The 56,240-nt window shown below is 56.6% G+C and carries 53 protein-coding genes, 1 tRNA gene, 1 other RNA gene and 1 pseudogene (1 of these 56 running past the window's edge); 19 read left to right on the plus strand and 37 right to left on the minus strand.

Annotated features, from left to right (window positions below):
• Positions 1-98: 98 nt before the first annotated feature.
• From ABF979_RS06215 to rnpB, 24 genes and pseudogenes are all read right to left on the minus strand, one after another.
• Positions 99-509, minus strand: a complete 411-nt coding sequence (locus ABF979_RS06215) for an Ivy family c-type lysozyme inhibitor (RefSeq protein WP_415558561.1) — start codon at positions 507-509, stop codon at positions 99-101.
• A 28-nt stretch (positions 510-537) separates the two neighbouring features.
• The gene (locus ABF979_RS06220) at positions 538-1,098 is read right to left on the minus strand and encodes an isochorismatase family protein (protein WP_415558562.1); all 561 of its coding nucleotides are present in this window, start codon (positions 1,096-1,098) and stop codon (positions 538-540) included.
• 95 nt (positions 1,099-1,193) lie between these two features.
• Positions 1,194-2,537, minus strand: a complete 1,344-nt coding sequence (locus ABF979_RS06225; RefSeq protein WP_046902044.1) for a hemolysin family protein — start codon at positions 2,535-2,537, stop codon at positions 1,194-1,196.
• 86 nt (positions 2,538-2,623) lie between these two features.
• Positions 2,624-4,660 carry an NAD-dependent DNA ligase LigA gene (ligA, locus tag ABF979_RS06230; protein WP_415558564.1) on the minus strand — a complete coding sequence of 679 codons (2,037 nt, stop codon included), beginning with the start codon at positions 4,658-4,660 and terminating at the stop codon, positions 2,624-2,626.
• Positions 4,657-6,375: a DNA repair protein RecN gene (gene recN / locus ABF979_RS06235; RefSeq protein WP_211500632.1), complete on the minus strand. Its 1,719-nt coding sequence runs from the start codon at positions 6,373-6,375 to the stop codon at positions 4,657-4,659. The genes ligA and recN overlap by 4 nt, the downstream gene beginning before the upstream one ends.
• Before the next feature lie 45 nt (positions 6,376-6,420).
• Positions 6,421-7,314 carry an outer membrane protein assembly factor BamD gene (locus ABF979_RS06240; RefSeq protein ID WP_211516639.1) on the minus strand — a complete coding sequence of 298 codons (894 nt, stop codon included), beginning with the start codon at positions 7,312-7,314 and terminating at the stop codon, positions 6,421-6,423.
• 68 nt (positions 7,315-7,382) lie between these two features.
• Positions 7,383-8,420 (minus strand): annotated as a pseudogene (lpxC, locus tag ABF979_RS06245) (UDP-3-O-acyl-N-acetylglucosamine deacetylase).
• A gap of 135 nt (positions 8,421-8,555) precedes the next feature.
• Complete coding sequence (gene ftsZ / locus ABF979_RS06250) at positions 8,556-10,100, minus strand: cell division protein FtsZ (protein ID WP_415558566.1); 1,545 nt, start codon at positions 10,098-10,100, stop codon at positions 8,556-8,558.
• A gap of 58 nt (positions 10,101-10,158) precedes the next feature.
• A complete protein-coding gene (gene ftsA, locus ABF979_RS06255; RefSeq protein WP_046901366.1) occupies positions 10,159-11,556 on the minus strand; it encodes a cell division protein FtsA in 1,398 nt (465 codons plus the stop codon).
• Entirely contained in the window at positions 11,553-12,494 is a 942-nt protein-coding gene (locus tag ABF979_RS06260) for a cell division protein FtsQ/DivIB (protein ID WP_415558568.1), read from the minus strand. Before ABF979_RS06260 ends, ftsA begins: the two co-directional genes overlap by 4 nt.
• On the minus strand, positions 12,494-13,405 hold the full coding sequence (locus ABF979_RS06265; RefSeq protein WP_415558570.1) for a D-alanine--D-alanine ligase: 912 nt from the start codon (positions 13,403-13,405) through the stop codon (positions 12,494-12,496). The genes ABF979_RS06260 and ABF979_RS06265 overlap by 1 nt, the downstream gene beginning before the upstream one ends.
• A complete protein-coding gene (murB, locus tag ABF979_RS06270; protein ID WP_415558572.1) occupies positions 13,402-14,316 on the minus strand; it encodes a UDP-N-acetylmuramate dehydrogenase in 915 nt (304 codons plus the stop codon). The genes ABF979_RS06265 and murB overlap by 4 nt, the downstream gene beginning before the upstream one ends.
• On the minus strand, positions 14,313-15,749 hold the full coding sequence (gene murC, locus ABF979_RS06275) for a UDP-N-acetylmuramate--L-alanine ligase (protein ID WP_415558574.1): 1,437 nt from the start codon (positions 15,747-15,749) through the stop codon (positions 14,313-14,315). Before murC ends, murB begins: the two co-directional genes overlap by 4 nt.
• 40 nt (positions 15,750-15,789) lie before the next feature.
• Positions 15,790-16,887, minus strand: a complete 1,098-nt coding sequence (gene murG, locus ABF979_RS06280) for an undecaprenyldiphospho-muramoylpentapeptide beta-N-acetylglucosaminyltransferase (protein ID WP_415558576.1) — start codon at positions 16,885-16,887, stop codon at positions 15,790-15,792.
• The gene (locus tag ABF979_RS06285) at positions 16,884-18,077 is read right to left on the minus strand and encodes an FtsW/RodA/SpoVE family cell cycle protein (RefSeq protein ID WP_415558578.1); all 1,194 of its coding nucleotides are present in this window, start codon (positions 18,075-18,077) and stop codon (positions 16,884-16,886) included. Before ABF979_RS06285 ends, murG begins: the two co-directional genes overlap by 4 nt.
• Positions 18,078-18,082: 5 nt before the next feature.
• A complete protein-coding gene (gene murD / locus ABF979_RS06290) occupies positions 18,083-19,429 on the minus strand; it encodes a UDP-N-acetylmuramoyl-L-alanine--D-glutamate ligase (RefSeq protein WP_415558580.1) in 1,347 nt (448 codons plus the stop codon).
• Positions 19,426-20,517 carry a phospho-N-acetylmuramoyl-pentapeptide-transferase gene (gene mraY, locus ABF979_RS06295; RefSeq protein WP_064273099.1) on the minus strand — a complete coding sequence of 364 codons (1,092 nt, stop codon included), beginning with the start codon at positions 20,515-20,517 and terminating at the stop codon, positions 19,426-19,428. The genes murD and mraY overlap by 4 nt, the downstream gene beginning before the upstream one ends.
• Complete coding sequence (locus tag ABF979_RS06300; RefSeq protein ID WP_415558582.1) at positions 20,517-21,893, minus strand: UDP-N-acetylmuramoyl-tripeptide--D-alanyl-D-alanine ligase; 1,377 nt, start codon at positions 21,891-21,893, stop codon at positions 20,517-20,519. The genes mraY and ABF979_RS06300 overlap by 1 nt, the downstream gene beginning before the upstream one ends.
• Positions 21,890-23,341 carry a UDP-N-acetylmuramoyl-L-alanyl-D-glutamate--2,6-diaminopimelate ligase gene (locus tag ABF979_RS06305; RefSeq protein WP_415558584.1) on the minus strand — a complete coding sequence of 484 codons (1,452 nt, stop codon included), beginning with the start codon at positions 23,339-23,341 and terminating at the stop codon, positions 21,890-21,892. Before ABF979_RS06305 ends, ABF979_RS06300 begins: the two co-directional genes overlap by 4 nt.
• An 8-nt stretch (positions 23,342-23,349) precedes the next feature.
• A complete protein-coding gene (locus tag ABF979_RS06310) occupies positions 23,350-25,317 on the minus strand; it encodes a peptidoglycan D,D-transpeptidase FtsI family protein (protein WP_415558586.1) in 1,968 nt (655 codons plus the stop codon).
• A gap of 85 nt (positions 25,318-25,402) precedes the next feature.
• Positions 25,403-26,203, minus strand: a complete 801-nt coding sequence (locus tag ABF979_RS06315) for a hypothetical protein (protein ID WP_415558588.1) — start codon at positions 26,201-26,203, stop codon at positions 25,403-25,405.
• Positions 26,200-27,171 (minus strand): 16S rRNA (cytosine(1402)-N(4))-methyltransferase RsmH, encoded by a 972-nt coding sequence (gene rsmH, locus ABF979_RS06320; RefSeq protein ID WP_415558590.1) that lies wholly within the window; start codon positions 27,169-27,171, stop codon positions 26,200-26,202. Before rsmH ends, ABF979_RS06315 begins: the two co-directional genes overlap by 4 nt.
• On the minus strand, positions 27,168-27,638 hold the full coding sequence (gene mraZ / locus ABF979_RS06325) for a division/cell wall cluster transcriptional repressor MraZ (protein WP_046901379.1): 471 nt from the start codon (positions 27,636-27,638) through the stop codon (positions 27,168-27,170). Before mraZ ends, rsmH begins: the two co-directional genes overlap by 4 nt.
• A gap of 286 nt (positions 27,639-27,924) precedes the next feature.
• Positions 27,925-28,328: RNase P RNA component class A (rnpB, locus tag ABF979_RS06330), an RNA gene on the minus strand.
• A gap of 75 nt (positions 28,329-28,403) precedes the next feature.
• On the opposite strand from rnpB, the gene ABF979_RS06335 reads away from it, so the two are divergent.
• Positions 28,404-29,396: an alpha/beta hydrolase gene (locus ABF979_RS06335; protein WP_415558592.1), complete on the plus strand. Its 993-nt coding sequence runs from the start codon at positions 28,404-28,406 to the stop codon at positions 29,394-29,396.
• 9 nt (positions 29,397-29,405) lie between these two features.
• Here ABF979_RS06335 and ABF979_RS06340 read toward each other — a convergent pair whose 3' ends face one another.
• Positions 29,406-29,864, minus strand: coding sequence for a hypothetical protein (locus ABF979_RS06340; RefSeq protein ID WP_415558594.1), 459 nt, complete (start codon positions 29,862-29,864; stop codon positions 29,406-29,408).
• A 6-nt stretch (positions 29,865-29,870) separates the two neighbouring features.
• Complete coding sequence (zwf, locus tag ABF979_RS06345) at positions 29,871-31,340, minus strand: glucose-6-phosphate dehydrogenase (protein WP_415558596.1); 1,470 nt, start codon at positions 31,338-31,340, stop codon at positions 29,871-29,873.
• A 270-nt stretch (positions 31,341-31,610) separates the two neighbouring features.
• Here zwf and ABF979_RS06350 point away from each other — a divergent pair, with 270 nt between their 5' ends.
• Both ABF979_RS06350 and ABF979_RS06355 read left to right on the plus strand, forming a co-directional pair.
• A complete protein-coding gene (locus ABF979_RS06350) occupies positions 31,611-31,877 on the plus strand; it encodes a DUF2312 domain-containing protein (protein WP_007283547.1) in 267 nt (88 codons plus the stop codon).
• A gap of 58 nt (positions 31,878-31,935) precedes the next feature.
• Positions 31,936-32,526 carry a hypothetical protein gene (locus ABF979_RS06355; RefSeq protein WP_202207310.1) on the plus strand — a complete coding sequence of 197 codons (591 nt, stop codon included), beginning with the start codon at positions 31,936-31,938 and terminating at the stop codon, positions 32,524-32,526.
• 23 nt (positions 32,527-32,549) lie between these two features.
• On the opposite strand, the gene proB is transcribed toward ABF979_RS06355, so the two are convergent.
• From proB to rplU, 4 genes are all read right to left on the minus strand, one after another.
• Positions 32,550-33,686 carry a glutamate 5-kinase gene (proB, locus tag ABF979_RS06360; protein WP_202207311.1) on the minus strand — a complete coding sequence of 379 codons (1,137 nt, stop codon included), beginning with the start codon at positions 33,684-33,686 and terminating at the stop codon, positions 32,550-32,552.
• Positions 33,683-34,693: a GTPase ObgE gene (obgE, locus tag ABF979_RS06365; protein ID WP_064273106.1), complete on the minus strand. Its 1,011-nt coding sequence runs from the start codon at positions 34,691-34,693 to the stop codon at positions 33,683-33,685. The genes proB and obgE overlap by 4 nt, the downstream gene beginning before the upstream one ends.
• Positions 34,694-34,770: 77 nt before the next feature.
• A complete protein-coding gene (gene rpmA, locus ABF979_RS06370) occupies positions 34,771-35,037 on the minus strand; it encodes a 50S ribosomal protein L27 (protein WP_046901385.1) in 267 nt (88 codons plus the stop codon).
• A gap of 26 nt (positions 35,038-35,063) precedes the next feature.
• Positions 35,064-35,378, minus strand: coding sequence for a 50S ribosomal protein L21 (rplU, locus tag ABF979_RS06375; RefSeq protein ID WP_046901386.1), 315 nt, complete (start codon positions 35,376-35,378; stop codon positions 35,064-35,066).
• Between the two features lie 284 nt (positions 35,379-35,662).
• On the opposite strand from rplU, the gene ABF979_RS06380 reads away from it, so the two are divergent.
• Positions 35,663-35,752 (plus strand) — tRNA-Ser (locus ABF979_RS06380).
• Positions 35,753-35,916: 164 nt separating this feature from the next.
• Here the strand turns inward: ABF979_RS06380 and ABF979_RS06385 are convergent.
• Positions 35,917-38,163 carry an FUSC family protein gene (locus tag ABF979_RS06385; RefSeq protein ID WP_202207312.1) on the minus strand — a complete coding sequence of 749 codons (2,247 nt, stop codon included), beginning with the start codon at positions 38,161-38,163 and terminating at the stop codon, positions 35,917-35,919.
• Positions 38,164-38,194: 31 nt separating this feature from the next.
• Entirely contained in the window at positions 38,195-39,241 is a 1,047-nt protein-coding gene (locus ABF979_RS06390) for a UdgX family uracil-DNA binding protein (protein WP_415558598.1), read from the minus strand.
• A gap of 423 nt (positions 39,242-39,664) precedes the next feature.
• On the opposite strand from ABF979_RS06390, the gene ABF979_RS06395 reads away from it, so the two are divergent.
• The 3 genes from ABF979_RS06395 to ABF979_RS06405 all read left to right on the plus strand — a co-directional run bounded on the left by ABF979_RS06395 (position 39,665) and on the right by ABF979_RS06405 (position 41,496).
• A complete protein-coding gene (locus tag ABF979_RS06395; protein ID WP_086634139.1) occupies positions 39,665-40,129 on the plus strand; it encodes a MucR family transcriptional regulator in 465 nt (154 codons plus the stop codon).
• Positions 40,130-40,197: 68 nt separating this feature from the next.
• Positions 40,198-41,151 carry a signal peptide peptidase SppA gene (sppA, locus tag ABF979_RS06400; RefSeq protein ID WP_415558600.1) on the plus strand — a complete coding sequence of 318 codons (954 nt, stop codon included), beginning with the start codon at positions 40,198-40,200 and terminating at the stop codon, positions 41,149-41,151.
• A 39-nt stretch (positions 41,152-41,190) separates the two neighbouring features.
• Positions 41,191-41,496 carry an integration host factor subunit beta gene (locus ABF979_RS06405; RefSeq protein WP_415558602.1) on the plus strand — a complete coding sequence of 102 codons (306 nt, stop codon included), beginning with the start codon at positions 41,191-41,193 and terminating at the stop codon, positions 41,494-41,496.
• A gap of 292 nt (positions 41,497-41,788) precedes the next feature.
• Here ABF979_RS06405 and ABF979_RS06410 read toward each other — a convergent pair whose 3' ends face one another.
• The 3 genes from ABF979_RS06410 to trxB all read right to left on the minus strand — a co-directional run bounded on the left by ABF979_RS06410 (position 41,789) and on the right by trxB (position 43,934).
• Positions 41,789-41,935: a hypothetical protein gene (locus tag ABF979_RS06410; protein WP_415558603.1), complete on the minus strand. Its 147-nt coding sequence runs from the start codon at positions 41,933-41,935 to the stop codon at positions 41,789-41,791.
• 10 nt (positions 41,936-41,945) lie between these two features.
• Positions 41,946-42,842, minus strand: coding sequence for a LysR family transcriptional regulator (locus ABF979_RS06415; protein WP_046901392.1), 897 nt, complete (start codon positions 42,840-42,842; stop codon positions 41,946-41,948).
• Positions 42,843-42,959: 117 nt separating this feature from the next.
• Positions 42,960-43,934, minus strand: coding sequence for a thioredoxin-disulfide reductase (gene trxB, locus ABF979_RS06420; RefSeq protein ID WP_211502773.1), 975 nt, complete (start codon positions 43,932-43,934; stop codon positions 42,960-42,962).
• Between the two features lie 98 nt (positions 43,935-44,032).
• Here trxB and ABF979_RS06425 point away from each other — a divergent pair, with 98 nt between their 5' ends.
• The 6 genes from ABF979_RS06425 (at position 44,033) to ABF979_RS06450 (ending at position 51,084) form a co-directional block, all read left to right on the plus strand.
• On the plus strand, positions 44,033-44,515 hold the full coding sequence (locus ABF979_RS06425) for an Lrp/AsnC family transcriptional regulator (protein WP_046902047.1): 483 nt from the start codon (positions 44,033-44,035) through the stop codon (positions 44,513-44,515).
• The gene (locus tag ABF979_RS06430) at positions 44,515-45,636 is read left to right on the plus strand and encodes a glycosyltransferase family 2 protein (protein ID WP_415558605.1); all 1,122 of its coding nucleotides are present in this window, start codon (positions 44,515-44,517) and stop codon (positions 45,634-45,636) included. The genes ABF979_RS06425 and ABF979_RS06430 overlap by 1 nt, the downstream gene beginning before the upstream one ends.
• Before the next feature lies 1 nt (position 45,637).
• Complete coding sequence (locus ABF979_RS06435; RefSeq protein ID WP_415558607.1) at positions 45,638-47,035, plus strand: ArnT family glycosyltransferase; 1,398 nt, start codon at positions 45,638-45,640, stop codon at positions 47,033-47,035.
• A 49-nt stretch (positions 47,036-47,084) separates the two neighbouring features.
• The gene (locus tag ABF979_RS06440) at positions 47,085-48,005 is read left to right on the plus strand and encodes a flagellar motor protein MotB (protein ID WP_415558608.1); all 921 of its coding nucleotides are present in this window, start codon (positions 47,085-47,087) and stop codon (positions 48,003-48,005) included.
• A 26-nt stretch (positions 48,006-48,031) separates the two neighbouring features.
• A complete protein-coding gene (gene motA / locus ABF979_RS06445) occupies positions 48,032-48,898 on the plus strand; it encodes a flagellar motor stator protein MotA (protein WP_415558610.1) in 867 nt (288 codons plus the stop codon).
• A 68-nt stretch (positions 48,899-48,966) separates the two neighbouring features.
• Positions 48,967-51,084, plus strand: coding sequence for a prolyl oligopeptidase family serine peptidase (locus ABF979_RS06450; protein ID WP_415558612.1), 2,118 nt, complete (start codon positions 48,967-48,969; stop codon positions 51,082-51,084).
• Positions 51,085-51,217: 133 nt separating this feature from the next.
• Here ABF979_RS06450 and rpsU read toward each other — a convergent pair whose 3' ends face one another.
• A complete protein-coding gene (gene rpsU, locus ABF979_RS06455) occupies positions 51,218-51,421 on the minus strand; it encodes a 30S ribosomal protein S21 (RefSeq protein WP_007283570.1) in 204 nt (67 codons plus the stop codon).
• A 189-nt stretch (positions 51,422-51,610) separates the two neighbouring features.
• On the opposite strand from rpsU, the gene def reads away from it, so the two are divergent.
• The 4 genes from def to ABF979_RS06475 are packed head-to-tail and all read left to right on the plus strand — an operon-like array spanning position 51,611 to position 54,648.
• Positions 51,611-52,123, plus strand: a complete 513-nt coding sequence (gene def / locus ABF979_RS06460; RefSeq protein ID WP_202207319.1) for a peptide deformylase — start codon at positions 51,611-51,613, stop codon at positions 52,121-52,123.
• 2 nt (positions 52,124-52,125) lie between these two features.
• On the plus strand, positions 52,126-52,608 hold the full coding sequence (locus ABF979_RS06465; protein ID WP_237389955.1) for a MarR family winged helix-turn-helix transcriptional regulator: 483 nt from the start codon (positions 52,126-52,128) through the stop codon (positions 52,606-52,608).
• Positions 52,605-53,303, plus strand: coding sequence for a response regulator (locus tag ABF979_RS06470; RefSeq protein ID WP_202207321.1), 699 nt, complete (start codon positions 52,605-52,607; stop codon positions 53,301-53,303). Before ABF979_RS06465 ends, ABF979_RS06470 begins: the two co-directional genes overlap by 4 nt.
• Positions 53,281-54,648 carry an ATP-binding protein gene (locus ABF979_RS06475; protein WP_415558614.1) on the plus strand — a complete coding sequence of 456 codons (1,368 nt, stop codon included), beginning with the start codon at positions 53,281-53,283 and terminating at the stop codon, positions 54,646-54,648. The genes ABF979_RS06470 and ABF979_RS06475 overlap by 23 nt, the downstream gene beginning before the upstream one ends.
• Before the next feature lie 8 nt (positions 54,649-54,656).
• Here the strand turns inward: ABF979_RS06475 and ABF979_RS06480 are convergent, their stop codons facing one another.
• Entirely contained in the window at positions 54,657-55,229 is a 573-nt protein-coding gene (locus ABF979_RS06480) for an outer membrane protein assembly factor BamE (RefSeq protein WP_215750824.1), read from the minus strand.
• A 108-nt stretch (positions 55,230-55,337) separates the two neighbouring features.
• Here ABF979_RS06480 and ABF979_RS06485 point away from each other — a divergent pair, with 108 nt between their 5' ends.
• Entirely contained in the window at positions 55,338-55,919 is a 582-nt protein-coding gene (locus tag ABF979_RS06485) for a YceD family protein (RefSeq protein WP_046901403.1), read from the plus strand.
• Positions 55,920-56,073: 154 nt separating this feature from the next.
• Positions 56,074-56,240: the 5' portion of a 50S ribosomal protein L32 gene (rpmF, locus tag ABF979_RS06490; protein ID WP_046901404.1), read on the plus strand. It continues 37 nt past the right edge of the window; only the first 167 of its 204 coding nucleotides appear in the window; the start codon lies at positions 56,074-56,076; the stop codon falls past the right edge of the window.

The following is a 56,240-nucleotide window of genomic DNA, read 5'->3' on the forward strand; positions in this document are numbered from 1 at the left end:
AGCAACAGCCTTCTAAGCTGTGGGTCGCTGGTTCGAATCCAGCAGGGCGCGCCAGCCTGCTTAACAGCAGCGCCGCGCGCCTAGCAATCTTCAAAAAATTAGTTGGCAGGATTATTCTTGCTATAGGCATCTCGAAGAACCTTTTCCATTGCTGGTTCTGGTGATCCGAGAAGAGTCTGCTTCAAGGCGCTGTTAGCCTTAATCGACAAAAGCCCCCATGCACCTGAATGGTCGTTTGCCATTACGATTTCGAGCTGCTGCGCCGCACAGTCGTGGGGTTTGCACATGTGACCCAGTGCATAGCGTTTTCCATTCTGAGAAAAATATTCCACAGGCGTTGATGTGCCCTGTCCTGATACAACCCAGGCCGGCAATGTAATCATGCTTTTATAGGCCTCCTTGAAGCCCGAACGGCTCAGGAGTTCCTGTGTCGTTGGGACTTCTGCAGACGCAAATGAGGTGGAGAGTGCGATAAGGGGTAACATCGCTGCGAATAATTTCAGTTTCATATGTAGTGTCCTCTCCAGCCGAGTTCGTTCAGTCAGACAAAGTGATTCCGTTGCTCCTCAGTTTCTGGAGGAGGGCGCTTTGGTCTGGGTTGATGCCACGACAGGCCTCAAGCGCGATGTCTGTCCTAAAGCCACAGCGCATGGCGTCCTCGGCAGTTGCCGCGACACAGAAATCAAGGGCCAAGCCACAGATCACAACATGGTTGATGGAAAGGCCGCTGAGGAGCGCATTCAGGCCCGTAGAGGTGACATGGTCATTGTCGAAGAACGCTGAATAGCTATCCCGATTCTGCGCCATTCCTTTGTGAAAGATATGGCTGATCGGGCTAAGGTCGAGAGATTTTGGAAAATCGGCACCTGACGACACTGCAACACAATGTTCGGGCCAAGGTCCGCCTTGTGGCGCGAAAGAGCAGTGATTTGCGGGATGCCAGTCCTGAGTGGCAATTACAGCCCCAAAGCCAAGATGGGACAGGGCATTAACCTGGGCGATGATTTCATCGCCTCTTGGAACAGCTAAGGCTCCATGAGGCAAAAAATCATTCTGGACGTCGACGATAATCAGAGCTGAGTGCTGAAAATCAGGCAAAGGAGCAATCTTCCAAGGCTGAGGCAGGAACCATGTCCTGCAGAACGCATTGTGCGATCTTAATCAGCCTCCATGCTTGGAAGAAAGGTTTCCTGTTAGAGGCGTGTCACCAGAAGCTGGTTAATCCGGAAACCTTCAACGTCCACAACTTCGAATCGGAAGCCTGAAGATTCGACGCTATCCGCCTTTCGGGCCATGCGACGTAGGCGATTCATCACGAAGCCACCAACGGTATCGAAATTCTGGGCATCGTCGAAAATTGGGATATCCAATTCGCGAATAACGTCACCAATTGGGGCTGCGCCATCGATGAGCCAGGAGTTGGCATCACGGCGGACAATGGCCTGCTCCTCAAATGGGCTGACCAGACCATCCATCAGGGCGCCCATGATGTCCTTGTAGGTGATGAGGCCCACGACCAGTCCGTACTCATTCACGATCAGTGCAAAGCCTGCGGAATGAGCATCAAACTGCGCGAGAGTTTCCCACAAGTTCAGCGTGTCGGGCAGGGACAAGACATCCCGGCGCATCTTGAAGATCTGGCTGGCGACGGGCGTCAGGCTCTCCTTGGATTGCGGCTCATCCACAACCGCAACCAGAACGTCTTCTGCGCGAATAGATCCGATCACGCGATCCAGACCGCCATCGCAAAGGGGATAACGGGAGTAGGGACGCACGCGAACCTTATCCCGCTGGCTCTCCGGTGTCTCCTGAACGTCCAGAAAGACGATCTCATCACGCGGGGTCATGGCGGACGTTACGGAGCGATCCTGAAGGCCCAGAACATTCTGAATCATCTGATGTTCCTGCTCCAGCAGGATACCAGAGGCTGTGCCTGCAGCGAGAATAGCGCGCAGATCTTCAGGCGTTACAGGTTCGACAGTGGCCGCAGCTGGGATTTTCATCACGCGCAGAAGCACATCGGATACGCGCGAAAAGACCCAGACCGCAGGATACAGGACCTTCAACGCCAAGGCAGGGAACCACCCAACCTTAAGAGCGATCCGATCCGGCGCATTCATCGCAATCCGCTTGGGAAGCAGATCCGCGAACAGGACGAAAAGTCCCGTAATAAGAATGAAGGAGCAGGCCGAGCCGCCTTTTGCCGAAAGAGACGGTGAAAAGCCCATGAGCTGGAAGCCGTCTGCGATGGGCTCGCTCAACATCGATTCGCTGATGATGCCGCCAAGAACGCCAACGGCATTCAGGCAGATCTGCAGGACAGTAATGACCTGCCCGCTGTTGCGACGGAGCTTCAGGAAGGCAACAGCTCGTGGATCGCCGGCTTCTGCTTTCGAGCGAAGCCTGACGTCACGAGCTGCGGCAAAGGAAATCTCTGAAAGAGAGATCAGGATGGAGACCGCGATCAGGACGACGGTCGCGAGAAGGCCCAGCAGGAGAAGAACAATCATGTGCTGGGTGTAAGAAGAAACTTGCATGCAGGCGGCATCATACTCCGAAGACACCAGAACACGCCAATTATCTTCGGGTGGCAGCCATGCAGGTCCTCAATGTCTTAAAACTGTCAAATCCCTGCCAATGTTCTCCAACCGGCTTCGTCAACAGTTTCAAGCCCCAGATCAGCAGCCTTCTTTGCTTTTGATCCCGCTTTTTCTCCCAGCACAACCAGAGACGTCTTTTTGGAAACACTATCGGTTACCTGTGCCCCAAGACGCTCCGCGATCGCTTTTGCTTCAGGGCGGGTCATTGTGGTCAGGGTGCCAGTGAAGACGATGGTTTTGCCTGAGAGGTGACCTTCGGACGGTGCTTCTTCTGCTTCAATTGTGTGAAGTTGCTGCCGCAGATCATCAAGAGTTTCGACGTTGTGGGCTTCTGAAAAGAATGCGACCAGTTCGTCTGCAATCGCACCACCGACGCCCATGATGGAATCTAACGCTTCCCGCTCTTCACTGCCCGCGTTCGCGGCTACCATTGCGTCGCGCCAGGCTTCAAAGGTGCCGTAATGCCGCGCAAGAAGCTGGGCGTTACGCTCCCCGATCCGGCGAATTCCAAGACCGAAAATGAGCCTGGCCAGAGATATGGTCCGTCGCTCATCAATCGCCTGAAGAAGATTCCTGACCGAGAGCTCTCCCCAGCCGTCCCGTTTCTGAAGTTCATCCTGATATGCGCTCAGGCGAAAAATATCTCCTGGGCGCAGGACGTAGCCCGCAGCATGAAATTCTCGGATGCTGCGGTCTCCGAGGCCATCAATGTCGAACGCGCCTCGTGACACCATGTGAATGAGGCGTTCCACGACCTGTGCCTCACAGGTCAGTCCGCCGGTACAGCGGCGCACTGCTTCTCCATGAACACGCTCAGCCAGTGATCCGCAGACCGGGCAATGATCAGGGAAGACATATCGCGGGCTGCGTGGCTCATCGCTTTCCACAACGCCCAGAATTTGTGGAATGACGTCTCCGGCACGTTGAAGGCGAACCAGATCGCCATCACGAACGTCCTTACGGGCGATTTCGTCTTCGTTGTGCAGGGTTGCGCGCGAAACAATCACGCCACCAACATTGACGGGCTCCAGATGAGCTACAGGGGTCAACGCGCCAGTTCGTCCGACCTGAATTTCAATCCGCAGCAGCCGGGTGATGGCCTGTTCAGCCGGGAACTTCCAGGCGATGGCCCAACGCGGTGCACGACCTGCAAATCCCAGCCGGTTCTGGAGGGTAATATCGTTCAGTTTGAAGACAATGCCATCAATATCATAATCGAGGCCGGAGCGATCGCGAGCGAGCCTGTCCACATACGCGGGGATATCCCGGGCATGTTCGATCAGTTCGGACAGGGGATTAACCGTGAAGCCCCAACGTGTCAGGGCCTCAAGATATCCTGAATGTGTTTCGCTCACAGCAGACGATGCGTAACCCTGAGCGTAGGCGAACAGGGACAAGGGTCGGTTGCGTGTGATTTCCGGGTCTAGCTGTCGAAGAGATCCTGCTGCGGCATTTCGCGGATTGGCGAACGGTTTGATTCCGCGTTCTGTCTGTTGCTCATTCAGGGTCAGGAAGTTCTTCTTTGAGAGGAAAACTTCACCACGGATTTCTATGACATCTGGTGCATCATCAGGGAGAGTGTGTGGAATATCCTTGAGCGTCAGCAGATTAGCCGTGACGTCTTCACCCTCAATACCGTTTCCACGCGTGACGCCCCGGACGAATTTTCGATTTTCATACGTCAGGTTGATAGACAGACCGTCAATTTTGGGCTCGGCAACAAATTGAAGGGCTTGAATGCCGTCGTCATTCAGTCCCAGAAAGCGACCGGCGCGGGAAACAAATCCTTCAAATCCGTCAGTCCCAAAGACGTTATCCAGAGACAGCATCGGAACAAGGTGACGGTGTTTTCCAAAAGCCGAGTCGGGTAGGGCGCCTACGCGCTCGCTTGCTCCTCCCTCACGGCGAAGCTCAGGGTTGGCGTCTTCCAGTTCCAGAAGCTCACGCCGGGCAGCGTCATATTCTGCGTCAGAAACCTCCGGGTCGTCCTTGCCGTGATAGGCCTCGTCCCATCGGGCGAGCAGGGTCTCAAGTTCGGCGTGACGATCGGCAGAATTCATGCGGTCTGTTCCAGAAGGCTATCTGCGGCGCCGCGTGCCGCATCAGTAATGACGTCACCCGCAAGCATTCGGGCAATTTCTTCGCGGCGGGCTTCACGGGAAAGAGGCTCTGCAAGTGTCTCGGTGCGCTCGTTGCGGATGCGCTTGGCAATGCGCAGGTGATGGTCACCTCGGGCGGCAACCTGCGGACTATGCGTTACGACCAGGACCTGTACGTCCTGTGCGACCTTGTGAAGCCGGTCGCCGATTGATGATGCGGTTGCGCCGCCAACGCCAGAATCCACCTCGTCAAAGACCAGTGTTCCAACGTCAGAGCGCTGGGCCAGCACAACCTTCAGCGCAAGCATCAGACGCGATAGTTCACCCCCAGAGGCCACTTTGGCCAAAGGACCGGGCGCCTGACCGGGGTTTGCCGCGATAAGAAAAGAGGATTGCTCCATGCCGCGGCTGTTCCATTGTTCTGGTGCGAGCGGGAGCAGCGAGACAATAAAACGGGCACGTTCAAGTTTGACCGGCTTCAACTCACGGCTGACGGCCTGCTCCAGTTTTTGAGCAGAGTGTTCGCGCGCCTTGGACAGAGCTTTCGCGGCTTCTTCATAGGCCAGCCGCGCTTCTGTCAAAGCGATTTCAAGCCGTGACAGTTCGGCATTCCCCGAATCGAGTGCAGCCAAACGGCTTTTCAGAGACGCCAGAAAGGACGGCAGTTCAGCGACCGAGACGTTATGTTTTCTGGCTTCGGCCCGCAGGGAGAAAAGACGCTCTTCTGTCTCTTCCAGCAGCCGTGGGTCGCTCTCCGTATCGGCAGCAAGACGCGTTAGCAGCATTTCTGCTTCTGCTAACGCTTCCTCAGCTTTTTCCAGCGCATCTAAAGCTTCCTGAGCCTGCGCCTGATGAGTGGAGGTGCTGCCTTCAGTTTCTGCAGAAGACGGCAGTAGCCGGACCAATGCTCTACTGGCAGACCGCAAAGCTGCGGAAGGGTTCGATGAGCGTCGGTCACGCGGCGTCAGTTCAGAAAGGGCTGCGGCAACAGCCTCTCCGCGACGTTCATCTTGCTGAAGACTGACACGTAGCGCGGCAAGAGACTCTTCTTCGCCTTCCTGAGGAGCCAAAGTCGAGAGGTCATCAACGGTCGCGCGCAGCCACTCTTCCTCGCGCGCAGCAGCATCCATTTCGGAGCGTGCCTTTGCGAGGGCTGTGCGAGCATTGGCCCATTGATGAAACGTTGTGGCGGTTCGCGCCAAAAGGTCCCGTTTGACGCCGAATGCATCCAGCAAATTCAGGTGGGTGCTCTGATCGGCGAGGCCCATCTGCTCATGCTGGCCCTGGATTTCCACGAGTTGAGACGCGATACGCCGCAGTAGACTAATTCCAACCGGCTGATCCGAGACATAAGCGCGCGAGCGTCCATCAGGCGTCACGATACGGCGCAGCACCAGAGGCTCCGAAGCTTCTTCCAGTGCGATTCCCTGTTCGCTCAAAAGAGTGAAAACAGGATGCCCGGACGGAACTTCAAAGATGGCAGCCACACTAGCTTGCGCTGCCCCGGAGCGGATCAGTCCAGCATTGGCACGGTCGCCGAGGGCAAGGCCAAGGCTATCGAGCAGGATGGATTTACCAGCACCGGTCTCACCCGTCAGAACGGTGAGACCAGCGGCCAGAGTCAGATCGAGCTTTTCGATCAGAACGACGTCACGGATCGAGAGATGGGTCAGCATGACGGGAATGTTGTGTGTAGTGAGGCGTGTTTCAAACGCCTCACATCAGAATACGCTATGCCAGGCGCGGGAAAAGAATCCACGCGGCTTGCTGGACGTCTTGATCGGCTGCTTGAACTCGCTGGACAGCAGCTTGTTATCCCGCAGATTTGCATAGGCATAGCGGTACCACTGACTGTCTGGATAGTTATAGCCCAGTACGGATGCAGTCTGCCGTGCCTGGTCTTTGAGGCCAAGAGCCAGATAGACTTCGACAAGGCGTTCCAGCGCTTCAGCAACGTGATTGGTGGTCTGGAAATCCTGCACGACACGCTGATAGCGCGTCATTGCGGCTTCATAGTTGCGCTGTTGTTGGTACCAGCGGCCAACCAGCATTTCCTTGCCGGCAAGGTGATCACGGCAAAGATCGATCTTCAGCTGGGCGTCACGTGCATAAGCTGTCTGTGGGAAGCGGGTAATAACCTCTTCCAGAGCATCAAGGGCTTCAACCGTTCCCTGCTGATCACGCTGCACGTCAGCGATCTGCTCATAATAGCAAAGCGCGCGCAGATAGAAGGCATAGGCCGCATCAGGGCTGGTCGGGTGTAGCTGGAGATAACGCTCAAGCTGTTGAACCGAAAGCGCATACTCACCTTGCAGGTAGTAGGCATAGCCTTCCATCAGCTCGGCATTTCCGGTGAAACCGGAATACGGATAGTTCTGCTGAAGCAGCTCGAATTCGCCGCCCGCCAGTTCATATCGGCCCGAATGAAGAGCATCGATGCCGTAGTTATACAGCGTCTCTGCGTCAGCAGCCTTTGGAATGACCGGCTTCTCATGCTTATGAGAAAGCAATGAACAGCCTGACAGAAGCAGCAAACCGCTTACGGCCGCAGCCTTCAGAACAAGACCCCGTCCGTTCCAGGACACTTCGAAATGATGCTGAGTGCTGCTTGCCATACCTGCTCTTCCCGTGAAGCCCGTCTTATATCACGGGAATGCGGGGACGAAAGACCCGCCATTTAACCTTAGGCTGCGACGCGTGTGCGACGGTGGCCCCGTGCTGAAACGGTAGAGGTCAGAGTTTCAAAACGCCAGTTTTTCTGATCTGAAAAAACGCTGCGCAGAAGCTCGTTATTAATTTTGTGACCAGATTTATGGCCGATGAATCCCGCTTTCAGACGGTGGCCGCAGCAATACAGATCACCGATAGCATCAAGAAGCTTATGTCGGGCAAATTCCCGCTCGATTTTCAGACCTGCTGGATTAAGAATGGTTTTACCATCCACTACGACAGCATTGTCGAGAGAGCCTCCACGGGCGAGGCCAATACTTTGAAGATATTAAATGTCCTTCCGGTTCACAAAAGTACGGCAGAAAGACACTTCTTCTAGAAAGCGAGCCGGATCAAGCTGCATGGCATAGCGCTGACACCCAATGGCTTCAGCATCAAAATTTAACGAAATTGCGAGAGAAAGGCCGCGTTGCGCTGGGCGGAGTTCGGCGAAAGCGCCGTTGTCGCCTTCAGCCCGGACGTTTCGAAGAATTTCGATAATTTTTCGTGGCGTATCTAGCGTTTTCTTCCCTGCGCATCGTAGCAGAAAAGCAAACGCATCTGCCGAACCGTCCAGAACCGGTAACTCCGGACCACCAACCGAAATGAGCGCGTTATCGATTTCTAAGGCGTTAAGTGCCGCCATCAGGTGCTCAATAGTTGCCACGCGCAGAGAAGGATCATTTTTGCAGGCAACAACAGTCGAGAGTTTGGTGTCGATAATCCGGTCATAGAGAGCGGGAAACGAAGGAGAGCCGGGGTAATCGCTCCGCTGAAAGCGGATACCAGTATCCGCTTCGGCTGGAGAAATTTCCAGATCGACATCAAGCCCACTGTGAAGGGCGATGCCTCGGCAGGATATGGGAGAATGAAGAGTTGTCTGCAGGTTCTTCAAATCGGGACGCTCAGAGAAAAGATGCGTCTGCGTGCTGTCAGACGCGCTGGAAAGAAGCGGGCGGACCTTTCGATCTGCTGGAACCGACTTTCCATGATGCGCTGGCGTAACCTGCATGAATCCCCCGACGATTTAGACTGGCTTATAATAAAACCCAGTCATCGCCGGAGTGCCATTCAATGATTGTTGCCGGATATTACCTGACTGCTTTCCTGCGATGCGCAGGATTTTGCAGGAAAGCAGTTTGCCTATTCAGCGACGGAGATAGGTCGGGATATCGAGCGTAGAATCATCGCTACCGTCAGACGGCCCTTGGTTATGGCGCTGTTCGGAGGGGTTATGATGATCCGCCTGCTGATATGCATCACGGCTGTTCTGCTCCGTGCGCGGGGCCTGCGGTGCTGCTGGCTGCGGAGCCGGACGGCTACGGAAAGCGCCTGTCATAAGGCCGAAAATGCTGCGTGGGGCTTCTGGAGCTGGTGCACGCGGCGGCTCGGAAAACAGGCCAGCGCGAGGGGAGCGCGGCGCCGCATCGTCCTGCGGGGCTGCGACGTGCGGCTGTTGAGGTGCCGCATGTGGCGGTGGTGCAACCGGGCTTTCTGCTGCTGGTGCGGGCGATGCAGGCTGCTGTGACGCGTTCGGGTCAAGGTTGAAGTTCGGGCGTGGCGGCCCACCTGCGTAGGTTGATCCCGGCTGAAACGTCTGAGGAGCCTGACGATTTTGAGCAGACGTATCACGTGGAGCCGAGGCAGAAGGGGCCTGCTGGGGAGCCGCCGCAGGCGTCGTCTCTGTATTGTTCGGATCATTTCTGGACTGGGTGTCGATGCCCGTTGCCACAACGGACACGCGAATACGTCCGTTCATGTTTTCATCGATCAGAGCACCAAAGATGATGTTTGCTTCTTCGGCAACTTCTTCACGAATACGGTCAGCAGCTGCGTTCACTTCGTAAAGTGTCAGATCTTCACCACCTGTGATGTTGATCAGCAGGCCGCGGGCGCCAGCCATGGACGCATCTTCAAGCAGTGGGTTGGAGATGGCGCGCTCGGCAGCGGCAACGGCGCGATCTTCACCGTCATCTTCCGTGGTGGCTTCACCGGTGCCCATCATGGCCTTGCCCATCTCTTCCATCACGGCCTTCACGTCCGCAAAGTCGAGATTGATGAGGCCCGGAGAGACCATCAGGTCCGTAATGCCGCGAACACCCATGTTCAGGACGTTGTCAGCCATTTTAAAGGCTTCACGGAACGTCGTGTTCTGGTTCGCGGAATTGAACAGGTTCTGGTTCGGAATAACAATCAGGGTGTCGACGTGCTTTTGAAGCTCGGCGATACCGGATTCAGCAGCCAGCGTGCGGCGGCGACCTTCAAAATTGAAGGGCTTCGACACCACACCAACTGTCAGAACGCCACGTTCACGGGCCATGCGCGCGATAACCGGTGCCGCACCCGTACCCGTACCACCGCCCATACCGGCTGTGATGAAGACCAGATTCGCCCCTTCGAGCTGACGCTCGATTTCCTGTGCAGCTTCTTCAGCAGCTTCGCGGCCGATTTCCGGCTTGGCGCCTGCGCCGAGGCCGCGTGTCAGATGGGGGCCAAGCTGGACGCGGCGTTCAGCCTTGGAGTGGGCGAGCTGCTGCGCATCCGTGTTGGCAACAACGAACTCGACGCCCTTGAGCTCCGAATCGATCATGTTGTTGACGGCATTCGTGCCACCACCACCAACACCGACGACGGTAATGCGCGGGGCCAGTTCAACGTGAGAGTTCGGGGTCGGGGTAAGGTTCAAAGTCATGATCAGGTCCGGAACTGCGAGGAAGCAACGGAAAAAAGGGCGTTATTTTCTGTGTAGCTCATCCACGGTCGCGGATGAACCCCACGAGACGTTTCAGAAGGCTGCCAGATCGAGGTTCCGGGGTTGAAATGTCCCCAAAGTCCCGATCTGCGCCCGCTGCCCAGGCCAGAAGCCCCGCAGCGGTGGAAAAACCGGCCGAAGCTGCAGCAGTCTCCGGCAGGCCATGAACGTTCAGTGGTTTGCCCATGCGAACCGGCCGGGCAAGAATGCGTGTGGCGACAGGCACGATGCCTTCCATCAGGGAAGCTCCGCCTGTCAGAACGACACGCCCGTTGGCGAGACGCCCCAGACCTGCATTGTCCAGAGCATGGCGCACAAGTTCAAGTGTCTCTTCAACGCGAGGCTGAATAACGGAGATCACTTTCGAGCGCGGAATACGGGCCAAACGGTCCCGGCCTTCCCCAATGAGGGGCACGGACAGGATTTCACGTTGATCGTCGGATCCAAGTTGTGCCGCACCATACATGGTTTTCAGGCGTTCTGCAGTTTCCAGAGACGTCGAAAGAACGCCCGCAATATCACGGGTAACATGAAGGCCACCAACAGGAATTTGCGCCGTATGGATCAGTCGGCCTTCACAGAAAACTGCAAGAGAGGTGGTTCCGCCTCCCATTTCCACGACGGTAACGCCTAAATCACGTTCTTCGTCAGCCAGCACGGCAACGCCAGAGGCAAAGGGGCTGGAAACCAGTCCGTCGAGTTTGAGCTCTGAATGCTGAAGAACGGTATCCAGTGTGCGGAGAGCACTGGAGTTCATGTCAACAACGTGCAGTTTCGTCGCCAGCTGTTCACACTGATGGCCACGCGGATCAGCAATGCCAGGCATGGAGTCAACGACATACCCGATGGGAAGCGTATGGATGACGTCCCGACCTTCTGACCATGCGCGGGCCTGACCGTCCGTGATCAGGCGCTGAACATCTCCATCCGTGACTTCACGGCCACCGATGGGCATATGGGCATCGATCAGGCGGCTTCGGGGATGACCGCAGGACAGATTGACGACCAGTGAATCCATGCGGCGTTCTGCAGCTTCCTCCGCCTGGCCAACAGTGGCACGAATGGCAGCTTCGGCTTCACGAATATCGACGATCGATCCAGATCGAATGCCGTGAGAGCGCCGCCAGCCATAACCCAGAACCTGAATGGAACCATCCGGCTCACCCTTGCCAATGAGGCAGGTCATTTTCGTCGTGCCGATATCCAGCGCACCGAAAACGCCATTGCGCCAGACGCGAGGTTTGGATGTCTCTTCCGGAGGCAGCGGCAGGATTTCACGTGATGCGCGGTTCAGCGCAACTTCGCGTTCGCCGCCCACAGGGATCAGGGACCGGCCCCGCAGACCACCCCGGCGGCGAAAGGCCGGAAGATCGGACGTTGGTGTAAGATCGGTCATGGCTGCTGTGTCGTCTGGCTGCTGTCAGAAGGAGGGGCGGTGTCTGTTTTGGGTGCGTCAGGAGGAGGTGTGGGCGCAGGTGTCTGATGAATGACCATGCGATCTGGAAGGCGCATGTCAATCGAGACGACAGGACGATCCAGCAGGTTCATGCTTGTCTGGTATTGCGCGAGACGTGCAAACGCTGCGGCCTCTTCGCCTTCGGGGAGCATGACAGTTGTCCCGTCTTTCAGGGTCACATTCCAGCGCCTGTTTCCCACACGAATGAGAGCAGTCACACGGGATTTGACATCCGGCTGTTTGGCTAAAGCGTCAATGACGACGGACGCGGCAGTATTGGCACCATCGCCAACGACAAGCGGTAGCTGAAGGAATGCCTGAGCATTCTTGCCTGTCATGCCCTGATCGGGAACTTCTTCGCCGGCCTGATTAATGAGCGAAAAATGCCCATGTGTTTGCCAGACGGCGATGGGTGTACGTTCGGTCAGGTTAATGATGATCGTATCCGGCATCCGCCGCTCGACGGTCGCATGATCCACGAAGGGAAGTTCATCAATGCGCTGGCGTGCGGCTTCAACAGAAAAACCGAAAATTGGGTGGCCAGTACTTGTTCCCAGGGCTTCGTAAATTGATGCTTCGCTGGTCATGCCACGACCATTGATGATGACGTGCCGGATAGGCAGTGGCTCCATAGCCACAAGTTTGGCTCTTAGCGGAGCAAAACGCTCCTCTGACGCTGCGTCATACAGAAGGCGCGCTCCTACTCCTCCCAGTCCGACCACGACAAGGAATACGATTCCGGGGCGAATCAGTTTCCGTTGACGGCGCAGGAACAGTTTCGTCCGTGACGGCCGGTCTTCGTAAGGCGGCATCGGCGCCGGGCGGAAAGCCGGGTCACGTCGGAAATCGGGTTCCTGAGGGCGGGAGTCCCTGCGCATCAGCGGGTCAGTGCCTCCTGAACCAGCCAGTTACAAAGATCCGGGTAGGAGATGCCGCAATACGCAGCCTGTTCCGGCAGCAATGAGGTCGGGGTCATGCCGGGCTGCGTGTTAACCTCGAGAACGATCAGAGTGTCTGTCTCGTCATCGTAGCGGAAATCCGTTCTGCTGGCGCCAGAACACCCAAGAATCTGATGAGCACGCAGAGCGTAATCCAGTGCACGCTCCGTCACGCTTTCTGGCAGCTCTGCCGGAACGACGTGCCGGGAGCCACCAGCTTTGTACTTTGCTTCGAAATCGTAGAATGCAGCCGTTTCGGCAGGCAAAATGTCAGTTACGGCCAGAGCGCGATCACCCATCACGCCCGCAGTCAGCTCACGGCCCGGCACGAAGGCTTCAACAAGAGCTTCTTTGCCGAAGCGCCAATTTTTTGCAATTTCGGCACGACGGTTGTCGCCCTGGCGGATGATTTCAACGCCGACCGACGATCCTTCCGCAACGGGCTTCACAACATACGGCACGGGCAGTGGGTCTGCTTCCGCCAGTTCTTCAGGCGTGATGACACGGCCTTCCGCAATGGGAAGTCCCGCTGCGGCGAGCAGCATGCGGGTTGCCCCCTTGTCCATTGCGACAGCAGAGGCGCGGATGCCGGAGTGTGTGTACGGAAGTCCCATCCATTCCAGCACACCCTGAATGGCGCCATCTTCGCCTTTGGGACCATGCAATGCATTGAAGACGACGTCAGGGGTGGCCGCTTTTAGAGCCTGAATGGTGACGGCAATATCGGCACCGACATCGACTGGCGTTACCTCATGCCCTTTCTCACGCAGGGCAGAGATGGCTGCATTGCCACTGACAAGGCTGACAGGTCGCTCGCTGGACGTACCGCCATATAAAACTGCGACCTTCATACTGTCTTCTCTCCTACGTCACGACGACCAATGCGTCTGATCTCCCAGTGCAGGTCAATCCCGCTATGGTCCAGAACTTTCTTGCGAACAGTTTCCCCAAGCGTTTCAAGCTGTTCGCTACTGGCATCACCAATGTTCAGCAGGAAGTTGCAATGCTTCTCACTGACCTGAGCGCCACCCAGCGTCAGGCCACGGCAACCTGCTTCATCAATCAGCGCCCAGGCTTTGTGACCCTCCGGGTTACGAAACGTTGAGCCACCAGTGCGGGCACGAACAGGCTGGGACGCTTCGCGAGAGGCACGAATTTCTGCAAGGCGTTCCCGAACGGCGTCTGGCACGTCTGGTGTGCCCCGCAGTCTAGCCCGGATGACAATAGCGCCTTCCGGCAAGTCCGAATGACGGTACGCAAAGCCCAGGTCTTTACAGGTGAGGCGACGCAACTCGCCGTCTGACGTGAGAATATCCGCCCAATCGAGAACGGCATTGATGTCCGAACCATAAGCGCCAGCATTCATGCGCACAGCCCCGCCAACGGACCCAGGAATGCCGACGAGAAACTCCAGTCCAGCCAGTCCAGCCGCGGCACTGTGCTCGGCTACCGTGACATCCAGAGCCGCGGCACCCACTACCAGGCCATCAGTCTGGACTTCAATGTCCGAGAAACCACGGGCCAGCCGGACCACCACGCCTTCAATACCACCATCGCGGATGATGACATTTGAGCATGCGCCCAGAACTGTCAGGGGCATGTCGACGGGGCGGTTCCGCAGCAGATCAGCCAGATCATCGGCGTCTTCTGGCACGAACAGCCAGTCAGCCGGGCCGCCAGTGCGGAACCAGGCGCGGGCTCCCAGCGGTGCATTGGCGGTCAGACGTCCGCGAAGCCCCTGAACTGGAAAGTTGTCGCTCATACAGCGCTTTCCGGCGCCGGGCTTTTGGTGTTCAGAGCTTCCAGCTCTTGCGGAAGGGTCTGTGCCCACTGGGTGATTGTTCCGGCACCGAGGCAGACAACATAGTCGCCGGGCTTTGCAATCGCGTTCACCATTTCGGGAAGAAGTTCAGGTGAGGGCAATGGCACGACAGAGCGGTGTCCACGATCCCGCAGGCCTTCGACCAGCGCATCACGATCTGCGCCATCAATCGGGCTTTCACCAGCCGCATACACGTCAGCCACGATAACGGTATCAGCATCGTTCATGCAGGTGCAGAATTCGCCGAACAGGCCTTTCAGGCGGGAATAACGATGTGGCTGCACCACGGCGATGACGTTCTTTGCGCCTGCCTGACGGGCAGCTTTCAGGACAGCCGCAATCTCGACCGGATGATGACCATAATCATCAATGATCGACACGCCATTGAATTCACCCGTCCGCGTGAAACGACGCTTTACGCCCTTGAAGGACGCCAGGCCGGAGGCGATGACGGAATCACTGATTTCCATTTCCAGCGCCACCGCGATAGCTGCCAGAGAGTTCAGAACGTTATGATGGCCCAGCATTGGCAGGCGGAACGGACCGGCGCGACGCGTCCGGTTGCGGGCGCGGTTCGTGACGACAACCTCGAATGTTGCGCCACGCTTGTCCATCACGACCTTCTCAGCGCGAACATCAGCTTGCGGGCTGAAACCGTAAGTGATGATGCGGTGATCGGACAGGCGCGGGATCATCTGCTGAACCTGCGGGTGATCTACGCATAGCACTGCAAAGCCATAGAACGGAATGTTGGAGACGAACTGGTCATAGCCCGCCTGCATGGCTTCTTCCGTACCCCAGTGATCCAGATGCTCGGGGTCCATGTTCGTGATGACAGCAATGACCGCAGGCAGACGCAGGAATGATCCGTCGCTTTCGTCTGCTTCCACCACCATCCAGTCACCGGAGCCCATACGGGTGTTGGTGCCGTATGCCTCGATGATGCCGCCATTGATGACGGTCGGGTCCAGCTTCGCATGCTCCAGAACGCAGGCCACAAGGCTTGTCGTCGTGGTCTTGCCGTGTGTGCCGCCGATCGCGACAGACCAGCGCAGACGCATCAGTTCTGCCAGCATTTCCGCACGACGAACGACCGGGATCAGCTTTGCCCGCGCCGCAACAACCTCAGGGTTGTCTTTCTTGACGGCGGTAGAGGTCACGACAACCTGGGCGTCACCCAGATTGGAGGCATCATGTCCGATGTGGATCTGGATGCCAGCGTGTCGCAGACGCTGAACATTCGAGCTTTCCGCAATATCTGAACCCTGAACCCGGTAGCCCAGCATGTGCAGGACTTCTGCAATGCCGGACATTCCGATACCGCCAATACCGACGAAATGAATGGTTCCGATGTTCAGGGGCAGGGCGCGCATGGGGCAGGTACTCTTGAGGTAATAGGGTAAAAAGAGATGATCAGGACCGAAGGCCGGCTTCGATCAGGTCTGCTACTTTTGCGGCAGCATGAGGGCGAGCAAACTGACGTGCAGCTTCAGCAGCAGCAGAAAGGCGCTCAGGGTGTGTAAGCAGGTCAGCCACGAGAGCCGTCAGGGCCGCAGATGTAAAATCCGGCTGACGAACCATCCAGGCAGCTCCGGCATCCTGTAATGCTTTGACGTTCGCGCCCTGTTCGTCAGAGGCTGCGATGGGCAGAGGCACAAGAATGGACGGAAGTCCGGCCATGGCCAATTCCGCGACAGAAGATCCACCTGCGCGACCAATAACCAGGTGTGCTGATTTCAGTCGCTCGGGAACGTCGTTGAAAAAAGGTTCAACCTCAACCGCAATACCAGCATCTTCATAGATGGCACGAACGCGATCGGTGTCTTCCGCCCGAACCTGTTGCGTGACATGCAGACGTGTGCGGAAGCCAACCGGCAGAGCAGCCAGAGCCTGTGGCACAATATCTGAAAATACGCGGGCACCGAGAGAGCCACCCCAGACCAGGAGCCGAACAGTCTCTGTCGGAGCGGTATAGGGTTGTCCGAACAGGGCTTCGATCCCGGCCCGAACAGGCATGCCCGTCAAAGTGATGCGGGCGCCCTGCGGGAGGCGCGCAACGCTGTCATAAGACGTGGCGATGAGCGGAGAAAAGCGCGACAGAAAGGCGTTTGCCTGCCCGAGAACCGCGTTCCCTTCGTGAATAACCATTTCCGGACGCTGCGATTTTGGCAACATGCGAGAGGCGAGAAGCGGCGGAATGGATGGATATCCGCCAAAACCGACGACAGCGGCCGCATCAAGTGTTTTTAGGACCCGGCGTGCTTCCAGCATGCCTCGCAGAAGCGCGGTGATACCACGCACTTTTCCACCAAGGCCTTTGCCAGCCACGCCTGCGCCGTCCAGCACGTACTGAGGCCGATCCTTGAACAGGCCGGTCTCACGCCGCCCATGTCTGGCGTCCGTCATGAGAACAAGGTCATGCCCACGTTCTACCAAGACGGTTGCAACAGCTTCAGCCGGGAAAAAATGCCCTCCGGTTCCACCGGCAGCAACGACAATCGGACGTTTCATGGGGTGTTTCTCTCAAGAAGGGAACCGGGGATGTAAGGGGTGGCGACACGCTGGGCAATCTTGCCCGGGCCAACGTGATGGCGCGTCAGGGCAAGGACCATTCCCATGGTCAGAGCAATGGACATGGCCGAACTCCCACCATACGAAATGAATGGCAGCGTCATGCCCTTCGTTGGGATGAGGTGAAGTGTTGACCCCATGTTGACGAACGCCTGTAGCCCGAACCCTGTCACCAGGCCTGCCGCAGAGACAATCACAAAAGGATCTTCTTCCCGCATCAGTTTCAGCAGGGTGCGAAGAACGATAATGCCGAACACGGTGATAATGCCGAAGCAAAGCAACAGACCGTACTCTTCGCCAGCAACGGCAAAAACAAAGTCGGCATGAGCATCAGGCAGCAGATCCTTGACGCGTCCTTCACCCGGCCCACGTCCGAGCAGACCCCCATTTCCGAAAGCACGCAGCGCTGTGTCGATCTGATAGTGATCGCCAACGTCCGGATGCAGGAACCGTTCAACACGGGAGCGCACGTGCGGGAACATGACGAACGCCATGCCGAACGCACCAATCATGCCTGCAACACAAAGCCCGACCCAATACAGACGCAGTCCGTCGACGAAGAGCTGCGTCATAAAAACCATGGTGATGACGGACAACATTCCAATGTCCGGCTGGGACTTGAGGAGCGCCAGAATGACGCCAAAGCATGCGAATGCGATCAGCATTCCGGGGAACGCTATGTTCCCCCGCAAAACGACCGTTCGGCGCGCGGAGAGCAGCCAGCCCGTCATGACGGCAAAGCAGGGCTTTAGAAATTCTGAAGGCTGCACGGACATCATGGGCAGGGCGATCCAGCGGCGCGCGCCTTTGATCTCCATCCCGTGCACCAGTGTCATGGCTGTGGCGGCAAGGGCAAGAATACCCCCGATAAAGGCCAGCTTTTTGACACCCGCTCGCGAAAGATAAGACACACCAAGCACGATCGCCCCAGCCAGTGCCAGAAAGATCACCTGCTTGAGGATGAACATGTTGCGGGACGCGCCAATTCTCGAAGCCACGGCAGGGCTGGCCGCGAGCATCAGCACATAACCCAGGCCGATCAGAATTCCGACACAGGCGAGTGTGACCCGGTCGGTATTGCGCCACCAGCGGGCGATTGCCGATGAATCGACACGGGAGGAGCCCGCCATGACCGTCAACCTTCCTGTTTTGCTTTGAGCATTTCGCCCGAATGGCCTGATTTCACAATATTATCGCAAATCTGGAGAAAGTGTGACCCACGATCCTCAAAACTGCGAAACTGATCAAAACTTGCACAGGCCGGAGACAGAAGAACAGTTTTGACACCAGCCGTCACGGCTGCGTCAAACGCTGCGGGAACTGCGCGATCAAGCGTGTCACACATCGTGTAAGGAACGCGATTGGCTCGAAGCGTTTCAGCAAGAACAGAGGCATCTCGGCCAATGAGGAACGCGTGGGCAATGCGGTCAAACCACGGGATAAGCATCTCGATGCCCCCCGCCTTAGCCGTTCCTCCTGCAATCCACATCACACGGTCGTAGGACCCAAGCGCCTTGGACGCAGCTTCGGCATTAGTTGCTTTGCTATCGTTGATGAACGCCACACCATCCCGCTCGGCTACCTTTTGCAGCCGGTGTTCCAGACCGGGAAATGAGGCCAATCCATCACGAATAGCCGTGTCGCTCAAACCAAGATGCTTTGCCATCGCCCAAGCCGCTGCGACGTTCTGACGGTTGTGCCGTCCGGGGAGTGCAGGGCCGTCAAAGGATGGAACCGCATCCGGCGCCAGCATCGTGACGGGAATTCCTCGTGACGCAATTTTCTCGGCGATCGTCAGGCACCATGGATCGTCTTCGCCGATGGCCGCCAGATCTTCAGACGTCATGTTGTCGAAGACATGCGCTTTCGCTGCCGCATAGCCATCCATGTCTCCATGACGATCAAGATGGTCCGGTGTAATGTTTAACAGGCAGGCAGTCGCAGCGTGGAACTGATCCAGCCGGTCCAGCATGTATGACGACATCTCAATAACGTAGATGCCGGTATCAGCCAGAAGAGGAAGTGCCAGAGACGCAGTGCCCAGATTGCCGCCCGCGACACAGGGAACCCCGGCGGATTGCAGGAGATGAGCCAGCAGAGCTGTTGTTGTGGATTTTCCGTTTGTACCGGTTATGGCTGCAAAATGCGCTTTGGATCCGGCTTTGCGAACATTGCGATAAAGCAATTCTGCATCTGACAGGATCTGCACATTCTGAGCGCGAGCCAGTTCGGCCACGGGATGCGGCTTAGGCAGAATATGCGGAATACCAGGAGACAGGACGAGCGCTGTCATGCCGGAAAGGTCTGTCAGTGGTGCAAGTGTCAGTCGCTCATGAGAGGGCAGGGACGGGTTATTATCGTCCCATGCCTGAACCTCGGCACCCATGTTCAGCAACGCGCGGACTACGGCCGCACCGTTACGACCAAGACCGCAAACCGCATAGTGCTCGCCTGCGAGAAGATCTGTCGGAAAGCCTGTCATCTCAATTTCAGCGTGGCCAGACCACACAGCCCCAGAACAATGGAGACAATCCAGAATCGTACGACGATCTTCGGTTCCTGCCAGCCCTTCTTTTCAAAGTGATGGTGCAACGGTGCCATGAGGAACACACGCCGGCCTGTACGCTTGAACCAGAAAATCTGGATCACGACGGAGAGTGTTTCTGCGACAAACACACCGCCAACAATGCACAGAACAAGCTCATGCTTGACGGCAACAGCAACGGCACCGAGTGCGCCCCCGAGGGACAGGGAGCCTGTATCACCCATAAAAACGGCAGCCGGGGGTGCATTGAACCACAGGAAGCCAAGCCCTGCTCCAATCAGTGCGGCGCAGAACACAGCCAGTTCTCCGGTGCCCGGAACAGGATGAAGCTGGAGGTAATCAGCAAAAACATGATTGCCGACGAGATAGGCAATCAGCGCAAAGACGAGCGCTGCAATTACGACAGGAACAATGGCTAGCCCATCCAGGCCATCGGTGAAGTTCACGGCATTGCCGAAGCCTGTGATCGTAATCATCGCAAAAAGTGGGAAGGCATAACCGAGCGGAAGGAGGATATCCTTCACGAAGGGGAACGCGACGGCATTACGGAGCTCCGGTGGCGTCAGATGCTGGAGCCAGATGCCTGCGATGAGAGAGGCTGCAAACTCACATCCCAGTCGTACACGCTTGGACACACCTTTCGTATTACGGCGGGAGAGCTTCAGATAGTCGTCTGCAAAGCCAACGGCACCGAATGCGGCAGTCGTGAGCATAACGGCCCAGACAAAACCGTTTGTCAGGTCTGCCCACAATAGCGTCGCAGAGAACAGTGCGATCAGGATCAGCATCCCGCCCATTGTTGGCGTGCCAGCCTTCTCCAGAATATGCCGTTCCGGACCAAGCGTGCGGATAGGTTGCCCTTCACGCTGGATCCGTTTGAGCTGTGCAATGAAGGGGTTGCCAAGCGCCAGCGAGATCACCAGCGCCGTCAGGCATGCACAACCCGAGCGGAACGTCAGATAATGGAAGAGGTTGAAGAACCCGCCATGCGATGAGGCATGAGAGGCGACGAGATTGAACAGCATCAGGCAGAGACCGGGTTGGAAGCGTTATCGAGGGCCGCAATGACATCGCGCATCCGGCTGCCCAAACTGCCTTTGACAAGCAGCAGGTCACCGGGACGGAGAGCATCACACAGAAGGGGGGCGAGGGAAGACGCGTCCGGGGCGTAACCACCCCGCACGGTTTCGGGAAGAACTTCGTAAAGCGCGTGCATATGGGTGCCACAGCAGAAAGCCAGTGCATCTGCTGCGATTACGGCATCCGCCAGAGAACGATGTTCTGCCTCTGCGAACGCGCCAAGCTCACGGATGTCTCCCAGAGCGACCACGCGCCGTTTGGCGGGAAGAAGCGAGAGAGTCTCTAGCGCCGAACGAATGCTGGTCGTGGATGCATTGTAGCTTTCATCAAGCAACTGCACGTCGTTCAGCACAGTACGCATCTGTCCGCGGCCTGCTCCTGGAACAAACCCGGTCAACGCTTTAGCCGCATCCTGCACATTTTTGCCAAGCGCTGCGACAGCTCCGAGAGCCAGCGCGGCATTTCGCGCCAGATGTCGGCCGGGAGCTGTTAATCTGACGGACACGCTCGGAACATTAGGTAATGTCAGGGTAAAAGTGCTGCCTTCCGCGGTGCAGACCAAGTTTTCTAACCGGACTTGGGCGGCAGCAGAAAAGCCGCTTAACCAAAGAGATGCATGGGCAGGGAGGGCTGCCTGAAACAGGTCTTGCCCTACAGCATCGTCCGGAGCAATGGCCGTCCCGTGTGGTGGTAATGCGCTGAAGAGTTGGGATTTTTCACGCGCGATTTCTTCCACGCTTCCCATGTGGCCCAGATGTGCTGTTCCGATGGTGGTAATGATCCCGACGTCCGGGCGAACCTGCGCAGCCAAGGGGGCAATTTCCCCCACATGGTTCATGCCAATCTCACTCACGCAAAAACGTGCATCGCGGGGGAGGCGCGCTAAGGTGAGAGGGACGCCCCAGTGATTATTGTAGGAGGCGATGGCAGCATGTGTCGGCCCGAGCGCAGAAAGTGCGGTGCGGAGCATGTCTTTCGTCGTGGTCTTGCCGACGCTGCCAGTAATCGCAACGACTTTTCCATCAAAGCGTGCGCGTGCGAAGCGTCCCAGTGCCTCCAGACTCGTCATCGTATCGGCAACGATCAGGAGGCGTGGATCTGTCAGGCCTCTGGTGTCATGCACCATTACACACGCTGCCCCGGCATCAAGGGCCTGCGCGATGTGAGCGTGGCCATCACTGGCATCGCCCTTAAGTGCGATGAACAGGTCGCCAGATTTCAGTGTCCGCGTATCGATGGAAATTCCGGTGACGGCAACCTCAGCTTCAAGGCGGCCATTTGTCGCATCACGAAGCTCTTCGGATGTCCAGAGAACGTTCATGCTGCACCTGCGAGTTCACGGATAACGCTGCGGTCATCGAACGGAAGAACGGTTTGACCAACAATCTGTCCCTGCTCATGACCCTTGCCAGCAACAACCAGAATGTCCCCCGGCTGAAGCGCGTCCAACCCTGCGGCGATCGCAGACCTGCGGTCTCCGATTTCGTGCGCTTCTGGGCAGGCCGCATGGATGGCGGAACGGATACTCTGCGGATCTTCCGTGCGCGGGTTATCGTCTGTGACAATCGCCAGGTCCGCCATGCGCGCTGCAACTTCGCCCATTAACGGGCGCTTGCCACGATCACGATCGCCGCCCGCACCGAACACCACAATAAGCCGTCCTTTGGTGTGTGGCCGGAGGCTCGCTAGAACGCGTTCCAGTGCATCCGGCGTGTGGGCATAATCGACGTAGGCTGCGGCTCCATTGGAAAGCTCAACAGCACGTTCACATCGTCCGCGCACACCGACCAACTGCGGCAGGTAATCTACCACGCTTCGTGCTGTGCTTTCATCCTGCCAGCACATCGCGGCTGCCAGCATGGCATTATCGGCCTGGAACAGGCCGGGTAATGCCAAGGTCATTTCTGGAAGCTCTTCGCCGTAGAGGGAGAGCCGAACAATCTGACCGGTAGGTGTCGGAGTTGTTTCGAGAAGGCGCAGGGCTGTCCCTGTTTTGCCGACTGTGCGAAGTGTCATGGCGCGCTGGGCTGCCAGTGCCTGCAACGCGTTGAGCGTCTCAGGATCCATATCCGCATTGACCGCAGCAATACCACTAGTTGGCAAAAGTTCTTCAAAAAGACGCAGTTTGGCAGTGCGATAGGCTGTAATCGTGCCGTGGTAATCCAGATGGTCACGCGTCAGATTTGAAAAGCCCGCTGCGTTAAGCGTAACGCCATCAAGGCGGTGCTGCTCCAGTCCATGCGATGAGGCTTCGAGTGCAACATGATCCACACCGTACTGCGCCAAAGAGGCAAGTGTCTTGGCCAGTGAAACGGGATCTGGTGTTGTCAGTGATGGCGGAGGCGGGACGTCAACGTTGGCAATCAGCCCCAGAGTTCCAAGGCTGGCCGCCTTGAAGCCCTGAAGCGTCCAGATCTGGCGAAGAAATTCTGCCGTGCTGCTTTTGCCGTTTGTTCCGGTTACTGCTGCAATGCAGGTCGGCTGTGGACCTGCAAGCGTTACAGCCGTTAATGCGAGCAGGTGTTTGGCGTCAGGAGTTAGCAGAACGGGAACATCAGCTTGCGCCGGATGATCTGCAACAACGGCAACTGCACCATTTGCGACCGCTTGAGGAATGAAGGCTGCTCCGTCCTGTTTCGCGCCCCGGAGAGCAAAAAACAGTGTGCCCGGCCGGACCTGTCTGCTGTCTGCTGTTACCGCGCAGATTTCAGGGTCAACGGAAGGCGACAGAACGGAACCATTCTGCCGGAGGAGTTCAGAGAGACGCATGGGTAGGCTCAGTGCTGTGTCTTGGGAGTGTGCGCCTGATTGCGCGGATCCCCAGGATCATTGCCAGGGCCAAGGGCACGATAGCCCGCTGGCACGGACGGATTCATGGGGATGGAAAGAGACGCGTCAATGGCGTCTTTGTTGGCCGTATCCGGGAACTGGTTCAGGATAGGCCCAACACGGGAAATGATCTTCTTGACGGTTGGCGCTGCGTTCCATGCAGCAGTGGTCCAGCCATGTGTGGCTGCAGTGCCCTGTGGGCTATCGAGCATGACATACACCGCATAATGCGGGTTGTTCATCGGGAAAACACTGGTGAAGGCCGAAACGTTGACGTGTTTCAGGTATCCACCATGAGCACCGATCTTTTCAGCCGTGCCTGTTTTGCCACCCACGTAATAGCCCGGAACTTCAGCCGATTTGCCGCTTCCCAGGGTAACGTCAAGACGCAGCAGTTTGCGTAGCAGGGCAGAGGTTTTCTCTGACAGAACCCGTGTTCCGACAGGTGTCTGTGCGCCAATGTCATCACCACTATCCGCTTCGTCGGGCTTGTAAGCGACAGGACGCACCTTGGCATCAGGTGTCTGGCTCTCGTCCTGCTGATCCCGAGCCACCAGTGTGGGCTTCAAAAGAATGCCACCATTCACGGTCGCCGCTGTGCCACGGACAATGGCCAGCGGAGGCTCAGCCACACCATGACCGAAGCCAACAGTCATGACGGTGGAAAGTCCCCAGTTTTTCGAGGCCGGTACAAGTGGACGTCCGGCTTCTGGAAGCTCAACCGGGACGCGGTTGAAGAAGCCCATGTTTCGCAGCCAGTCCTGCTGGCGCTGGGCGCCCACATCCAGGGCAATATGGGCTGCGGCCGGGTTGGACGAATAGGCCAGCACACCCGGCAGAGACAGCCATGGTGCAAAATGATCAGTCTTCATATCGCGGATGGTGAAGCGACCAACCCGGATAGGAATGGTCGAAAACCGATCCCAGATATGAACTACGCCAAGCTGGAGACCCATGGCCGCCGTTTGAAGCTTGAAAGTCGAGCCCGGCTCATACATGCCTGTCACGGCCCGGTTAAAGCGGGCATCGTTTGGTGCATGGTTGAATTCATTGGCGTCATAGTCAGGAAGACTGACCATGGCGAGAATTTCACCCGTCCGAACATCCATGACAATGGCCGAAGCGCCGATTGCCGAGAATTCATCCTTGGCAGCCTGCAACTCATCATGTGCCACGGCCTGAACGCGAACATCCAGAGAGAGGCGCAGTGGTGTGCGGTCCGAATTCAGGCGCTGATCAAAAAAGCGCTCCACGCCTGCGATGCCATGATCATCAATATCCACGCTGCCCATGATCTGGGCTGCGGTCCGGCCAAGAGGATAATGACGGCGCTCACCGGCCTCAAAATAGATGCCGGGAATACCGAGGTTATTGATTGCGATTTCCTGCACGGGGGAAATATCGCGGGCAATGTAAACGAACTGCTTCTTCAGCGAGAGGCGACGAACAGTTTCTGCTTCATCCAGTTTGGGCAGAACGGTTTTAAGCTTCTTTGTCGCGTCTTCTGGATCAATCAGTTCCATCGGATTGGCATAAACCTGCGCGACGGGAAGAGATAGCGCCAGGGCCTGCCCGTTACGGTCGGTAATGGTGGCGCGTTTGACTGTAGGCAGGACGAAATCGCCTGCCATTTCACCACGTGGATCGCTTTTCGGAATTTCTGGAACCTGAGGTGCGATCTGGCGCTTCTCGGGCTCCATAGGCATCAGCACCGTTGCGAACGTGGCTTTGAGGGCAACTGCGCCATAAATGGCCAGAAAACCCATGCCAACGCCCAGAAGGCGACTATGCATCTGATCCAGATTAAGACGGCGGGAAGGCGTTCGCACTGCCGTCTGTGAGTCGCGCCGCTCTGCCCGTTTGCCCGGGCGCGCTGCGCGACGCGAACCTGATGGGGGTGGCACGTCCTGGGGCATCGTGCGGCGTTGCGTCCTGTCTAAGGTGCTCGCCCGAAGCTATCCGGAAAATACTGAACGAGCAGTTAATAAAGAAGAAAGGGTCTCAGTTAGCCAACGGAACTGGCGGGGGCAATGCGTCTTCGTCATTTCCCAGCGCAGAGCTGGCATGATGGTGCGGGCGTGGGCGCTCTTCTGCAACGCGGGTCAAGGACGCCTCACGAACCTGATGAACGGGTTGTGTGTGCCACGCAGCAGCGACCAGTGGTGTCGGGCGTGCGCCATGATAGCTCACAAGACGAACGGTCGGCGTCACGTCCGAACGGGTTGTCGCACTGACATGCGGCGTCACAGGGCGAGCAGAGGCCAGATCCATGTCTGGGGAATGGACAATCCGGTCAGCATGAGGGTGAGCAACATGCGTCGTGACGGTATGGGCTGTCATGACATGAGGTGTGGGAGCTGCAGGCGTGGCTGCAGCAATAACCGGAGCATGCTGAACAGGCGCAACTGGGTGAACAACCGGAGGAGCCGGGAGCGGAAGATGTGCCTCGGTCGCCGCACGGTTGACGACTTCATGCAGGCTTTCTCGCGGATCTGTTGGAACAGGGCGAGAGCCCGGGTTTGGAAGGCGTGCTTCAAGACTGGCCATTCGGATGAACTGATCCGGGGCCATAGGGTGAAGGTCGGGAAGAAAGCGCGCTGCCAGGGTGTTCAGGCGATCCGGCTGGTTCAACAGGGCCCATTCCGTGCGCATCATGGCTGTCTGCGCGCGGACTTTCTGCGTTTCCTGGACCACCTTGGTGATCTTCTGGTCGAGGACCGTCGTCTCATGCTTCTTGGTGTAGAGAAACAGGCCAGACCCTGCGGCGAGAACAGCGCAGGCGATGGTGAAGGGCCGGATCATGCTCGGTTTCCTGAGGCGGGCGGTTGTGGGGCGGAATTACGAACCAGGGCGCGCAACCGGGCGCTGCGTGCTCTGGGGTTATCCCGCGCTTCCTCTTCCGTGGCAGGCAGGGGGCGGGAATACAGGAGAGAAAAAGCCGAAGGCTCTTTCCGGACGGGCGCCGGGTCATAGCGGGACGGATTGGCAGTACGTCCTGCCAGTTCCGCCATGGCGCGCTTGGCCAGACGATCTTCAAGGGAATGGAAGGTCACAACAACGAACACGCCGCCTGGAGCCAGAAGGCGAGGGGCTGCCTCCAGCGCACGTTCCAGTTCGCCCAGCTCGTCATTCACAGCAATCCGGAGACCCTGAAAGCTGCGTGTAGCGGGATCGATCTTGGAGCGGTCTTTGGGGACGCAGGACCGAACGATATGGGCGAGGCGGCCCGTAGTCGTAATGGGTTCTTCCGCGCGGGCTGCCACAATGGCGCGTGCGATGCGACGGGACAGCTTCTCTTCGCCATAACGATAGAGAACATCCGCCAGATCACCTTCCTTCATGGAGTTCACCAGATCGGCAGCAGAGGGGCCTTCGTCCCCCATGCGCATATCCAGCGGACCATCATTACGGAAAGAAAAGCCGCGTTCAGCCTGATCAATCTGGAAGGAAGAAACGCCGAGATCCAGAACGATGCCGTCAAACGGTCCGTCCTGACCCACAAGCGCTTCCATATCTCCGAAGGTTCCCTGATGCATGAACAGTCGACCATTGGCCTGCTCGGCCATGGCTTCACCACGGGCAATCGCAGTCGGGTCACGGTCAATGCCGTGCAGGGTGCAATCTGCGCTGTTGAGTATGGCGCGTGCGTAACCGCCGCCACCAAATGTCCCATCCAGATACCGGCCGCCTTCACGCGGAGAAAGTGCTTTGAGCACCTCCTTCAGCATGACGGGAACATGTCCTTGATGGACGAGCGTGATTGCGTTCATGCCGCATCTCCGGTGGCCGGTTTGCGGCTGCTGGTAAGTTCTTTTGCCCGTGCGCGGGCCTGGTGACGACGTTCTGCTGCTGCTGCCGGATTCCAGATCTGGAAAACGCGACCCAGTCCCATGAAGGACACTTCGTCGCTTAACGATGCATGGGCGCGCAGAACGTCGGGAAGAATGATCCGGCCTTCCTTGTCGCTGTCGAGCGGATATGCATCTGCATAGAGGCTTGCAGCTAGATCTTCGTGGTCTTCAGAGAACGGATCGTATTCGTCCAGAGGCTGCGCCAGAGAGGCGAAAGCGGCGGACGTCCAGGCTTCGATGCACGGATGAAGATGTGAGGGCCGAAGAATGACCAGCGCTTCGCCAGGCTGAGCTTGCGTTCTGAGAGCGGATCGGAAGGGGGCCGGAATGGAAACACGTCCCTTGGCGTCAAAGCGGTTCTGATGTGTGCCGAGGAACATGCTCATTGATGATGTGCCTCCCTTCACTTCAGGACTTGCGCAAGGTGATCAGGTATTTCTCTGTTCTTTCTTGGGATACCATGGGATTTCATGGGACGTCAAACATATATCTGCGAAAAACCGCAGAAAACTGCGGCTATTTTCATAGTGGAAATTGTGACGCGATTTTTTGCTGTTTGTTAGGAATTATCAGGGATAATCGCACGGCGAGATCTATACCTGCCGTTATTTGTTCCCTTTATGTTCTCATGGTGTAGCTTTTGAGAATTACTGGAGAACGTTTTTTATCAGAGGTGCCAGACGGCCTGTAAGCCGGGTTCTGTCCGCCAAAGGCGGGACGATCATTCCTCTGGGACATGCATCGCTGCATGCCTCACGCAACCAACCCGAACGACGGAGTGAGACGCTCCCGGCTGCCTTGCGACAGCCTGCCGTTCCTATTCGGTTTTGCTCCCGGTAGGGTTTACCGTGACCGACGCCGTTGCCGGCATCGCGGTGTGCTTTTACCACACCGTTTCGCCCTTACCCGCGACGTATTCCAAGAAGGAACAGTCCGGCGGGCGGTCTGTTTTCTGTGGCACTGTCCCTAGGGTCGCCCCCGCCGGCTGTTAGCCGGTACCGTTGTCCCATGGAGCCCGGACTTTCCTCCATGACGGGGATCCTCATCCCAATCACAGCGACCGTCCAGCCGTCTGGCGGTGCGGACCTTGCGCCGGGAGCGTTTGCGGGTCAAGGGCAGACTTTGTTCTTGTTTCGCGGCATGATGCTGGAATGAAACCAGTATTTGCCCTGAGGCTGTTTCTTGCTTGGCTCGCATGGCAGGCTCGCCGCCGAGGTGTTGTACGTCCGGCAGTGCCTGTTGAGGTGGTTCCAGAGATCCCTGGTCCGGCCCCGTCGCCAGATGTGCTGAAGCAGATACGGAAGATCACCGGGCGCCCCAGCTTTCCGCAATGCCTGTCATCGCTGCGGATCCGCAAATGGGTAGACATCAGGGTTCCCGGCGGAGAAGGCCTGCGACCTGCACGCCTGTATCGGCCAAGAGGGATAGTATCGGGCGTGGTGCTGTTCCTGCACGGTGGCGGATTCGTCCACTGCGATACGACGTCACATCACGGAATCTGTTGCCGTCTGGCTGCGTCTTCAGGCGCGATGGTCCTGTCTCTCGATTACCGTCTGGCACCGGAACATCGGTTCCCGGCAGGTTTAAGAGACGCGCAGGCAGCCCTACAGTGGCTTAAACTGGCGGCGCCGGACCTGCCGATTGCTGTGGCAGGGGATAGTGCTGGTGGAAATCTGTCAGCAGTGCTGGCGCAATGGAGTCGCTCACAGCCCGGTCTGCAGCTGGCTGCCCAGCTTCTTTATTACCCAGCCCTGAGTGGCCCGGTCATTCCTTTATCCCGGCATGATTACGCGGAGGGTTACATGCTGACGACAGACCTTCTGTATTGGTACTGTTCTCAGACGCTCTCATCGCCCGATCAGCTTTGCGATCCGGAATTCTCGCCTGTCTTTGCGGATCATCTGACTGACCTTCCTCAAGCGATGATCGTGACGGCTGGTTTTGACCCTTTGCGTGGAGAAGGTGAACTTTACACGCGATTGCTCAGAGAGGCTGGAGTGTCCGTCAAATACCGGGTGTTTCCACGCATGATTCATGGCTTTCTGAACGGGTATGCCCTGTTCAGGGATGGGCGGACGGCATTGCGGGAAGGGGGCGTATTTTTACGCGAGGCTTTCAGGAAGGCCGGATCACGACCTTCCTGAGCAGAAGATTTAAAGCCGCAGTTCGTGGAACGTACCAGGCGTTCCTGCATCGGTTTGAATCGTGCGTGCGCTGCGATCAACCTTCAGGCTGAACAGTTTGTCAGCTGACGGCTTGTCTCCGGGGCAGCCATTGCCGTGGCGTCCCAGAACATCAATGTCCGGATTATTCTCGGCAGCATTGCCATTCACGACGAATACGAGACAACGCTTGGGCATGTCCGTCAGTCCGTCGTTGGTCACGACAAGCCGCAGATGTTCCACAAGGGCTGTATTATCGAACCAGCTCAGCTTGTTGAACGTGAACTTGTCGTAGGAAAAATCCAGAAGTCCGGAACGAACGACCACGAACATCAGCAGAAACGCCGGCACCACAATCAGGAGCCGGCGCATCAGATGCTGTTTGAGTGTACGGGGCGGACGCCGTGTGCCCCGTGTAAAACGGGGCTTCGCGTTCGCGGGGTCAGTCAAAAGCAATTACTCCATGTCTTCGTGCCACTTGTCGCCCTTGTCGGCGAGCAGCGTTGCAGATTTCTCCGGACCGTAAGACCCGGCGCTATAAGTCTGCATCGGCACCTTGTTCTCGCTCCAGGCCTTGAGCACAGGCTCGGCCCAGCGCCATGCCGCTTCAACTTCGTCACGGCGAATGAACAGAACCGGATTCCCACGCACCGCGTCAAGCAGAAGGCGCTCATACGAGTCCGGGAAGGGCAGGCCACCTTCCATGCGGATTGTCGTGTCGAGATCTGCCGTACGCAGTGTATAGGCGTCCAGAGCGGGGTTCTTGACGTTAAGCTGGAGCTCAACACCCTCGTTCGGCTGAATGCGAATGACCAGTCGGTTTTCTGCTGGTGCGGCACCAAACAGAGCGGTGGGCGCAGAGCGGAAACGAATAACGATCTCGCTAACTTTGCGGGCAGAGCGCTTGGCCGTCCGGATATAGAAAGGAACGCCTTTCCAGCGGGGGGTATCAACCCAGGCACGCACTGCGGCGTATGTTTCCGTGTTGCTCGGCTGTCCCAGCTCTTCCAGATAGCCCGGAACGCTCTGGCCACCAACAACGCCAGCAGTGTACTGCGCGCGGACGGTCTCAGAAGCGACAGTCTCATCCGTAATGGGGCGGAGTGCGTTCAGCACGGCCAGCTTGGCATTACGGACGGTATCGGCTTCCAAGGAATCAGGCGCTTCCATTGCGACCAGACACAGCACCTGCAGGAGATGATTCTGGATCATGTCCCGCATGGCACCTGACGTGTCGTAGTAGGAGGCACGCCCTTCAACCCCGACGGTTTCAGCAGCCGTGATCTGAACACTCTCGATCTGCTCGGCAGACCAGACGGCGTTCATGATCGGATTGGCAAAACGAAGAGCCAGAACGTTCTGGACAGTCTCTTTCCCGAGATAATGGTCAATACGATAGACCTGATTTTCCGGGAAATACTGGCCCACGCCGTCATTGATGGCAGTCGCGGTCGCCATGTCCGTGCCAATCGGCTTCTCCAGCACGACGCGCGAACGAGGCGTTACGAGGCTATGGCCGTGCAGGTTCTCGCAAATTCTTCCGTACAGTTGCGGGGCTGTTGCGAAGTAATAAACGCGGATCCGGTCAGACGGGGCTTCGGAGAGAATGGAGGACAGGGCGCTCCAGTCACTGTCGGCCTTCGTGCCATCAAGTGTGACGTAATGTAAAAGTCCCAGAAAACGGTCTACGAGGACCGGAGACCGGACATCATCGGGGATGAAGCGTTCCAGCGCCTCTTTGGCGCGGGCAACATAGCCGTCCCGGTCGATATCCGTACGGGCCGTACCAATGATGCGGGCATCGTCTGGTATCTGTCCCATGCGGAGACGGTTATAAAGCGCAGGCAGAAGCTTGCGCATTGTGAGATCGCCGGTGGCGCCAAAGATAACATAGTCGAATGGTTCGACTTGCTGGACGTGTTCCATGGGTGCTCTCTGACCTCTCGAACCCGGATTGTCGGGGGAAAAGGGTTTAGGGTTCAGGCCTTTGCAGGCAGGGTCTAGTTCCGCTCTGAGGGGCTTTATGTCAAGGGAACGGGCATGCACGACATCGGGAGGAGGCATCACGGAAACGCGTGCGTTCCCTAAATGTGCACATAATTCCGTTGACCTCCCAAGCCTTGGCGCGATAAGCCGCGCGGCTGGTGTCGCATCTCTGCGATGCCCCGGACTTATGCCTGAAAAAGGAAAATGAACATGGACGCAGAAAGCAAAATCGAAGGCGCCGCAACGGGTGGCATTGCTGCTGACCGCCTGCGCTCCATCATTGAGCGGGTCGAGCGTCTGGAGGAAGAACGCAAGGCTCTGGCGGGTGACATCAAGGATATTTTCTCTGAAGCCAAGTCTGCGGGTTTTGACGTGAAGGTGATCAAGCAGATCATCAAGCTGCGTAAGCAGGAGCCTGCGGAAGTGGAAGAGCAGGAAACGCTTCTTGATATCTATCGCCGCGCTCTTGGCATGTAATCCGGCGTCTCCGGATCGAACCCGCATTGTCTGGCTCTCTTAATATCCGGACCGGAGCATGATGCCCGATATTTCATGGTTGCCCGCATGGGCATTGATGTCTCTGCTGATCATTGCCGGGCTGTTCGCCCTGGCACTGGTCTGCATGCCGTTTGCCGTTTTCGGTGTTAAGCCACGGTTGCAGGAACTTGAGTTCCAGATTGCAGAACTGCGTGCAGAGCTTCAATCACTGTCTCTGCGTCTGACGGCCCCGCCATCAGACCGGATGGTTGCCGCCGGGCGGCCGTCTGCCGAAGAAAGCCGGACTGACAGTGTTCGTGCGCCAGTTCAGAAAACGCCCTCGGTTGAGCGCGTACCGTCTGAACCAGCGGATTATTTTGAGCCTGCTGCTGTCGTGCGTGCTGAAGGGCCGTCCTATGAAGACGGTCCGTTGGTGGCTGATCCTGACGCTCTGCGAAGAGTAGCCAAGAAACCTGAGGTCGCTAAAAAAAGCTGGTCTCGCGCGCCTTGGGAGGGTGAGCAGGCGCGAATTCGTGCTGCTCGGGAACGGGAAGAGCTTGCTCCTCGCTCCGTAGCCAGCCGAAGTGATGATGACGAGGCCTTTAGGACCCGCGCGGAGCCAAAGCTCCGGTGGCCGCCAAGAGACTAAGAACGGTTTGTGCTGGAAGGGCTTTAGTGCTGATCCAGCACAAGATCATCGCGATGAATCAGAACATCGCGACCACGGTAGCCTAAAAGCTGCTCCATTTCTTCCGAGTGATGGCCGATAAGCTTTACGCACTCTTCGGAGGTGTAGGACGCCAGCCCACGACCCAACACATTTCCCCGCGCATCTTTGATCAAAACAAGATCGCCGCGCTCGAAATGTCCGTCAATTGCGGTAACGCCAGCGGGAAGGAGTGATGCGCCCACGATCAGGGCATTCTGCGCTCCCGCATCAATCACAAGAGAACCCTTGGGGTGCAGGCTGCTTCCGATCCAACGTTTGCGGGCAGATCCCGTATCCGTCTGGGGAAGGAACCAAGTGCACAGACCACCATCCAGAAGCTTCTGAATGGGATTCTGCGCCTGTCCTGCCGCAATGACCATGGCTGCGCCAGCGCGATTGGCAATTCGCGCCGCCATAAGCTTCGTACGCATCCCGCCAGACGAGTAGCCAGGTGGAGGCTCGCCCCCCATGGCCATGATGTCGTCCGTCACTTGCTCAATGACCGGAATATGGCGCGCGGCTGGATTCGTGCGGGGGTCTGCCGTGTAGAGGCCGTCAATGTCGGAGAGGAGAACGAGACAATCTGCTTCAATCATCTGCGCAACACGGGCGCCTAAACGATCGTTGTCACCAAAACGAATTTCCGAGGTAGCGATGGCATCATTTTCATTGATGACGGGAATGCAGCCAAGGTCCAGCAAGGTCTGGAGTGTAGCGCGAGCATTCAGATGCCGCTCGCGGCTTTCCGTGTCATCAGGCGTAAGGAGAAGTTGGCCTGCGACAAGGCCGTGCTTGGCAAGAGCCTCACTCCAGCCCTGAGCGAGACCAATCTGTCCAACTGTAGCAAGTGCCTGCTTTTCGTCGAGGCGCAGGCGGCGGTTCATCAGGCCCAGTTGATGTCTTGCAAGGGAAATTGCCCCTGAAGATACGACAACCACTTCAGTGCCAGCCTTTCTGAGACTGGCGATGTCCTCACAGACACTTCGCAGCCAGTCGGCCCGCAGCGCTGCCTGTGCGCCATCAACAAGAAGAGCGCTTCCAACCTTGATAACAATCCGGCGCGCCTGCGCCAGTTGAGGGGCAGGGGCCTTGGCGGTCATGCCAGCTTGCTTTCCTTTGCTGCATTGACACGATCCTGAAGGAGCCGGAGCAACTCGGGCAGGCCTTCGCCTGTCACGCCGGAGAGTGTCAGCACTTCTGCGCCAGATGCTTTTGCAAGAGCCCGTTTTTTTGCTGATTTCTGTTCGGCAGTCAGGGAATCGCACTTATTAAGCACAATGATCTCAGGCTTAGCGGCCAGAACCGGATCATAAGCTTCAAGCTCATTACGGATCAGGCGCCAGTGCTTCACGATCTGCGACTCAGTTCCATCAATCAGATGAAGCAGCGTTGCACAGCGCTCGACATGACCCAGAAAGCGATCCCCAAGGCCTGCGCCTTCGCTTGCGCCCTCGATCAGACCGGGAATGTCCGCAATGACGAACTCTTCAGTCGTATTCAGGCGTACGACACCAAGCTGCGGATGCAGAGTGGTAAACGGGTAGTCTGCAATCTTCGGTCGTGCGCGGGATGCAACGGAAAGAAGCGTAGATTTGCCTGCATTCGGGAGGCCAACCAGGCCCACATCCGCAATGAGTTTCAGGCGCAGCCAGACCCAGCGCTCTTCACCTGGCCAACCCTTGTCGGCTCGGCGTGGCGCACGATTGGTGCTGGTCTTGTAATGGGCATTGCCTCTGCCACCATCACCGCCGCGGCACAGGAGGATTTCCTTGCCGTCTTCGTCCAGATCCGCAAGGAGTGTCTCGCGGTCTTCATCGAAGATCTGCGTGCCGACGGGCACATTGATGATAACGTTTTCCGCAGCTGCGCCAGTTCTATCGGACCCTGCGCCGTTGCCGCCTTTACGGGCCTTGAAATGCTGTGTGTATCGGAAGTCGATCAGCGTATTGAGGGCAGGGACGGCGCGGAAAAGAACATCGCCACCACGCCCGCCGTTACCACCGTCAGGGCCACCGAATTCGACGTACTTTTCCCGACGGAAGGCGATCACGCCGTCACCGCCATCGCCGGAACGTACATAGATCTTGGCCTGGTCGAGAAATTTCATCGTATTATCCGCAACATATGAAAAAGGCCGGCCCTTGGGAGGACCGGCCCTTCCGCTCGCGCTTGGGGCGCGGTGACTTATTCGGCGGCTTCCGGCAGCGCCACGGAAACGTGGACGCGGCCTTCGGCGCGACGCTGGAACTTCACGTGTCCGTCCACAAGGGCGAACAGTGTGTGATCGCGACCAATGCCGACATTGCTGCCAGCCTTCATCTTGGTTCCACGCTGACGGACAATGATGTTGCCTGCCAGAACGCTCTCGCCGCCGAACTTCTTGACGCCGAGACGGCGACCGGCGCTATCGCGCCCGTTACGACTGGAACCGCCTGCCTTTTTTTGTGCCATGGCTGTGTATCCTTCCTAGTGCGGCTTCAGGCCGCGTTGATCGCGTCGATGCGCAGCACGGTAACGTGCTGGCGGTGGCCATTCTTACGACGGCTGTTCTGACGGCGACGCTTCTTGAAGATGATGACCTTGGCCAGACGGTCCTGCGCGACCACAGTGGCCGTCACGGTTGCGCCAGCAACCAGCGGCGCGCCAACGGTCACGCTGCCTTCGCTGCCGACCATCAGGACGTCGGAGAAGGTCACGGTGCTACCGGCTTCAGCCTCAAGCTTTTCAACCTTCAGGATGCTCTCAGGAGCAACACGGTACTGTTTTCCGCCTGTGCGGATGACTGCAAACATTCTGGAAACTCTCGCTGTTCCGATCTCTTGGCCGCTTTTGCCGGGGTATTCCCGGTCTGGCGCAGCCCAGTCGCTTCTTATCGTTGGTTCCTGACCGACCACATGGGACGGCTAGAACAGGCGGGTCGATACAAGGAGATGGCTGTCCCGTCAATCAAAAACAGCAAATTGTGAGTAGGTCATACCATCTTTATCGGCGAAAGAATGGTGGCTCCCTCTTGCATTATGCTGAAAAGCCAGTCATAAGCCGCGCCATCGATCAGGTCTGCTTCTGTGGACCGTACGGAGAGGTGCCAGAGTGGTCGATTGGGGCGGTCTCGAAAACCGTTGTGCCTTCGCGGGTACCGTGGGTTCGAATCCCACCCTCTCCGCCATAATTCCTAAGATCTGTATATCTGGCCTCAACCCTTGTGAGGAATATTCTCCATCGTGGGGTGCGGTTTGTATCGCGGTATTTGGATTACATCAGAGCGCACTATAATCGTTTTGTAATATTCAAAATTCCCAAGGAATGCGAAAAGAGCATTCCTCTCATCGCCTAATGTGATTCTTGCACCTTCAGGTGACTACGCTCGCCTCTAAATGGGCGGCTCGCATCTAGGAAATCGGCGTTCGTTTGCATCGTGTAGGCAATAACAACGAGGTAGGTGATCGCCCGCGTCATTTCCAGTCGCGTGACCAGATCTGTCTCATGCTCATCCAGAGCGCGAAGGCGCCTTACAGCCGCATTGGCAACGCGGGCCGCTTTATCATGGCGACGTGTGGATTGTTCGACGTAATGGAGCACCAATTGAATGGGGCGTCGTGCGCTGTCGGGAAGGTATTCGCGGTCCAGCAGTGTTCGCAGGCGAATAATGTTCAGACCGAGCGTGAGTGTGGCGAGCGTTCCAAGAATGCAGGCTTCGATCAACGGAGCAGGGGTGGGGCCAGCATGACGGATCAGACGCGCGAAGCGATCCGTATTACGGCCGATCCAGATACTGATTTGTGGTGTCTGTGCGGGATCTGCGAGGCCGCGCAACTCAGCCAGCATAATTCTGCGGAGACGCAGCCGTTCATCAGAACTGTTGAACGGCAATACTGTCCTGAAAACGAGAACGCTGATGCCCACTGCCATAACGACGGCCATATTGCCGTTATAAAATGCCACCTCGTTCATGACGTGATGGTTCTCCAGCCCAAGCATTGCAGGGAGGAGAAGGCCATACGCAGCAGCGCCACCAGCAGTGGACGGATTGCCTTTTGCCAAGCCACCAAGGAACATGGCCGGACCTAGGAAGAGCGCCAAAGTCTCGAAGGTCGTAACCTTGGGCATGAGGACAAAGACAAGTATCCACGCCACGACGTAAGCGACCAGAGCACCTTTCAGAAACTCCGTGGTGCCAAGGACCGGGTTTTCTTTAGTGGCGAACAGGCCGCAGACCAGCGTTGTGATAGCAATGAAACCAAGTCCGCTTGGCCATGCTGTGACTTCATAAATCAGGGCCGTAACAAGAACGGCACAAGCCCCGCGAAGGCCGTTATGAATTGCTTCGCGTGTGTCGCGGTGAGTCTGGCGTTGGAAATGAAAATGATCGCCTGGAATAGAGTGTGTGCTGGCCTCGTATTCCTTGATGGCAAGTTCCAGGTCTCCGAGTAGCTCCCCAAGTGACATGAAGAGAACGCGTTCATCGAGGTGTGTCTCGGTGTCCTGCTCATTCAGGCGCAAATCGAACGGGTCTGTTCCAGGAATGGGTTCATTGCTGTTCTCCAGATCGGTAATCCGGTGAGGGGCAGCATACAGGCGGCAAACATCACGGAGATGCTGGAGTTCTGCCAAAAGATCCGGGACAGATTCAGTATTGGCAATACGCTTCGGGAAATCTTTCAGGAACGAGAGGATTTCATCAGCGGCCTGCGTGAAGGCAGGGTGGTCATGGTTCAGAAGTTGCAGGCGCATTGCCATACCGAACCCGCGAGACAGCAGGGCTGATACGGAGGCAAGAGCGGCACGGGCATGGTCACCTTCGTGTCCATGCGGGCCCATCTCGACTTCTGCAAATTCAATCTGATCGTTAATGCTGAGGATAGTGCCAAACTGCCTGCGTGCTGCATTCAGGGCGCCGCGCTCCTCACCGAGAATACTCGTAAGCGTCTTCGTAACGAGAACCAGAGCAGACTCCAGCTTCTGGCGCAGTTGGATCCGGGCCTGCCGTTCCTGAGTGGTGGCAAAGATCAGACCCATGAAGGCTTCACACAGAACGCCGAGGGTAATGTAAGTGGTTCTGGATACGGCAACGGTGAAGATATTGTCCGGATCGGAAGCAGCATCCATACAAATGATCGAGCAGGTATATCCTGCAAGAACAAGGGCATAAGAGCGGAAGTTACTTACGAATGTTGCGAGCCCGCTGCACACGCCAATCCAGACGGCGATCATGGGAAAGAAGAGCCAGGGTGCCTGAGGCGCGGCTGCCATCAACGCAATAGATGCGACCGCTCCGGTAATTGTTCCAATGATACGCCATTTGGCTTTGGACTGGCTTTCACCACGGGTGGCCTGTGCAACAGCCCAGACAGTCATTGCGGCCCATGCAGGACTGTCCAGCTCCATCCAGAAGGCAATTCCGATGGCGAGACAGGCTGCAAATGTATTTCGCAGAGCAAAAGTCAGGGTCGCTGCTGATGGCGCATAGATCCATGACAGGGGCAGCTTGACCCTGGGCCGCAGAGCGGCTGACGCACCTGCACCTGATGGAGAACTGTTCGGAGTCGGACGTCCTGTTGACGTAGTACTGCCACTCATTGTGCGGCTTTCTTACTCCTGAAGCTGTCAATTAGGCGAGAGCGGAAATGGCCATTCTCAGATCTGCAACAAATTTTGTGTATTCACGTGTCCTGCTGTCCTCATCTGGAATTCTGAGCAGGTAAGAGGGATGGACAGTCACAATGCCAGTACTGCCATCTTCCAAAGTTATGTAACGGGAACGCTCTCGTGAAATAGTGATTGGTCGTCCAAGGACGGAACTTGCTCCGGTCACGCCGAGCAGAACTGTAACCTTTGCCTGAAGGATACGCCGTTCAGCTGTGATCCACGGGGCGCAGGATTTTACGTCTGTCGCATCGGGTGTCTGATGAATGCGTCTTGCGCCGCGGCGGACAAATTTGAAATGTTTGACTGCGTTACTGATCCAGGCCTGTTCCCGATTGCCTCCGGCTTCCTGAAGTGCGCGCTCGAAGAGTTGTCCGGCTGGGCCAACAAACGGTCGTCCCTGAAGATCTTCCTGATCTCCTGGTTGTTCGCCGACAAAGAGGATCTGTGCCTGCGTCGTGCCTTCTCCGGAAACGGTGCGTGATGCGTGGTAGCAAAGATCACAGAGAGAACAATCGACGGCGAGGGACCGCAGGTTTGACAAAGAGGACGTCTTTTCAATCTCCTCCAGATCAGGTGTGACATGCACTGTGGCCGGGTTGGCCCAAAAGGCGTTGTCTTGCCCGGCCGTCGCCGCTTTCTTTGCAAGATCAATCAGATCTGCCTCTGATTGTCCTGCCTCATCAATAGGTGGTCCAACACGGTACTTGTGCCCGTCCCAGCAAAGTGTCGTCTCGTCTGAAAGGAGCACCCAAGGGGAAACCCGCAGTCTGATGAGAGGGGATCTCTGACTGTCTATGAGCTGTAATTTTTGGCGTGTTCGAATGATCTGCCAGTCTGTTATTCGGTTCTCTGGGAACGCGCTCCTCAATTCAAGAATTTGCTCTCGAACGGTGCTGGCAATCTGCTCAAAGTGGGTGATGTCTGTCTCACGTGGGCTTCCGTGCTCCTGGATATGTTCCAGGGCGCGATAGAGAAGATCAAATCTCTCCGGGATATCGGATGCAAACACGGACGGGATCAGGGCCGCAAATTTTCGGGGCAGACGCAAAGGGGAGGGAGTGTCAGGTAAATCCCGATCTGTTTTCGCTGCGTAAAGAGCGGCAGGTGCTCTAATACTCCAAGTGATCGAAGACCCCGGGATTCGCTTGCTCAGGAAATTACGCGATTGTGTTCGCCATCCTGAAAAATCACTTGGTGAACAGAGTGTAGCGTCAACGGTTTGCATAAGGCTTCCCGGAAAGAAAATTAGCGAATTCCGAAACACGCTCTGAAGTGATTACTTCTTTTTTAAGGAACGTGCGGTCAATTTGGTATTAAAGTTGAGTGGCTATCTCGGTGGTATTGGGTATATATTCTGCAAACAGGCTCGGCAGAATGATTTCACGCTGTTGAGCATAGTAAAAATGCTATTTTGAATGGAAGGTAAGATATTATGTCGGAGAATACATCCCACCCGGATCTGTTGGAGCTTACAGCGCAGATCGTTGCTGCACAGGTTTCCAAGGGTAATGTGGATGCGGCGTCTCTCCCGGCATTGATCCGCCAGGTTTATGAAGCTCTTGCAAATGCTGGTGCTCCACAGGAAGAGCCGCAGCCAGAGCGTCCGCAGCCTGCTGTGCCGATCAAGCGTTCAGTATTCCCGGATTACATCGTCTGCCTTGAAGACGGTAAAAAGCTGAAGATGCTCAAGCGTCACCTTCAGAGCGCTTATAATATGTCCCCAGAGCAGTATCGCGAGCGTTGGGGTCTTCCGTCCGATTATCCGCTGGTTGCTCCGAACTATGCGCAGCGTCGCTCGGCTCTGGCTCGCGAAATCGGTCTGGGCCGCAAGATCAGCGCAACAGGCGAAAGCAAGAAAGAAACTGGCCGGACGCGTCAGTCCAAAAAGCAGGACTAATTCCCGGCTTTCTGGAATTGTCTTTCTAAAAAAGCACTATCTGTCATGTGGTCGGAGAATACTGTTTCATGAGTTTAGAGGCAGAGACGCTTCTCCGATCAATGGCTAACAGCAAGCGCCTCCTTCTCTGGAGGGGCGCTGCGCTTCTGTTTTTCCTTGCAGCGCTTATTATTGCTGTTGGTAAAAGCCACTCAACTGTTTCCAGTTTAGATGCGCGTCCGCACATTGCGCGTTTGGTTATTCACGGCGTGATCGGAAATGACGTTTCCCAGATCACGACGGCACTTCGTAAAGCACAGAAGTCCTCTTCAGTAACCGGACTCCTGCTGGTTGTTGATAGCCCCGGCGGCGGTGTCACGGGCGGGGAGCGTCTGCACGATTCGATCGAGAAATTTGCACAGGTAAAGCCTGTTGTCGTCACGATGGGCGATATGGGCGCGTCTGCCGCCTACATGCTCTCAGTTCCAGCACAGCATATCGTGGCATTGCCTTCCACGCTGACAGGCTCGATCGGTGTGATCCTGCAGCGGCCCGATCTTTCTCCGCTGCTAGGGCGTGTCGGCATTGATGTTGCTGCTATTACGTCTGGCGCCATGAAAGATCAGACTGATCCCACAAGTCATCTGACGCCAGAAGGGCGCACGATGCTTCAGGGATTGGTCAATGATCTCTTCGATCAGTTCGTCGCCATGGTCGTTAAAGGGCGGCACATGCCTGAAGACAAGGTGCGAAGCCTTGCAGACGGTCGGGCCTATACGGGTCGTCAGGCTTTGAGCCTGGGCCTGATCGACGAATTGGGAGACGAAGACACTGCTCGGCAATGGCTCAGGCAGCGCCTGAAAATTGGAGACGCACAGTACCCAGTGATGCCGTTGCTCTCTGTAACCAAGCGACACTGGTATGATTTTCCTCGCAAACGGGCCATGCTCGAAGGCGTGTTTGGATCAGGCTTTACGGAGATGCTGGAAGGGCGATTAACCCTCAGCAGCCTTGACGGGGCCGTTGCGATTCTGCAACCCTGACAAGCCAGTTTCATGGGCGGAGGCAGATAGGCTGCAGTCATGACCAAATCGGAACTTATTGCAGAGCTTTCCACGATTTATCCTCACCTTCTGGCGCGGGATATCGAACGGATCGTTCACACCATTTTTGACGAAATCAGTGCAGCTTTGACGCGAGGTGATCGTGTTGAACTTCGCGGGTTCGGCGCATTCATTCCTAGGCGCCGAGATGCGCGGACGGGTCGGAATCCACGCACTGGAGACACTGTTTCTGTCGAAGAAAAAAGCGTTCCCTTCTTTAAAGTGGGGAAAGAGTTGCGTGAGCGTGTGAATCAAAGCGCGACCAAGTCAGCCACGGCAGAATGACAGGAGTTTCTGTTCCCTGTGTTCTGGATGCCGCTTTTTGAAGCAGAAAAGCGGAGCTAATGCTTTCAGGCACGCGTTGAGAAGCGTCGTGCGCTATTGTGTGGCAATGTGGAAAGCCCCTTTATTATCTGTCTGGATAATCCCGATTTTTATAGGGGCTCTGTGCTGTGCCGGGGCGTCCTCGGCAAAAGCTGCTTCAGGGTCTCCTCTGAAAAAAGCAGATTCAGTAAAAATGCTACAGAATCAGAAAGTTCGGGCCACTGTCACGCCCTGCTATCATTCCCAATTGGGGCTAATTGTTCTCAAGAGCAATATAGAGAGCACGCATTCCAGGCATGGAAATGGCTTTGCGCCTGTCGGGGAAGCCGTCTTCCGGTCCAGTGCAGCCCAACGTGTTTGCGTCACGGGGCATGGCCGCCGCGGATGAGCGCGGCGGCATTCTATGGGCTTTATTCCTGGCCTTTGAGGCTGCTGATTTCCGAAAGCAGAAAATCTCGGAATACGGCGATTCTTTTGGAAGTCCGCAGTTCTTCCGGATACACGAAGTAAGCCTCGACCAACGGAACGGCCTGATTTGGCAGAACTCTGACTAGGTTGGGGTAGGATGCAGCCGTGTATAGCGGCAAAGAGCCGATACCTGTGCCTGAAGCAATCGCAGTCGCAACGGCAGCAATGTTGTTGATGGCCAGCCTGCTTCCCCGATGGGCCAGACCTTCATGGCGAAGGAGGTCCAGAAGCCAGTTTACATTCGGCAATGGCAGGTGGCGTCCTGCAAAGCCGATGATCTGATGTTCCGCTAATTCCTGCAGATTTGTCGGCGTGCCATACCGGTCCAGATAGTCTGGGCTGGCATAAATTGGCATCGGGAAATTGGCCAGATGGCGCTGTACAAGGTCTGGCTGTGTCGGCGGATGCAGGCGAATAGCCACGTCTGCTTCCCGCATTCCCAGATCAAGGTCTGCGTCTTCAAGAAGAAGCGTGACCTCGATATCAGGGTGCAGTTCCAGAAAGCGATGCAGCCTCGGAGATAGCCAACAAAGGCCAAAACCGGTGGTTGTCGTGATCTTTATTTTGCCCGCTGCTCGTTCCTTGCTTTCGCTCAGGAATGCCTGTGTCAGGGCCAGCTTGGAGAAGACTTCACGCACTGTGCGATTCAGAACCTCACCCTGTTCAGTCAGGATGAGGCCTCGTGCATGCCGATGAAACAGCGGAACACGCAGAACCTCCTCCAGAGCTGAAATCTGCCGCGAAACGGCAGACTGGCTCAGGTTAAGTCTGTCACCTGCATGGGTGAAGGACCCGGCTTCGGCGACTGCGTGGAAAATACGCAGTTTGTCCCAATCCATGTGGTGGTCTCCCCGATCGCTGGCGCGTCGGTCCTCGTCCTTCTTGCCCATGTCACCTGGCGTTGTTTAAGCGGTGTGTCGTTGAAGGGACGAAACTGTCTGAACCTGCGACGAGGGTCAAGTTTTTGTCATAGCAGGTATGCCAGAAATGTAGCGTTCGGCTTCCAGAGCGGCCATGCAGCCTGTACCCGCAGCCGTCACAGCCTGCCGATAAATCCGATCCTGAATGTCGCCTGCGGCAAAAACACCTTCTACCGAAGTGCGCGTTCCACCGGCTTCCGTGATGATATATCCATCTTCGTCACAAGCCACTTCATGGCGGAACGGCCCCGTATTCGGGCTATGGCCAATGGCGACGAACACGCCATCAACGGACAGAGTTTCGCTTTCTCCCGTCTGAGTATTCTTCAGACGAACGCCACACACAACTTCCGGCGTTCCGGCACCAAGAACTTCTTCGACAGCACGATTCCAGTGAACTTCGATTTTCGGATTCGCAAAAAGACGCTCCTGCAGAATGCGTTCAGCCCGGAAACCGTCCCGTCGATGAATAACGTGAACCTTGTCAGCGTGGTGAGTCAGATAGAGCGCTTCTTCAACGGCCGTGTTGCCGCCACCCACGACCGCAACCGTTTTGCCGCGATAGAAGAAGCCGTCACAGGTTGCGCACGCCGAAACGCCGCCAGCCTGAAGGCGTTTTTCCGACTCGAGGCCAAGCCATTTGGCCTGGGCGCCCGTTGCGATCACGACTGTACGTGCAAGAAACTCATCCCCTGAGTCGCCTTTCAGATGAAAGTATCCATCTGCAGCCGGACCGTTCTTCAGGTCTGCCTCGGTAATCAGGTCATAGATCAGGCGTGTGCCGACATGTTCAGCCTGTTCGCGCATCTGCTCCATCAGCCAGGGGCCCTGAATGGGAGCCGCGAAGCCAGGGTAGTTTTCAACGTCGGTCGTGATGGTCAACTGGCCGCCTGGCTGAAGACCAGTCACGAGAATCGGTTTCAGACTGGCGCGTGCGGCATAAATGGCGGCAGTGTAGCCAGCGGGGCCTGCGCCCACGACCAGAAGGTCCGTATGATGGATTTCAGGCATGATCGATCCTCGTCCGTGTTTTGACCCCTCATATAGAGCTTTCAGACGCATGTGCCATCTTTGCGGACGCTGCCACCTGCCATATACGTCAGATTCAAATGAACGCTTCTTTCTCTTCCATCCCCGTTGAACTGGATGCCATTGACCGGCAGATCATCGCCGAGCTTCAGGCAGACGGTCGTATGACCAATGTGGAGCTGGCCAAACGCGCCGGTATTTCCGCTCCCCCCTGTCTGAGGCGTGTCAGGCGTCTGGAAGAACTTGGCATCATCAAAGGGTATCATGCAGAAGTTGACGCAGCCCTGCTTGGCTGGTCGCTCAATTTTTATGCCCTCATCGGTCTCGATAGCCAGAAGGGAAGTGTTCTGGAGGCATTTGAGGCGCAGGTGGGTGCCTGGCCCGAAACACGCGAATGTCACATGATCCGTGGCGGAGGAGATTTCCTCGTCCGTCTCGTCGCTCGTGATGCTGCCCACCAGAACATTCTGACCCGCCGTCTGACAGACAGTGTCCACGTTGTGCGGGTGCAGACACTCCAGACCATTCATACCAGTCGTGATCTGGCTGGAGTTCCTATCTGATGGCAGAAGCATCCCCAACGGTTAGCGCTGGGATGTTTTTGCCTGCCCGGATCAGCATTGTTGTTCCCTGCTATAATGAGGCAGAGAATGTTGTTTCCCTTGTCGCGGCTCTGGATGCAGCTCTTGAAGGAGAACGTTGGGAAGTCATTTTTGTTGATGACAACTCCCCGGACGGAACTGCCGAGCGCGTTTCGAAAGTTGCGAACAATGATCCTCGTGTAAGGGTCATCAAAAGGGTAGGACGTCGGGGTCTCTCATCCGCTGTTATCGAGGGTTTTCTGTCGTCCAGCGCACCGTATGTTGCGGTCATGGATGGGGACCTTCAACACGACGAGACTGTTCTGCCCAAAATGCTGGCAGATCTTGATGCCGGCTCCGATATTGTTGTCGCCAGCCGCCACGTAGAAGGCGGAGACAACGCCGGGCTGGCAGGTTATTGGCGGCATCTCCTGTCAGACACCGGCATTCGTGCCGCTCAGTCGGTTTTGCCGCACCGCCTGACTGATCCGATGAGCGGGTTCTTTGCCATGCGGCGAGAGCTTTTTCAGGCTGTTCTTCCAAAACTTTCCGGAACCGGCTTCAAGATCCTGCTGGATCTGGCGATGTCTGCGCCAAAATCCGTGAAGATTACGGAAGTTCCCTTTGTTTTCCGTCCGCGTCTTGCGGGAGAAAGCAAGCTGGATGTCGTTGTTCTTCTCCAGTTCGCAATGATGATTCTGGATAAAGTCACGCATGGCTGGCTGCCATCCCGTTTTCTGGCATTTGCGCTGGTCGGACTTGTTGGCGTGGTCGTGAATGTTGCCGTGATGCAGATTGCCCGACTGGGAGGAATGGATTTTTCTCAGTCTCAACTGGTTGGAACGGCCGTTGCCATCCTGACAAATTTCCTGCTCAACAACCGTCTGACCTATCATGACCGCCGCCTGAAGGGTGCGAAGATGTGGGTGGGATTAATTATTTTCTTCGCCGTCTGTTCTCTCGGGGCGGCCGCTAATATCGGGGTGGCCCGTATGGTGCTGCACGATGTTGGCCATGGGCACTGGGACCGTGCGTCTGCCGCTGGGGCCGTGATCGGTGTCGTCTGGAATTATGCTGTGTCTTCCACTCTCATCTGGCGCTGACGTGACTGATAATTTCAAGAAGCAGGCCAGCCTGTTCTGGGCGCTTCTTGTTGCTCTGACTGTGACGCGCCTCGGATTGGCAGCATTTTTGCCGCTCACACCTGACGAGGCTTACTATTGGGTGTGGTCCCGCCATCTTCAGGGTGGCTATTTCGACCATCCTTTCATGGTGGCTCTCTGGATCAGAATTGGAACATGGCTTGCTGGTGACACGCCTCTGGGGGTGCGTCTGCTTGGGCCGCTTTCCGTTCTTCCGGGAAGCTGGGCGCTGTACCATGCGGCCAAGCTGCTGCTCCCGTCCCGCCCTTGGCCGTTATCGGGCTTTCAGGCCGTTCTTCTCCTGAATGCAACGCTGATGCTCGGACTTGGATCGGCGACCATGACGCCGGATACACCGCTAGTATTTTTTGTTTCGGTGTCTCTTTTTGCACTTGGGAAAGCCGTTTCGTCGTCGAGGAGCAGAACAACAGGCTGGTGGCTGTTAACGGGTGTTTTGCTCGGTCTCGCCTTCGATTCAAAATATACTGCTGTTCTGATCGGTTTAGCCCTTGGGGTTGCAGTTCTCACGACGTCGAGGCTCAGGAAACAAGCTGGTCCATGGCTGGCAATTCCGCTTCTGAGCATCACGACAGCCCCAGTCCTTCTCTGGAATGCATCCCATCATTGGGTCAGCCTGCTGAAACAGGGTGGACGAGCAGGCGACTGGCATCTGGCTCGTGCATTCCAGTTTCTGTTGGAGCTTCTCGGAGGTCAGATTGGTCTGGCGACACCCCTTGTTTTCGGGCTCTTTGCTCTGGGTGGCTGGGCGTGCATCAAACGGAACAGGCTTCTGGCATGGCTAAGCCTTCTGCCTCTCGCTGTGTTTGTCACGCATGCTCTGGGCGATCGGGTGCAGGCAAACTGGCCGGCTGTTGTTTATCCCGTCCTGGCTTTGGCTGCGATAGAAGCAGGTCGGAGTGTTCGGTGGCCGGTCATCAGCGGAATAGCCTTGACCGTGCTGGTTTATGGGCAGGCCGTTTTCTCTCCGTTGCCGTTTCCCGCCGCTAAAGATCCGATCCAGCGACAGACGGCTGGATGGACCGATTTCAGTCAAAAACTTGTCGCTCGTGCTCAGGAGACGGGAGCATCTGCTTTCGTGGCTGAAGAGTACGGTCTCGCATCTCAACTCGCTTTGACACAGAACAGCCTTCCAGTTCTGGGATCAGATCCAAGGTGGAGCCTGTTTTCTTTTCCGTCTGCTGAGGTGCCGCTCGGTTTAAAAATTGAAGAGCTTCACCGCATTCCCGCAGTGCTGGATCAGGACACGCTGTGTCGCCAGAGCCATGGCCATAATGTGCGGTGTTACCGCGTTGACGTTGTGAAAATGCCGTCTGGTGTGCAGTTGCCAGGGCGGACTTAAAGCTCTCCTTAACCTTTGGTTGCCATACTGAGCTCTCTCAGGAGGCAGCATGTCGAAAGCAAATGGCAAGGACGAGCGCAGGATCATCATCAAGCGTTTTGAAGTTGTAGAAGGTGGCCATCACGGCGGGAGCTGGAAGATTGCCTACGCTGACTTCGTGACGGCCATGATGGCGTTCTTTCTGGTCATGTGGCTCATCAATGCCACAACAGAAGAGCAACGTAAGGGCATCGCTAACTTCTTTAATCCGATAGCAGTTCAGCAGGATGCACCACCCAAACTGAGCGTCATGCCCGATCTTTCTCCCGTTGCGTCCTCTGATCGCCCTATGGCGGTCAAGCCCGGTCAGGCCGCGGGGCCAAATCCAGATGACGGTCCATCAGGACAGAATCATCTTCCCCAAAAAGATGCGGAAAAGCACAGCGCACAGATTGTAGTTCTGCGCGAGGGGCAGATCGAGCCAGGAGAACCTGTATCCGGCCAAGGGGCATTCCCCCACAAGCCGGCCTTCCAGAGTGCCGCCGATCAGATCAGTAGAGCCCTGAATGCCCCGTCACAACTGGCAGACGTGCGCGATCAGGTCTCCGTTAAGGTTGGTGATGACGGGTTGCATGTGGAGATTGCAGATTCCGAGCATCAACCAATGTTCTCGCTGGGCTCTGCCACTCCAACGCCGCGTGCCCTTCAACTCCTGAAGCTAGTCGCTCCTTATCTTGAAAAGCTCCCCGGACACCTCTCCATTGCCGGATACACGGATGCGGCGCCTTACAAAGCCGGTTTGCCATCCAACTGGAGCCTGTCCAGCAGCCGCGCGGTTGCGGCGAGGGATGTTCTTGTTCAGGCGGGCTTTCCAGACCGGCGACTGCAAACCGTTAGCGGCTATGCCGATAGAAACCTTTTTGATCATGCCAATCCGCTGAGTCCACGGAACAGACGCGTCGTTCTGGTTCTGTCTCCCGATCAACCATAATCAAGTCGCCACTCAGGAAATATTGAATGTTTATTCTTATCGGCCTTGGTGTCGTTCTGGCCTGCGTGTTTGGCTCCTTCGTGGCATCAGGCGGCGCCATAGGTCCATTGCTTACATCCATGCCCTTTGAGCTCCTGACGATCCTGGGGGCCGCAATCGGCACATTTGTCATGGCCAACTCAATTTCCGCTGTGAAACACCTTCCGGCAGGCTTGAAGAAAGCCATGAAAGGCTCGCAGTACGGTCGACAGGATTATCTTGAACTTTTGGGACTGCTATTCCACGTCACCAAGCTGGCAGCCAGCAAGGGGATGATGGCTATTGAGAGCCATATTGAAGATCCCCAAGGCAGTACAATCTTCGGGGCGTTCCCGAAGATTCGCGATAACGGACAGGTCTGTTCCTTCATCTGCGATTACCTGCGTATGGCGGGCATGAATGCGACAGATCCGTTCCAGATGGACGACGTGATGGGACGGGAGCTTAAAAAGAACCTGCGGGAGGAGATGCATCTTCCTCACGCACTGCAATCTGTTTCCGATGCTCTTCCAGCTCTCGGAATTGTTGCTGCCGTTCTCGGCGTGATCAAGACTATGGCATCCATCAGCAAGCCTCCTATCGTGTTGGGCGAGATGATTGCTGGTGCGCTTGTCGGAACGTTCCTCGGTATTCTGCTGGCATATGGCATTGTTGCCCCGATTGCAGGCCGTCTCGGTGGCGTTGTGGAAGAAGAGGCGTCTTATCTTGATCTGGTTCGTTCCGTCATTGTCGCGCACCTGCAAGGGAATGCGCCCCAGGTCAGTGTAGAAATCGGCCGCAAAAGCATTCCCTGTGACCTCATGCCGACCTTCCAAGAGGTGGAAGAGGCTGTCAGTGCCGTTGCCGTGGGGTGAGGTTGTTTTCCCGTGGGTGATCTTTACGATGCCGTCATCACTATGAATGACGGCCGAAAGGATCAGGCATGCGTCCCTCCGCACTGCGGGCTCTCTGTCTCTTACTTCCTCTTTTTCCTTTTGCGTCGGTACAGGCTGCTACGGCCACTCCCTCAAGGGCTCAGCTTGAGCAGGTCGATGGCGGAGTAGCTCTTCACTGGGTGAAGGCTGAAAATAAAAAAACACAGGACGCTCTGGCTTCTGACCCTAGATACAAGCCGCTTTATGATCGGATCCTGTCGGCTCAGCAGTCACCGGATCGTCTCGCTGTTCCCACGCAAATGGCGGGAGAGATCTGGAATTTCTGGCAGGACAAAGTTCATGCCCGCGGGGTCTGGAGAAGTACTTCAGAAGCTGATTTCAAAAGCGGACATCCGCTATGGAAGACGCGCTTTGACTTGGATGAGCTCTCTCGGTCTGAACATGCCAACTGGGTGATGGAAGGGCTGAACTGTCTGGAACCAGCAGACCGGATCTGCCTTCTGGGTCTATCCAATGCGGGCGAAGACGCGCACGAACTACGAGAATACGACACGACCACCAATCAGTTTGTGCAGAACGGTTTCCGGCTGCCAAACGGAAAGCAGGCGGTCGCATGGCTCGATAAGGATACAGTTCTGGTCTCTCGAGACTGGGGTACGACCGATGCCGGTCTGACAACGTCAGGGTATCCATATGTTGTCCGTGCCCTGAAGCGCGGGCAGAGCCTGTCTCAGGCTCAGGAAGTGTTCCGTGGAACTGGTCAGGACATGGAAGTCGTTCCCACTGTCCTGCGGGACGGGCAGGGGCATCAGGTCGTCCTGATCGACCGGCACAAGGATTTTTTCCATAGCGAAGTTGAACGCCTGGATCCGGGAACGCTTAAAACGAGCCAGCTTCCCATGCCGGAAAAATATGACGGTCTGAGCTATCAGGATGGGCAGTTGGTCTTCCATCTGCTTCAGGACTGGTCAACGGCGAAGGGGACTATTCCCGCGGACAGTGTTGTAGCGGTAGATCCAGATCATCCTCAGGCCCCCGAGATCATTGTCACTCCGACCCAGCGGCAGACAATCGGGGATGGAATGGATGGCGCTATCGCGGCAACCAAGGATGGTCTGATCGTTGTTATGTATGACAATGTTCAGCCCGTACTGATGCTCTATCGCCGGGCCTCGAACGGCCATTGGTCTGGGCGGAGCATTGAGCTGCCCAAGAACATGGCCGCCAGTATTGTCTCTTCTGATCCCCACAGCTCAGAAGCGTATCTCCAGCTCGAAGGCTTCATTCAGCCGCCGCAGATCTGGAGCGTCAACACAGCCAAGCAGAACACACAGCTTCTCTATAGCCAGCCCGAGCTGTTTGATTCGTCCAAGCTCACTGTCGAGCAGCTTTTTGCGCCCAGTAAAGACGGAACGCAGGTCCCGTACTTTGTCGTGCATGCGAAAGACTGGACGAAGAATGGTGCCAACCCCACGCTCATGACCGCCTATGGTGGCTTTGGCCTCTCTTACCTGCCTGTCTATCATCCAGACCTTGGGATCACGTGGTTCGAGCGTGGTGGGGTTTACGTGATGGCAAACATCCGGGGTGGCGGAGAGTTCGGCCCAGCCTGGCATGAAGCTGCGCGTCACGCAGGGCGCCAGTATGCCTATGATGACTTTGCATCAGTAGCCCGAGACCTGTTTTCCAGAAACATTACATCGGCCAAGCGTCTGGGTATTCGTGGGCGATCTAATGGTGGCTTGCTGATGGGGGTAGAATTCACACAGCATCCGGAGCTGTGGAACGCGACCATCATTGGTGTGCCGTTGCTCGATATGCTGAATTATGAGCACATGGCGGCGGGCGCCTCATGGGCGGCTGAATACGGAAGTGTGTCTACATCCGAGGGAAAAGCGTTCTGGAATAAGACCTCACCGCTTCAGGCCTTAAAGCCAGATGTAAGCTATCCAACACCATTCATTTTCACTTCAACCCGAGATGATCGTGTTGGCCCTGTGCATGCCCGCCTGTTTGCGGCGCGCCTTCAGGAGCTTCACGTACCCTTCTTCTATTATGAAGATACGGAAGGTGGCCACGCCGGGACTGTCAATGCCGCTGAAGTAGCGCATGAGCGGGCTCTTGAGGCGATTTATCTGAGCCGTAGGTTGATGGATCCACGCTGAAAGGGGGATGCCTGCTTCCTTGCCGTAAAAGGTGAGGAGGCAACTCCCAGAATTTTGGTGTGTAAGGCAATAAAAAAAGCCGCGCCCCCAAGGGCTGCGGCTTTTCTCGTCCGTTCAGATAACGGGAAGGACTTTAGAAGCCTTCACGCTCCAGACGCTTGCGCTCCATCTTGCGGGCACGACGAACAGCTTCTGCTGCTTCGCGGGCGCGACGCTCAGAGGGCTTCTCGAAGTGGCGACGCAGCTTCATCTCACGAAACACGCCTTCGCGCTGCATCTTCTTCTTGAGCGCCTTTAGCGCCTGGTCAACATTATTGTCACGAACGAGTACCTGCACGGTGCCGTCAACTCCTTCTGGGCCCGCCTTTAGCGTCACCCGTGATATGGCAATCCAATTGGGATGGAGCCCTTAACACACTCTTTTGGAGATGTGCAATTCATTCGATGGTGCTTGTGCTGATTTTTATCCATGCGCAATCTGCGGCGGATTTATGCGTTAACGTTCTGCAACTGATCGAGGAAGCTCATGGCTCTGCTCAAGATTGCCCGTATGGGCCACCCTGTCCTGCACCAGGTCGCAGAACCTGTTTCTGACCCAACATCCCCGGAAATCCGCCATTTGATCAAAGACATGCTCGACACAATGGTCGATGCGAATGGTGCCGGGTTGGCTGCTCCGCAGGTTCATCACCCCCTGCGTCTTTTCGTTTATCGTGTGCCGGCGAACCGGGTTTCGGACCCTGAACAGGCCATGTTGCCGCGTGTTTTGATCAATCCGGAAATTACACCTCTTGGTGAGGAGATGATGATTTGCGGTGAAGGCTGCCTCTCGATTCCGGGGCTGAGGGGTGATGTCATCCGTCATGCCAAGGTCCATTATCGTGGTGTGGATGAGAATGGAGACGTGGTCGAAGGCGAGGCGGTGGGTTTTCATGCCAATGTTCTTCAACATGAGAACGATCATCTGGATGGCATCCTGTACCCGCAGCGCATCGAGGATTTCAGTCGCTTCGGGTATGTTGAGGAAATAGTCCGGTGACAATGCGCCTTCCGGACGGACCACCTTCTGCGACTGCCCATCTTTACCTCCGTGAAGAACAGATCCGTCAGTCCTACGAAGCGCTCATGCTTGCGTGGCGCAGTCTCAATTCCGAGTGTGAGACGTTGCTGCGAGAGAATGGGCTGGGCTCGGCGCATCACAGAATTCTTTTTCTGGTTGCGGCTCATCCCGGGATCACTCCCAGCGCTCTGCTTGCCAGCCTCGGGATTACAAAGCAGTCCCTGGGCCGTGCCTTGGGAGACCTACGTGATCGAAACTTTCTGGTGCAGGAAGAAGACCGTCATGATCGGCGCAAGCGTCCGCTCAAACTCACGCCGGAGGGGGAGGCGATTGAGCGACAGCTTTTTCAGCTGATCCGTGAAGTCATGACGAAGGCTTACAGGGAGGCAGGAGTAACGGCGGTTGAGGGGTTCAAGCGCGTTCTTTCGCCTCTTCAGATTGCGCCGGGAGGAGGGTTTCGATGAGTGACGAGCATATTCTCGTTGTCGATGATGACTCGCGCCTGCTCAGGCTCTTGCAGCGCTATCTCGCCGAAAATGGTTATCGGGTCACAACGGCACAGGATGCCCGTCAGGCCCGTGAGGTTTTGCAACTGATCCAGCCTGATGCCATCGTTCTGGACGTCACCATGCCGGGCGAAGATGGTGTTTCCTTAACACGGGCGCTCAGGGCTGAGGGTCTGTCGTTGCCGATTCTTCTGCTGACGGCGCGGGGAGAGCCTGCGGATCGGATCGACGGGTTGGAATCCGGTGCTGATGATTATCTTGGGAAGCCGTTTGAGCCGCGGGAGCTGTTGCTTCGCCTGCGGGCACATCTACGAAGGATTACGCCCGCCGTATCTACGGTTTCCGAAGTGCCCTCCGTTCTGCGGCTTGGAGTGCTGGAATTTGATGTGCCGCGTGGCCTCCTCACTGGCCCGGATGGCCCTGTTCATCTGACGGGAGGAGAGGCTGCCCTGCTGGGAGTGCTGACCTCCCGCCCTGGTGTCGTCATGTCACGTGAGGAAATCGCCAAGGCGCTCGACATGGATGAGATTGGCGAGCGTGCTGTAGACGTGCAGGTAACGCGTCTCAGGCGGCGCATTGAAGTTGACCCCAAGGAGCCACGTTTTCTCCATACGGTTCGCGGGAAGGGTTATGTTCTCAAACCCGGGATCTGAAGATCGCTGGGGGCGACTGGATCGCCCGCTGCGACGTGTTCTGCCGCGCTCTTTGCTGGGACGATCCATGTTGATCGTTCTGACGCCACTACTCGTCACGCAGGCAATCGCCCTGATCCTGTTTTACGGGACATATCTGAATGTCGTCTCCCGTCGCCTTTCTGATGGCATCACGGGGGAGGTATCGCTCGTCATGTCGATGCTGGAGCGTACCCCCGAGCAGGATCGACGCGAGGCTCTTCTCCGGGATGCTTCAGCTAGAACTCAGCTTGCATTCGTTTTCCATCCGAAGGCGACTTTAAGTCGTGAAGGAACGAATCACGTCCTCGGTCCGATTGATGATGATTTTGAGCGTGCTCTGCATCAGGGGCTGGGGCGACCTTTCTTTGTAGACTGGTCTGCCGTTCCGGAAACCGTCAGAGTCTCTATAGCATTGCCTGACGGTGTGCTGGACGTTCTGACGCCTCATAAGAGGCTCAGTATCGGCCCGATCTGGATGTTCGTTGCGTGGGCATTCAGCAGTTCGGCACTTCTTTTCATTATTGCAGCACTGTTCATGCGCAATCAGGTGCGTGCCATCCGTCGGCTTGCTCAGGCTGCGGAGCTTTTCGGATTGGGGCGCGACGAGGGCGCTATCCGCCCGCAAGGCGCGCGTGAGGTGCGTCAGGCTGCTATTGCGTTCAACCGCATGCAGGATCGCGTTAATCGGTTTGTCGCGCAAAGGACGGCGGTCCTGGCGGGGGTTTCCCATGATCTGCGGACCCCCTTAACGCGATTGCGCCTTAGTATGGCAATGCTTCCGACGAAGGGGCGCATCCAGGCGGAAGATATTCAGCCCGATATTCAGGATATGGTCACTGATATCGAAGATATGGAGCGGCTGATCGGCAGCTACCTGTCTTTTGCGCGTGGAGAGGGATCTGAACGCCCTGTTCCAACGGATTTACGATCCCTTATTGACGAGGTCGCTGTGGCTGCAAAACGTGCAGGCGGTCAGGTTCTGGGGGTCGAAGGGCGTGAAGGGATTGAAATACCCGTACGCCCGGATGCGCTGAAGCGCGCGCTCACCAATCTGGCAGACAATGCCCGACGGCATGGGGGTGCCATGCGAATTTCGCTCTGGGAAGGGGAGCGAAGAGTCGAGATTACTGTGGAAGACAATGGCCCCGGCATTCCGCCTGATCAGCGAGAGACAATTCTGCACTCAGCGCGATCAGGAAGTAATGGGGGAAGCGGTCTGGGGCTGACGATTGTCCGCGACATCATTCATGCCCATGGAGGCACGATTAGATTGCTCGAAAGCCCGCTTGGCGGACTGGGCATTCTGCTCAGCCTGCCAAAATAAGCGGAAGATCAGGGAAGGGTATTACCCGCACCACCATTGCCAGTGCCCTGGTTGCCCAGTGGGCCTTGGCTGCCACCAAACGTGCTGCTCATGTTGCTCATTGGGTTGTAGCGGCCAACGTTACCCAACAGCTCCTGAATGACCGACGTCTTGGTGCCCGGTGTTGGGGTTGTGGCGCCCACCATGCCGACGCGGATGGAATCCTTGCGGTTCAGGGTGTCCATCTTTCGCAGCACGCCAGAATTGTCGAAATTCAGAACTACAACCTGCTGCTTGTCCACGGTTGGAAAACCGAGCGGCGTCGGAGACGTGATCATGGACACGTATATCCATGTGTTGTCGTCAAAGGTTGCGTGTGCGGTCGGGGAGCCGAGGCTGTCGAGCACATCAGACCGTGTGCTGGTGCCTGGCACCAGCTGGGCATAGTCGGTCTTCTCGATAAGCGAACCGCGCGGCTCGGGAATCGGGCTGAATACCGAGCATCCTCCCAGAAGGAGCGGAGCACAGGCCAAGCCGGTGAGGCCAAGGCGTTGCACAAGACGTGTTCTGCTTTTAGCCGTCAGAAAAGATGCGTTATTCATGGAACCGGAAACTATCCTGTGCAAGAGAACCGCTCAACCCTGCGGGTGCCTTAAACGATACCTGCCTGTCAACGATTTCCCCTATGTAACCGGGGATGGAGTGCTCAAATGTCTCATTCTCCCGAATTTTCACGTCGTATCCCCCTGAGTCGGGTCGGGGCAGGAACAGAAGAAACCGTGACGGCAACCCCGCAGGAGCGTGAAGCCCTGGCGCGGCGGTTTGGTATTCCGGCAGTGCATCATCTTGAGTGTCGCTTCGTTCTGACCCCTGAAAGCAAGACCGAAATTCTTGCTCAGGGCCGTCTGAGCGCAAAGGTGACACAGGAATGCGTCATCACGGCAGAAAAATTTGACGATGTGCTCGCCGAGACCTTTGTTCTGCGGTTCATTCCGGAATCCCAGATGCCGGAAGATGAATTCGACATCGATTCCATTAATCTGGATGCCCCTGACGACGTTCCGCATGATGGCAGGGCGCTGGACATTGGCGAAGCCGCTGCCGAACAACTGGCCCTGATGCTGGACCCATATCCCCGTCTTCCGGGTGCCGGTCTGGAAAATGCTGTTGACGTGGCCCCTGCGGAAGGGGAAGAAGGGGACGATCAGTCCGAGGACCTGCCTGAGTCAGAGCGCCGCCCAAACCCATTTGCAGCGCTCGTGGGTCTGAAGAACGGGGATAAAAAAGAATAAAATCCCTCGCTTTAGCTTGCGGGTTTGCGTTTGCTCTGCTAGAGCCGCCCGCCTGAACTCGGCGTAAATACGAGACGACGAACAACGGGGCACCGGATGCCGCTGGGAGCGGAGCAAGGGTGCCGACACAGAAGCAGAAAGAGGCATAAAAGCCATGGCCGTCCCTAAAAGAAAGACCTCGCCGTCCCGTGCTGGCATGCGTCGCAGCCACCATGCCCTGCAGGCTGAAGCGCATGCAGAATGCGCGAACTGCGGCGAACTGAAGCGCCCGCACCATGTTTGCAGCCATTGCGGTCATTACGATGGTCGTGAAGTTGTTGC

This window comes from Gluconobacter sp. (assembly GCF_047723935.1).
Classification (GTDB): Bacteria; Pseudomonadota; Alphaproteobacteria; order Acetobacterales; family Acetobacteraceae; genus Gluconobacter.

What these genes read in the sequence shown, in the direction of transcription:
- ABF979_RS06215 (WP_415558561.1), bottom strand. Translation starts at nt 509, where the DNA reads ATGAAACTGAAATTATTCGCAGCGATGTTACCCCTTATCGCACTCTCC.
- ABF979_RS06225 (WP_046902044.1), bottom strand. Translation starts at nt 2,537, where the DNA reads ATGCAAGTTTCTTCTTACACCCAGCACATGATTGTTCTTCTCCTGCTG.
- ligA (WP_415558564.1), bottom strand. Translation starts at nt 4,660, where the DNA reads ATGAATTCTGCCGATCGTCACGCCGAACTTGAGACCCTGCTCGCCCGA.
- recN (WP_211500632.1), bottom strand. Translation starts at nt 6,375, where the DNA reads ATGCTGACCCATCTCTCGATCCGTGACGTCGTTCTGATCGAAAAGCTC.
- ABF979_RS06240 (WP_211516639.1), bottom strand. Translation starts at nt 7,314, where the DNA reads ATGGCAAGCAGCACTCAGCATCATTTCGAAGTGTCCTGGAACGGACGG.
- ftsZ (WP_415558566.1), bottom strand. Translation starts at nt 10,100, where the DNA reads ATGACTTTGAACCTTACCCCGACCCCGAACTCTCACGTTGAACTGGCC.
- ftsA (WP_046901366.1), bottom strand. Translation starts at nt 11,556, where the DNA reads ATGACCGATCTTACACCAACGTCCGATCTTCCGGCCTTTCGCCGCCGG.
- ABF979_RS06260 (WP_415558568.1), bottom strand. Translation starts at nt 12,494, where the DNA reads ATGCGCAGGGACTCCCGCCCTCAGGAACCCGATTTCCGACGTGACCCG.
- ABF979_RS06265 (WP_415558570.1), bottom strand. Translation starts at nt 13,405, where the DNA reads ATGAAGGTCGCAGTTTTATATGGCGGTACGTCCAGCGAGCGACCTGTC.
- murB (WP_415558572.1), bottom strand. Translation starts at nt 14,316, where the DNA reads ATGAGCGACAACTTTCCAGTTCAGGGGCTTCGCGGACGTCTGACCGCC.
- murC (WP_415558574.1), bottom strand. Translation starts at nt 15,749, where the DNA reads ATGCGCGCCCTGCCCCTGAACATCGGAACCATTCATTTCGTCGGTATT.
- murG (WP_415558576.1), bottom strand. Translation starts at nt 16,887, where the DNA reads ATGAAACGTCCGATTGTCGTTGCTGCCGGTGGAACCGGAGGGCATTTT.
- ABF979_RS06285 (WP_415558578.1), bottom strand. Translation starts at nt 18,077, where the DNA reads ATGGCGGGCTCCTCCCGTGTCGATTCATCGGCAATCGCCCGCTGGTGG.
- murD (WP_415558580.1), bottom strand. Translation starts at nt 19,429, where the DNA reads ATGACAGGCTTTCCGACAGATCTTCTCGCAGGCGAGCACTATGCGGTT.
- mraY (WP_064273099.1), bottom strand. Translation starts at nt 20,517, where the DNA reads ATGCTGTTCAATCTCGTCGCCTCTCATGCCTCATCGCATGGCGGGTTC.
- ABF979_RS06300 (WP_415558582.1), bottom strand. Translation starts at nt 21,893, where the DNA reads ATGAACGTTCTCTGGACATCCGAAGAGCTTCGTGATGCGACAAATGGC.
- ABF979_RS06305 (WP_415558584.1), bottom strand. Translation starts at nt 23,341, where the DNA reads ATGCGTCTCTCTGAACTCCTCCGGCAGAATGGTTCCGTTCTGTCGCCT.
- ABF979_RS06310 (WP_415558586.1), bottom strand. Translation starts at nt 25,317, where the DNA reads ATGCCCCAGGACGTGCCACCCCCATCAGGTTCGCGTCGCGCAGCGCGC.
- ABF979_RS06315 (WP_415558588.1), bottom strand. Translation starts at nt 26,203, where the DNA reads ATGATCCGGCCCTTCACCATCGCCTGCGCTGTTCTCGCCGCAGGGTCT.
- rsmH (WP_415558590.1), bottom strand. Translation starts at nt 27,171, where the DNA reads ATGAACGCAATCACGCTCGTCCATCAAGGACATGTTCCCGTCATGCTG.
- mraZ (WP_046901379.1), bottom strand. Translation starts at nt 27,638, where the DNA reads ATGAGCATGTTCCTCGGCACACATCAGAACCGCTTTGACGCCAAGGGA.
- ABF979_RS06335 (WP_415558592.1), top strand. Translation starts at nt 28,404, where the DNA reads ATGAAACCAGTATTTGCCCTGAGGCTGTTTCTTGCTTGGCTCGCATGG.
- zwf (WP_415558596.1), bottom strand. Translation starts at nt 31,340, where the DNA reads ATGGAACACGTCCAGCAAGTCGAACCATTCGACTATGTTATCTTTGGC.
- ABF979_RS06350 (WP_007283547.1), top strand. Translation starts at nt 31,611, where the DNA reads ATGGACGCAGAAAGCAAAATCGAAGGCGCCGCAACGGGTGGCATTGCT.
- ABF979_RS06355 (WP_202207310.1), top strand. Translation starts at nt 31,936, where the DNA reads ATGATGCCCGATATTTCATGGTTGCCCGCATGGGCATTGATGTCTCTG.
- proB (WP_202207311.1), bottom strand. Translation starts at nt 33,686, where the DNA reads ATGACCGCCAAGGCCCCTGCCCCTCAACTGGCGCAGGCGCGCCGGATT.
- obgE (WP_064273106.1), bottom strand. Translation starts at nt 34,693, where the DNA reads ATGAAATTTCTCGACCAGGCCAAGATCTATGTACGTTCCGGCGATGGC.
- rpmA (WP_046901385.1), bottom strand. Translation starts at nt 35,037, where the DNA reads ATGGCACAAAAAAAGGCAGGCGGTTCCAGTCGTAACGGGCGCGATAGC.
- rplU (WP_046901386.1), bottom strand. Translation starts at nt 35,378, where the DNA reads ATGTTTGCAGTCATCCGCACAGGCGGAAAACAGTACCGTGTTGCTCCT.
- ABF979_RS06385 (WP_202207312.1), bottom strand. Translation starts at nt 38,163, where the DNA reads ATGAGTGGCAGTACTACGTCAACAGGACGTCCGACTCCGAACAGTTCT.
- ABF979_RS06395 (WP_086634139.1), top strand. Translation starts at nt 39,665, where the DNA reads ATGTCGGAGAATACATCCCACCCGGATCTGTTGGAGCTTACAGCGCAG.
- sppA (WP_415558600.1), top strand. Translation starts at nt 40,198, where the DNA reads ATGAGTTTAGAGGCAGAGACGCTTCTCCGATCAATGGCTAACAGCAAG.
- ABF979_RS06405 (WP_415558602.1), top strand. Translation starts at nt 41,191, where the DNA reads ATGACCAAATCGGAACTTATTGCAGAGCTTTCCACGATTTATCCTCAC.
- ABF979_RS06410 (WP_415558603.1), bottom strand. Translation starts at nt 41,935, where the DNA reads ATGCCGCCGCGCTCATCCGCGGCGGCCATGCCCCGTGACGCAAACACG.
- ABF979_RS06415 (WP_046901392.1), bottom strand. Translation starts at nt 42,842, where the DNA reads ATGGATTGGGACAAACTGCGTATTTTCCACGCAGTCGCCGAAGCCGGG.
- trxB (WP_211502773.1), bottom strand. Translation starts at nt 43,934, where the DNA reads ATGCCTGAAATCCATCATACGGACCTTCTGGTCGTGGGCGCAGGCCCC.
- ABF979_RS06425 (WP_046902047.1), top strand. Translation starts at nt 44,033, where the DNA reads ATGAACGCTTCTTTCTCTTCCATCCCCGTTGAACTGGATGCCATTGAC.
- ABF979_RS06430 (WP_415558605.1), top strand. Translation starts at nt 44,515, where the DNA reads ATGGCAGAAGCATCCCCAACGGTTAGCGCTGGGATGTTTTTGCCTGCC.
- ABF979_RS06440 (WP_415558608.1), top strand. Translation starts at nt 47,085, where the DNA reads ATGTCGAAAGCAAATGGCAAGGACGAGCGCAGGATCATCATCAAGCGT.
- motA (WP_415558610.1), top strand. Translation starts at nt 48,032, where the DNA reads ATGTTTATTCTTATCGGCCTTGGTGTCGTTCTGGCCTGCGTGTTTGGC.
- ABF979_RS06450 (WP_415558612.1), top strand. Translation starts at nt 48,967, where the DNA reads ATGCGTCCCTCCGCACTGCGGGCTCTCTGTCTCTTACTTCCTCTTTTT.
- def (WP_202207319.1), top strand. Translation starts at nt 51,611, where the DNA reads ATGGCTCTGCTCAAGATTGCCCGTATGGGCCACCCTGTCCTGCACCAG.
- ABF979_RS06465 (WP_237389955.1), top strand. Translation starts at nt 52,126, where the DNA reads ATGCGCCTTCCGGACGGACCACCTTCTGCGACTGCCCATCTTTACCTC.
- ABF979_RS06470 (WP_202207321.1), top strand. Translation starts at nt 52,605, where the DNA reads ATGAGTGACGAGCATATTCTCGTTGTCGATGATGACTCGCGCCTGCTC.
- ABF979_RS06475 (WP_415558614.1), top strand. Translation starts at nt 53,281, where the DNA reads ATGTTCTCAAACCCGGGATCTGAAGATCGCTGGGGGCGACTGGATCGC.
- ABF979_RS06480 (WP_215750824.1), bottom strand. Translation starts at nt 55,229, where the DNA reads ATGAATAACGCATCTTTTCTGACGGCTAAAAGCAGAACACGTCTTGTG.
- ABF979_RS06485 (WP_046901403.1), top strand. Translation starts at nt 55,338, where the DNA reads ATGTCTCATTCTCCCGAATTTTCACGTCGTATCCCCCTGAGTCGGGTC.